The sequence below is a fragment of the Frisingicoccus sp. genome, from assembly GCA_016298055.1.
Lineage (GTDB): Bacteria > Bacillota > Clostridia > Lachnospirales > Lachnospiraceae > Frisingicoccus.
Map to the genome: position 1 here is coordinate 1 of JAEDDO010000001.1, position 57,671 is coordinate 57,671.

50 protein-coding genes and 1 riboswitch (1 of these 51 running past the window's edge) are annotated in these 57,671 nt (G+C 40.2%); of the genes, 42 read left to right on the top strand and 8 right to left on the bottom strand.

The window, feature by feature from the left end; all coding sequences use genetic code 11:
* A partial coding sequence (gene murC, locus QZZ35_RS00005) for a UDP-N-acetylmuramate--L-alanine ligase (RefSeq protein ID WP_291235579.1) occupies window positions 1-1,133 on the bottom strand: 1,133 nt, incomplete at its 3' end.
* A 286-nt stretch (window positions 1,134-1,419) separates the two neighbouring features.
* Between murC and QZZ35_RS00010 the strand changes: the two genes are divergently transcribed.
* The 11 genes from QZZ35_RS00010 (at window position 1,420) to QZZ35_RS00060 (ending at window position 15,539) form a co-directional block, all read left to right on the top strand.
* Entirely contained in the window at window positions 1,420-2,691 is a 1,272-nt protein-coding gene (locus QZZ35_RS00010; RefSeq protein ID WP_291235580.1) for a glucose-1-phosphate adenylyltransferase, read from the top strand.
* Complete coding sequence (gene glgD / locus QZZ35_RS00015) at window positions 2,691-3,815, top strand: glucose-1-phosphate adenylyltransferase subunit GlgD (protein WP_291235581.1); 1,125 nt, start codon at window positions 2,691-2,693, stop codon at window positions 3,813-3,815. Before QZZ35_RS00010 ends, glgD begins: the two co-directional genes overlap by 1 nt.
* A 30-nt stretch (window positions 3,816-3,845) precedes the next feature.
* The gene (gene spoVG / locus QZZ35_RS00020; protein ID WP_291233596.1) at window positions 3,846-4,130 is read left to right on the top strand and encodes a septation regulator SpoVG; all 285 of its coding nucleotides are present in this window, start codon (window positions 3,846-3,848) and stop codon (window positions 4,128-4,130) included.
* Between the two features lie 113 nt (window positions 4,131-4,243).
* Window positions 4,244-4,819, top strand: coding sequence for an aminoacyl-tRNA hydrolase (gene pth, locus QZZ35_RS00025; RefSeq protein ID WP_291235582.1), 576 nt, complete (start codon window positions 4,244-4,246; stop codon window positions 4,817-4,819).
* Window positions 4,819-8,370, top strand: coding sequence for a transcription-repair coupling factor (mfd, locus tag QZZ35_RS00030; protein WP_291235583.1), 3,552 nt, complete (start codon window positions 4,819-4,821; stop codon window positions 8,368-8,370). Before pth ends, mfd begins: the two co-directional genes overlap by 1 nt.
* 24 nt (window positions 8,371-8,394) lie before the next feature.
* Window positions 8,395-9,564 carry a peptidylprolyl isomerase gene (locus QZZ35_RS00035; RefSeq protein ID WP_291235584.1) on the top strand — a complete coding sequence of 390 codons (1,170 nt, stop codon included), beginning with the start codon at window positions 8,395-8,397 and terminating at the stop codon, window positions 9,562-9,564.
* Window positions 9,565-9,743: 179 nt separating this feature from the next.
* Window positions 9,744-10,424 carry a DUF554 domain-containing protein gene (locus QZZ35_RS00040; protein WP_291235585.1) on the top strand — a complete coding sequence of 227 codons (681 nt, stop codon included), beginning with the start codon at window positions 9,744-9,746 and terminating at the stop codon, window positions 10,422-10,424.
* An 85-nt stretch (window positions 10,425-10,509) separates the two neighbouring features.
* A complete protein-coding gene (locus tag QZZ35_RS00045) occupies window positions 10,510-11,802 on the top strand; it encodes a homoserine dehydrogenase (RefSeq protein ID WP_291235586.1) in 1,293 nt (430 codons plus the stop codon).
* Window positions 11,803-11,873: 71 nt separating this feature from the next.
* Window positions 11,874-12,704 (top strand): purine-nucleoside phosphorylase, encoded by an 831-nt coding sequence (locus QZZ35_RS00050; RefSeq protein WP_291235587.1) that lies wholly within the window; start codon window positions 11,874-11,876, stop codon window positions 12,702-12,704.
* Between the two features lie 13 nt (window positions 12,705-12,717).
* Window positions 12,718-14,097 (top strand): Trk system potassium transporter TrkA, encoded by a 1,380-nt coding sequence (trkA, locus tag QZZ35_RS00055; RefSeq protein ID WP_291235588.1) that lies wholly within the window; start codon window positions 12,718-12,720, stop codon window positions 14,095-14,097.
* A 2-nt stretch (window positions 14,098-14,099) separates the two neighbouring features.
* Window positions 14,100-15,539: a TrkH family potassium uptake protein gene (locus QZZ35_RS00060; protein WP_291235589.1), complete on the top strand. Its 1,440-nt coding sequence runs from the start codon at window positions 14,100-14,102 to the stop codon at window positions 15,537-15,539.
* Between the two features lies 1 nt (window position 15,540).
* Here the strand turns inward: QZZ35_RS00060 and QZZ35_RS00065 are convergent, their stop codons facing one another.
* From QZZ35_RS00065 to QZZ35_RS00075, 3 genes are all read right to left on the bottom strand, one after another.
* Window positions 15,541-16,248 (bottom strand): polysaccharide deacetylase family protein, encoded by a 708-nt coding sequence (locus QZZ35_RS00065; RefSeq protein ID WP_291235590.1) that lies wholly within the window; start codon window positions 16,246-16,248, stop codon window positions 15,541-15,543.
* Window positions 16,249-16,318: 70 nt separating this feature from the next.
* Entirely contained in the window at window positions 16,319-17,239 is a 921-nt protein-coding gene (locus QZZ35_RS00070; protein WP_291235591.1) for a calcium/sodium antiporter, read from the bottom strand.
* Between the two features lie 16 nt (window positions 17,240-17,255).
* A complete protein-coding gene (locus QZZ35_RS00075) occupies window positions 17,256-17,522 on the bottom strand; it encodes a hypothetical protein (protein WP_291235592.1) in 267 nt (88 codons plus the stop codon).
* A gap of 147 nt (window positions 17,523-17,669) precedes the next feature.
* Between QZZ35_RS00075 and QZZ35_RS00080 the strand changes: the two genes are divergently transcribed.
* From QZZ35_RS00080 to QZZ35_RS00165, 18 genes are all read left to right on the top strand, one after another.
* The gene (locus QZZ35_RS00080) at window positions 17,670-18,191 is read left to right on the top strand and encodes a transcription repressor NadR (RefSeq protein ID WP_291235593.1); all 522 of its coding nucleotides are present in this window, start codon (window positions 17,670-17,672) and stop codon (window positions 18,189-18,191) included.
* Between the two features lie 14 nt (window positions 18,192-18,205).
* Entirely contained in the window at window positions 18,206-19,276 is a 1,071-nt protein-coding gene (locus tag QZZ35_RS00085; protein ID WP_291235594.1) for a PTS transporter subunit IIC, read from the top strand.
* 20 nt (window positions 19,277-19,296) lie between these two features.
* On the top strand, window positions 19,297-19,833 hold the full coding sequence (locus QZZ35_RS00090) for a hypothetical protein (protein WP_291235595.1): 537 nt from the start codon (window positions 19,297-19,299) through the stop codon (window positions 19,831-19,833).
* 19 nt (window positions 19,834-19,852) lie between these two features.
* Window positions 19,853-21,376: a hypothetical protein gene (locus QZZ35_RS00095; protein WP_291235596.1), complete on the top strand. Its 1,524-nt coding sequence runs from the start codon at window positions 19,853-19,855 to the stop codon at window positions 21,374-21,376.
* The gene (locus QZZ35_RS00100; protein WP_291235597.1) at window positions 21,376-22,095 is read left to right on the top strand and encodes a DUF6063 family protein; all 720 of its coding nucleotides are present in this window, start codon (window positions 21,376-21,378) and stop codon (window positions 22,093-22,095) included. Before QZZ35_RS00095 ends, QZZ35_RS00100 begins: the two co-directional genes overlap by 1 nt.
* Window positions 22,082-26,470 carry a hypothetical protein gene (locus QZZ35_RS00105; protein WP_291235598.1) on the top strand — a complete coding sequence of 1,463 codons (4,389 nt, stop codon included), beginning with the start codon at window positions 22,082-22,084 and terminating at the stop codon, window positions 26,468-26,470. Before QZZ35_RS00100 ends, QZZ35_RS00105 begins: the two co-directional genes overlap by 14 nt.
* 791 nt (window positions 26,471-27,261) lie before the next feature.
* On the top strand, window positions 27,262-29,343 hold the full coding sequence (locus tag QZZ35_RS00110) for a tetratricopeptide repeat protein (protein WP_291235599.1): 2,082 nt from the start codon (window positions 27,262-27,264) through the stop codon (window positions 29,341-29,343).
* Window positions 29,344-29,411: 68 nt separating this feature from the next.
* Window positions 29,412-29,687 (top strand): pro-sigmaK processing inhibitor BofA family protein, encoded by a 276-nt coding sequence (locus QZZ35_RS00115; RefSeq protein WP_291235600.1) that lies wholly within the window; start codon window positions 29,412-29,414, stop codon window positions 29,685-29,687.
* A gap of 252 nt (window positions 29,688-29,939) precedes the next feature.
* Complete coding sequence (locus tag QZZ35_RS00120; RefSeq protein ID WP_291235601.1) at window positions 29,940-30,833, top strand: hypothetical protein; 894 nt, start codon at window positions 29,940-29,942, stop codon at window positions 30,831-30,833.
* Window positions 30,823-32,100, top strand: coding sequence for a CpaF family protein (locus QZZ35_RS00125; protein WP_291233616.1), 1,278 nt, complete (start codon window positions 30,823-30,825; stop codon window positions 32,098-32,100). The genes QZZ35_RS00120 and QZZ35_RS00125 overlap by 11 nt, the downstream gene beginning before the upstream one ends.
* Window positions 32,097-32,840 (top strand): type II secretion system F family protein, encoded by a 744-nt coding sequence (locus tag QZZ35_RS00130; protein ID WP_291235602.1) that lies wholly within the window; start codon window positions 32,097-32,099, stop codon window positions 32,838-32,840. Before QZZ35_RS00125 ends, QZZ35_RS00130 begins: the two co-directional genes overlap by 4 nt.
* A gap of 10 nt (window positions 32,841-32,850) precedes the next feature.
* Window positions 32,851-34,062, top strand: a complete 1,212-nt coding sequence (locus QZZ35_RS00135; RefSeq protein WP_291235603.1) for a type II secretion system F family protein — start codon at window positions 32,851-32,853, stop codon at window positions 34,060-34,062.
* Between the two features lie 13 nt (window positions 34,063-34,075).
* Window positions 34,076-34,243: a Flp1 family type IVb pilin gene (locus QZZ35_RS00140; protein ID WP_291233619.1), complete on the top strand. Its 168-nt coding sequence runs from the start codon at window positions 34,076-34,078 to the stop codon at window positions 34,241-34,243.
* Entirely contained in the window at window positions 34,240-35,754 is a 1,515-nt protein-coding gene (locus tag QZZ35_RS00145) for a DUF5702 domain-containing protein (RefSeq protein WP_291235604.1), read from the top strand. The genes QZZ35_RS00140 and QZZ35_RS00145 overlap by 4 nt, the downstream gene beginning before the upstream one ends.
* Before the next feature lie 175 nt (window positions 35,755-35,929).
* Complete coding sequence (locus QZZ35_RS00150; RefSeq protein ID WP_291235605.1) at window positions 35,930-36,634, top strand: hypothetical protein; 705 nt, start codon at window positions 35,930-35,932, stop codon at window positions 36,632-36,634.
* 2 nt (window positions 36,635-36,636) lie between these two features.
* A complete protein-coding gene (locus QZZ35_RS00155; protein ID WP_291235606.1) occupies window positions 36,637-37,050 on the top strand; it encodes a prepilin peptidase in 414 nt (137 codons plus the stop codon).
* Window positions 37,047-37,538, top strand: a complete 492-nt coding sequence (locus QZZ35_RS00160; protein ID WP_291233623.1) for a TadE/TadG family type IV pilus assembly protein — start codon at window positions 37,047-37,049, stop codon at window positions 37,536-37,538. Before QZZ35_RS00155 ends, QZZ35_RS00160 begins: the two co-directional genes overlap by 4 nt.
* Window positions 37,513-38,628 carry a DUF6382 domain-containing protein gene (locus QZZ35_RS00165; protein WP_291235607.1) on the top strand — a complete coding sequence of 372 codons (1,116 nt, stop codon included), beginning with the start codon at window positions 37,513-37,515 and terminating at the stop codon, window positions 38,626-38,628. The genes QZZ35_RS00160 and QZZ35_RS00165 overlap by 26 nt, the downstream gene beginning before the upstream one ends.
* A gap of 7 nt (window positions 38,629-38,635) precedes the next feature.
* Here the strand turns inward: QZZ35_RS00165 and QZZ35_RS00170 are convergent, their stop codons facing one another.
* On the bottom strand, window positions 38,636-39,055 hold the full coding sequence (locus tag QZZ35_RS00170; protein WP_442899868.1) for an HIT family protein: 420 nt from the start codon (window positions 39,053-39,055) through the stop codon (window positions 38,636-38,638).
* Between the two features lie 195 nt (window positions 39,056-39,250).
* Between QZZ35_RS00170 and QZZ35_RS00175 the strand changes: the two genes are divergently transcribed.
* On the top strand, window positions 39,251-39,919 hold the full coding sequence (locus QZZ35_RS00175; protein ID WP_291235609.1) for a sensor histidine kinase: 669 nt from the start codon (window positions 39,251-39,253) through the stop codon (window positions 39,917-39,919).
* Window positions 39,920-39,975: 56 nt separating this feature from the next.
* Here the strand turns inward: QZZ35_RS00175 and QZZ35_RS00180 are convergent, their stop codons facing one another.
* Both QZZ35_RS00180 and QZZ35_RS00185 read right to left on the bottom strand, forming a co-directional pair.
* Window positions 39,976-41,055, bottom strand: a complete 1,080-nt coding sequence (locus tag QZZ35_RS00180) for an undecaprenyldiphospho-muramoylpentapeptide beta-N-acetylglucosaminyltransferase (RefSeq protein WP_291233627.1) — start codon at window positions 41,053-41,055, stop codon at window positions 39,976-39,978.
* A gap of 11 nt (window positions 41,056-41,066) precedes the next feature.
* Complete coding sequence (locus tag QZZ35_RS00185; RefSeq protein WP_291233628.1) at window positions 41,067-41,318, bottom strand: TIGR03905 family TSCPD domain-containing protein; 252 nt, start codon at window positions 41,316-41,318, stop codon at window positions 41,067-41,069.
* Between the two features lie 144 nt (window positions 41,319-41,462).
* Here QZZ35_RS00185 and QZZ35_RS00190 point away from each other — a divergent pair, with 144 nt between their 5' ends.
* From QZZ35_RS00190 to QZZ35_RS00215, 6 genes are all read left to right on the top strand, one after another.
* The gene (locus tag QZZ35_RS00190; RefSeq protein WP_291235610.1) at window positions 41,463-42,161 is read left to right on the top strand and encodes a 5'-methylthioadenosine/adenosylhomocysteine nucleosidase; all 699 of its coding nucleotides are present in this window, start codon (window positions 41,463-41,465) and stop codon (window positions 42,159-42,161) included.
* An 84-nt stretch (window positions 42,162-42,245) separates the two neighbouring features.
* On the top strand, window positions 42,246-42,965 hold the full coding sequence (locus tag QZZ35_RS00195; RefSeq protein WP_291235611.1) for a hypothetical protein: 720 nt from the start codon (window positions 42,246-42,248) through the stop codon (window positions 42,963-42,965).
* An 82-nt stretch (window positions 42,966-43,047) separates the two neighbouring features.
* Window positions 43,048-44,397 (top strand): glucose-6-phosphate isomerase, encoded by a 1,350-nt coding sequence (locus QZZ35_RS00200; RefSeq protein ID WP_291235612.1) that lies wholly within the window; start codon window positions 43,048-43,050, stop codon window positions 44,395-44,397.
* A 161-nt stretch (window positions 44,398-44,558) separates the two neighbouring features.
* Window positions 44,559-46,271 (top strand): putative manganese-dependent inorganic diphosphatase, encoded by a 1,713-nt coding sequence (locus QZZ35_RS00205; RefSeq protein WP_291235613.1) that lies wholly within the window; start codon window positions 44,559-44,561, stop codon window positions 46,269-46,271.
* Window positions 46,272-46,286: 15 nt separating this feature from the next.
* Window positions 46,287-47,933, top strand: coding sequence for a putative manganese-dependent inorganic diphosphatase (locus QZZ35_RS00210; protein ID WP_291235614.1), 1,647 nt, complete (start codon window positions 46,287-46,289; stop codon window positions 47,931-47,933).
* Between the two features lie 11 nt (window positions 47,934-47,944).
* A complete protein-coding gene (locus QZZ35_RS00215) occupies window positions 47,945-48,535 on the top strand; it encodes a flavin reductase family protein (RefSeq protein WP_291235615.1) in 591 nt (196 codons plus the stop codon).
* Window positions 48,536-48,572: 37 nt separating this feature from the next.
* Here QZZ35_RS00215 and QZZ35_RS00220 read toward each other — a convergent pair whose 3' ends face one another.
* A complete protein-coding gene (locus tag QZZ35_RS00220) occupies window positions 48,573-49,760 on the bottom strand; it encodes a Y-family DNA polymerase (RefSeq protein WP_291235638.1) in 1,188 nt (395 codons plus the stop codon).
* A gap of 133 nt (window positions 49,761-49,893) precedes the next feature.
* Here QZZ35_RS00220 and QZZ35_RS00225 point away from each other — a divergent pair, with 133 nt between their 5' ends.
* The 6 genes from QZZ35_RS00225 to QZZ35_RS00250 form a co-directional block, all read left to right on the top strand.
* Window positions 49,894-50,394: a shikimate kinase gene (locus QZZ35_RS00225; RefSeq protein ID WP_291235616.1), complete on the top strand. Its 501-nt coding sequence runs from the start codon at window positions 49,894-49,896 to the stop codon at window positions 50,392-50,394.
* 13 nt (window positions 50,395-50,407) lie between these two features.
* Complete coding sequence (locus QZZ35_RS00230; RefSeq protein WP_291235617.1) at window positions 50,408-53,017, top strand: YfhO family protein; 2,610 nt, start codon at window positions 50,408-50,410, stop codon at window positions 53,015-53,017.
* Window positions 53,018-53,130: 113 nt separating this feature from the next.
* Window positions 53,131-54,423: a UDP-N-acetylglucosamine 1-carboxyvinyltransferase gene (locus QZZ35_RS00235; protein ID WP_291235618.1), complete on the top strand. Its 1,293-nt coding sequence runs from the start codon at window positions 53,131-53,133 to the stop codon at window positions 54,421-54,423.
* Between the two features lie 26 nt (window positions 54,424-54,449).
* A riboswitch (SAM riboswitch) is annotated at window positions 54,450-54,547 on the top strand.
* Between the two features lie 72 nt (window positions 54,548-54,619).
* Window positions 54,620-55,810: a methionine adenosyltransferase gene (metK, locus tag QZZ35_RS00240; protein ID WP_291235619.1), complete on the top strand. Its 1,191-nt coding sequence runs from the start codon at window positions 54,620-54,622 to the stop codon at window positions 55,808-55,810.
* A gap of 58 nt (window positions 55,811-55,868) precedes the next feature.
* Window positions 55,869-57,341, top strand: a complete 1,473-nt coding sequence (locus tag QZZ35_RS00245; protein WP_291235620.1) for a sensor histidine kinase — start codon at window positions 55,869-55,871, stop codon at window positions 57,339-57,341.
* On the top strand, window positions 57,334-57,671 hold the 5' portion of the coding sequence (locus QZZ35_RS00250; RefSeq protein ID WP_291235621.1) for a response regulator transcription factor. It continues 352 nt past the right edge of the window; only the first 338 of its 690 coding nucleotides appear in the window; it begins with the start codon at window positions 57,334-57,336; its stop codon lies off the right edge, out of view. The genes QZZ35_RS00245 and QZZ35_RS00250 overlap by 8 nt, the downstream gene beginning before the upstream one ends.

Here is a 57,671-nt window from a genome sequence, read left to right on the forward strand (position 1 = left end):
TTGGCAAAATCGTTCAGAAGTGCTTTTGTACGTGTATAAGTATGGGGTTGAAATACACACCAGATCTTACGATGAGGATAATTGGCGGCAGCTGTGAGGGTGGCCTCGATCTCTGTCGGATGATGTGCATAGTCATCAATGATCGTAATACCGTTGACCGTACCTTTATATTCAAAACGACGGTCTGTGCCTTTGAATTTCAGAAGACCGGATTTGATTTTATTCATGTCAATATTCAGTTCCTGTGCGGCGGCAATTGCAGCAAGGGAGTTGGAGACATTATGAAGACCTGTAACACTTAATTCGATATGATCTGCTTTTTTTCCATTTATATAGAGATCATAGTTTCCGCAGCCAGATTCGTTAAAAAGGATATTTTTTGCTGTGTAAGTATTTGAAGACTCAAGACCATAGGTGATTATCTTACATGGAAGTCCTTCGGTAAAATAGTTGAGATTATCAATATTTCCATTGATAATGAGCACGCCGTCTTTATCAAGTTTTTCAGAGAAAAGACGGAAAGAGTGGCGGATGTCATCCAGATCTTTAAAGAAGTCCAGATGATCAGCGTCCACATTGAGAATAAGTTCAATGCGAGGATTGAATTTGAGGAAACTGTTGGTGTATTCACAGGCTTCTGTAATAAAGTTTTGAGATCGTCCGACACGGATATTGCCGTCGATGTCTTTGAGGATACCTCCGACAGAAATCGTAGGATCACAGTTTCCTTCCAGCATAATTAATGAGAGCATGGAAGTTGTCGTTGTTTTTCCGTGGGTACCGGACACAGCAATTGAATTTTTATAGTTGCTCATAATCTGGCCGAGAAGCTCTGCACGATCCATATGAGGGATATTTTTGGCAATAACAGCCTGATATTCCGGATTATCCGGATGGATCGCTGCCGTGTAAACGACCAGATCAATGTCATCCGTAATATTGTCTGCTGTCTGACTGTAGATGATCGAAGCTCCGTGAGATTCAAGTTTTTCAGTAATTGGTGAAGATTTCATATCCGAACCTGTAATCGTGAAACCACGTTCAAGAAGGACCTCGGCAAGACCGCTCATACTTATTCCGCCGATGCCCATAAAGTGAATTTTGATCGGTCGGTTAAAATCGATTTTATACATAAAATAGCACTTCCTTATTTTTTAAATTTTAGATGTTTCATAACTATCCTATTATAGCTTGAATCAGGAAAAAAATAAAGATTTTTAAATCAATATATAAAAATGCACAAAAATCAATTGATATAATTGTGAAAAAATAATGCTTAATTTTGCGCCTGAGTCGAAAAAAATCGGAATATTGAACATCTTTAGGAGTTAAATATAAGAAAAATAGTAAAAAGTGTTCACAATTTAATCGTATGGTGGTATAATAAGAGAATCATAGAGAACAACAAGAGGTGATTACGTGATTAAGAAAGAAATGATCGCTATGCTCCTTGCGGGGGGACAGGGCAGTAGATTGGGGGTTTTAACGGCAAACGTGGCTAAACCGGCAGTATCCTTTGGCGGAAAGTATCGTATTATTGATTTTCCGTTGAGCAACTGTATCAATTCAGGAATAGACACGGTTGGTGTGTTGACGCAGTATCGTCATTTGAGACTGAATACACATATTGGAATAGGTATTCCGTGGGATTTAGACCGAAACTACGGAGGAGTTACACTTCTTCCTCCATATGAGGGCGGAGAGAATGCGGACTGGTATTCGGGAACAGCCAATGCGATATTCCAGAATCTGGAATATATTGAGAATTATAATCCGGAATATGTTCTTATTCTTGGTGGAGACCATATTTATAAGATGGACTATGAAGTAATGCTCGATTTCCATAAGTCCAGGAATGCAGATATCACTATTGCCTGCATGCCGGTACCGTGGGAAGAAGCCAGCAGATTCGGTGTTGTAGTTGCAGATGAGAATGGACATATTAAAGATTTCGAGGAAAAACCGGAGAAGCCAAGCAGTAATCTGGCTTCCATGGGAATATATATCTTTAATTGGCCGACACTTCGTGAAGCTCTTCTGAAATTAAAAGATCAGCCAGGTTGTGATTTTGGTATGCATGTTATTCCTTATGTTCATGAAAAAACAAGTAATTGTTATGCTTATGAATTTAATGGATACTGGAAAGATGTAGGAACACTTGGTTCTTATTGGGAATCCAATATGGAATTGATCGATATTATTCCTGAATTTAATTTATATGAAGAGTTCTGGAAGATTTATACGAATAACGATATGATTACACCACTTTATTTTGCGGACAGTTCAAAAGTAAATCGGTGTATTGTCGGCGAAGGCTCTGAGATATACGGAGAGATATATAATAGTGTTATCGGCTCAGGTGTTGTCATTGATGAGGGAACGGTTGTCCGGGATACGATCATTATGAGCGGTACACATATTGGCAAGAATTGTACGATTGATAAAGGTATTATTGCAGAAAATGTACAGGTCGGTGACAATGTTGTTTTCAGTGTGGGTGAATATGCAGAAAGCGTATTGAATCCGAAGGTATATGCGTTTGATCTGGTGACAGTAGCTGAGAATTCTGTCATTCCTTCAAATGTTAAGATCGGTAAAAATACAGCAATTGTAGGAAAGACAGTGGCAGAAGATTATCCGGATGGACTTCTTGCAAGTGGACAGGCTATAGTTAAGGCAGGTGAGATGTAATGAAAGCAGTTGGAATAGTATTAGCAGGGGGCAGCAATAACCGGATGGGTCAGTTGTCGAAAAATCGTGCAGTTGCTGCGATGCCAGTGGCCGGCAGCTATCGGTGCATCGATTTTGTTTTAAGTAATATGAGCAATTCACATATTCAGAAAGTAGCGGTACTTACTCAGTACAATTCCAGATCCTTAAATGAACATTTAAATTCTTCAAAATGGTGGGATTTTGGACGTAAACAGGGTGGTTTATTTGTATTGACTCCTTTTATTACAGAAGAGAGCAATTCATGGTATCTTGGAACAGCAGACTCTATTTATCAGAATCTTGATTTCCTGAGAAAGTGTCATGAGCCATATGTTATTATTACATCCGGTGACTGTATATATAAGATGGATTTTGACAAGATTCTTGATTATCATATCAAGAAAAAGGCAGATATCACAGTAGCCGTTAAAGATATTGAAGCAGAGACAGAGGATTTACATCGTTTTGGTGTGGTTCGCATGGCTGAAGACGGCAGAATTGTTAACTTTGAGGAAAAACCACTGGTAGCTCAGACGAATACAGTATCCATCGGTGTATATGTTATTCGTCGGCGTCTGCTTATTGAACTGATTCAGAAAGCTCATGAAGAAAAGAGAAACGATTTTGTTCAGGATATTCTTGTACGGTATAAAGATGTAAAGAAAATTTTTGGATATAAACATGAAGGTTACTGGGAGAATATTGCGACGATTGATTCCTATTATCATGCAAATATGGATTTCCTTAAGAGAGATGTCAGGGATTATTTCTTCCATGATTATCCGAATGTGTATTCGAAAATTGAAGATTTGCCTCCGGCAAAATTTAATCCGGGATCTAAGATTAAAAATTCTCTTGTTTCCAGCGGATGTATTGTCAATGGTGAAGTTCAGGATTCCATTCTGTTTAAAAAAGTTTATGTTGGCAACAATTGCGTAATTAAAAATTCTATTATTTTAAATGATGTTTATATTGGAGATAATACAGTTATTGAAAATTGTATTGTTGAAAGCAGAGATACAATTCGTGCCAATGCTTCATACATAGGGGAAGATGGAAAAATTCAGATCGTTGTTGAAAAGAGTGACCGATATATTTTATAATAAGATGGATCTTTGGGGAGGACATAAGACATGCAGATTACGGATGTTAGAGTGCGTAAAGTAACAAAAGAGGGAAAGATGAAGGCAGTTGTTTCGATTACGCTGGATAATGAGTTTGTTGTCCATGACATTAAAGTCATTGAAGGTGAAAAGGGCTTGTTTATTGCAATGCCAAGCAGAAAAGCTGCGGATGGTGAATATCGTGATATCGCGCATCCGATCAATTCGGATACAAGAGAACGTATTCAGAGTATTATTTTACAGAAATACGAAATAGCAGCTTTAGAAAGCGAAGAGGAAGAAACGGCTATCTAAGAGTTAAATATGGGGGGAAAGATGGGAGAAAAGCCAGAAGGTTTTTCTCCTGTCTTTTCGTGCGTAAAATTACGCATACATTATTATTTTAAAGTTAGAGAGGAATGTTAATAATGTATTTAATAGCAGGATTGGGTAATCCTTCAAAAACGTATGAGGGAACCAGACATAATGTCGGATTTTCCATGATTGATGCATTAGCAGATGCATTTCAAATCGATGTGACAACAAAAAAGCACAAGGCCATTGTCGGCAGAGGTGTTATTGAAGGAATGAAAGTTATTTTGGCAAAACCGCAGACCTATATGAATCTCAGCGGTGAGAGCATTCGCGAGATTGCCGATTTCTATAAAATTGACCCGGAAAATATGATTATTATATATGATGATATCAGTCTGGATGTAGGGCGTCTTAGAATACGCAAAAAGGGAAGTGCAGGCGGCCATAATGGCATTAAAAATATTATTGCTCATCTGGGAACAGATGTGTTTCCAAGAATTAAAGTTGGGGTTGGCGAGAAACCTCAGGGATGGGATCTGGCAGATTATGTTTTGTCAAAATATTCTAAAGAGGAACAGCAGGCTTTAAGAGAAGCGTCGGATAATGTGATTGGCGCAGTTAAATTGATGGTGATGGATAATATTGATGCAGCAATGAATCAATATAATGCTAAGAAGAGGGATGTATAGTGAAATTATTCAGAGAACCGTTGCTTGAGCTGGGGGAATATGAGCGTATTCAGGAAAACCTTCGGGACCTTGAATGTCCGGTGTGGATCGATGGCTGTGTGGATGCTCAGAAAACACATTGGATGGCAAGCTTTAGTGAGGAATATCCATTTAAATTGATTATTACTCATAATGAGAAGCGTGTGAAAGATATATATGAAGATTATCGTTTCTTTGATAAGAATGTCTATGATTATCCGTCAAGAGATATTATTTTTTATAGTGCGGATATTCACGGTCAGGCACTGGTTCAGCAGCGGCTTCGGGTTATCCGCAAACTTCTGGATCATGAGCCGGTGACAGTCATAACAACAATGGATGGCCTGATGGACAGTCTGATACCTCTGGAAAAAATAGCACAGCAGGTTATTGATCTTCGCGAAGGAAGTATTGTGGACAGAGAAAGTCTGGCAAAAAGACTGGTCAATCTTGGATTTGAGAGAGGGGTGCAGGTCGAAGGACCGGGACAATTTTCTATTCGGGGAGGAATTCTTGATTTTTACAATTTATCGGATGACTGTCCGTACCGTATTGAATTTTGGGATGATGAAATCGATACAATACGAAGTTTTGATGTGGATAGTCAGCGTTCGATTGAGCGTCATAAGTCTGTCAGTATTTATCCCGCATCCGAGTTGATCTTTACGGAAACAAAGATTCAGAAAGGTCTTCAGAAATTAAAAAAAGATGTGGATAAGTCAAGTCAGGTATTTAAAAAGAATGGAGATCCGCAGGGAGCTGCTAATTTAAAACATTTTTATGAGGAGATAAGTGAAGCATTTGATTTTTCGATTGGCAGTGCCAATCTTGCCAGCCTGATTCGGTATTTTTATGAAGATCGAGCTTCGTTTTTGGATTATTTTCCTGAAAAGGAAACACTTATATTTTTAGATGAGCCTGCAAGACTTAGTGAGAGAATGGCAGGAGTGACCCGGGAATTTGAGGAAAGCATGAAAGGGCGTCTGGAAAAAGGATATATTGTGTCAGGGCAGATGGATATCCTTTATTCTGAAAAAGATTTGTTTCATAAGCTGGGAAAAAGAAGATGCCTGCTTTTAAGTACAATCGGACAGCATTTGGAGCATTTGAAGCCGATGCACAAATATCATCTGGAAGTGCATTCCATACAATCTTATCAGCGTAATTTTGAGCTGCTTGTAAAGGACTTGAAACAGTGGAAAAAAAACAGATATCGTATGATATTGGTAGCCTTTTCGCGTACACGGGCGGAGCATTTGGCAAAAGATCTGAGAGAGTATGGCATGGAACCGGTGGTAGCCGAGTCGGAAGAAAGTACAGTAGAGCCGGGACAGCTTGTGATATGCCACGGAAATCTGCATAGCGGTGTGGAATATCCAATGATAAAATTTGTTATTTTATCAGAGAGTGACATTTTTGGTGAAGGCAAAAAAAGGCGTAAAAAGAAAAGAGAATACAGCGGACAGAAATTAAACAGCTTTATGGATATGAATATTGGCGATTATGTCGTACATGAAAACCATGGTCTGGGTATCTATAAAGGTATAGAAAAAATAGAAGTAGATAAAGTAGAAAAAGATTATATAAAAATAGAATATTCCGGTGGGGATAACCTTTACATCCTGGCAACTCAGTTGGATATGATACAAAAATATGCCAGCGCGGATGCAAAACGACCGAAGCTTAACAAGCTGGGCGGCCAGGAATGGAGCCGGACAAAACACAGAGTACGAGGGGCAGTAAAAGATCTGGCAGAGGATCTGATTAAATTATATGCGGCAAGGCAATCTCAGAAAGGATATGTCTTTGGTCCGGATACGATCTGGCAGAGAGAATTTGAGGAAGCATTTCCTTATGCGGAGACAGAGGATCAGCTGACGGCCATTGAAGATACAAAGCGGGATATGGAGAGCAGCAAAATAATGGATCGTCTGATCTGCGGGGATGTGGGATACGGAAAGACGGAGGTAGCTATTCGTGCGGCTTTTAAAGCGGTTCAGGATGGAAAACAGGTAGCCGTTCTTGTCCCGACAACGATTCTGGCTCAACAGCACTATAATACATTTGTTCAGAGGATGAAAGAATATCCGGTCATTATACGAACAATGTCTCGTTTTCGTACAAAAACAGAGCAGGCGGCAACAGTGAAGGAATTAAAAAAGGGTATGGTGGATATTCTGATTGGAACACATCGTATTTTATCCAGGGATGTGGAATTTAAAAATCTGGGTCTGCTCATCGTTGATGAGGAGCAGCGTTTTGGTGTGGCCCACAAAGAAAAGATCAAACAGCTCAGAGAAAACATTGACGTACTCACTCTGTCAGCGACACCGATCCCGAGAACACTTCATATGAGCATGATCGGCATTCGGGATATGAGTACACTCAGTGAACCGCCGATGGACCGTATGCCGATTCAGACCTATGTTATGGAATATAATGATGAGATGGTAAGGGAAGCCATCGTCCGGGAGACAGGAAGAGGCGGTCAGGTCTATTATGTATTTAACCGTGTGAATGGGATTGTCGAGATGGCGGCAGCAATTCAGAAACTTGTTCCGGATGTGGAAGTCGCATTTGCACATGGGCAGATGAGTGAGCGTGAGCTGGAAAAAGTGATGTATCGGTTTATCAATGGTGAAATTGATGTACTTGTCTCGACGACGATCATAGAAACGGGACTGGATATTTCAAATGTGAATACAATGATCATTCACGATGCAGATAAGCTTGGACTTTCCCAGTTATATCAGCTCAGAGGAAGAGTAGGACGTTCAAATCGTACCGCATATGCATTTTTACTCTATCAGCGAAATACGGTCCTGCGCGAAGTGGCTGAAAAACGGCTGGCGGCAATTCGTGAGTTCACCGAGTTTGGCTCAGGGTTTAAAATTGCCATGAGGGATCTTGAAATACGAGGTGCGGGCAATCTGCTTGGACAGCAGCAAAGCGGGCATATGGAGTCTGTCGGTTATGATCTGTACTGCAAAATGCTGAACGAAGCTGTTATGAAATTAAAAGGTGATCCGGTTGTTGAAGATAACTTTGAGACGGTACTTGATCTGGATATTGATGCTTTTATTCCGTCTTCTTATATTAAAAATGAAGTTCAGAAACTGGAGATTTATAAACGGATTGCGGGCATTGAAAATGAAGAAGAATATGAAGAGATGATAGATGAGCTCAGTGACCGTTTTGGAGAACTTCCGAAGTCGGCTCAAAATCTTTTGGATATTGCACTTTTAAAGGCTCAGGCTCATGAGGCCTGCATTACACAGCTCTCGTGCAGAAACGGGGAAACAAAGATATTTCTTTATAAGAATGCACAGGTGTGTGTGGAAAAAATTCCGGAACTGGTACAAAGGTATGGTGCAAGACTTCGCTTCAAATCTGCAGAACAGCCGCATTTTATATTAAAAATGAAAAAAGAAGAGATGCAGAATATTTTAAAATGTGAAAAAAGTGTGATAAAAGATATAAAAGGATTGCTTGAAGATGAGAAATCAACTATAATGGACAAAGTTGAAAAATAAGAAATCAGGAGGAACTGAAAAGATATGAAGAATTGGATGAAGAGAATCGTTTCCGCAGCAGTTGTGGTCAGTATGTCCGTTGCTCTTTTAGCAGGCTGCGGCAAAAGTCAGACATCATCAACAACAGCTGATGCAGCGATTACGATGGATGAAGGCAGCGTGAGCATGGATGAAGCAAAACTTTATGCTTATGTTATGAAGAGCCAGTATGAAGCATACTATGGAAGTGAAATCTGGGATATGGAGATAGAAGAAGGAACAACTTTTGGCGACTCTATGAAAGAGATGATCACAAAAGAACTTGTTCAGATGGTCCTGCTCAGTTCCAAAGCAGATGATTACGGTGTTTCTTTAAGTGATGAGGATAAATCTTCTGTAGATGAATATATATCAAATTTTAAGACGAATGTCGGTGAAGATGTCATGGCAGCTGAGGGTATCACAGAAGATGCTATCCGTTCAGTCGTAGAGAAGAGCACATTGGCCGGTTATGTTTATCAGAAGATGATGGAAGAAGAAGCGGTTGAATTGACAGATGAGGAGACCGAAGACGCAAGATGTATTAAAGTACAGCATGTTTTAATTTCCACAACAGAGACAACAAAGAAAGACAGCGAAGGCAATAACGTGGATATGACAGATGAGGAGAAAGAAGCCTATCTGGCAGAACAGAAAGCAAAAGCCGAAGAAGTTCTTGAGAAAGCAAAGAATGGAGAAGATTTTAAAGCTTTATCAGACGAATATACAGCAGAGAATGCCGGATTTGAATTTTCATTTGATAAGAATGGTTATGATCCGGTAAATCAGTCCTCTATGGTAGAACCTTTCTACACAGCAGCATGGGAGCTTGAAGAAGGACAGATCAGTGATCTTGTTGAGAGTCAGTATGGCTATCATATTATTAAATGTATCTCTCTGAATGATGAGGAAGCTACAGCGGCTTCTGTTGAGGCGGCAAAAGAAAGCAAGAAGTATACAAGCATCAACGATAAGATCACACAGATGGTAGAAGAAGCAAAATATACAGAGTCCGATGCATGGAAAGAATATAAGATTGTTTCCAAGACAGATGAGACAACGGATGAAACAGGAAGTGCTGCAGATACAACAGCAGAATCTTCTTCCGAAACAGATACTGAAACAACAGCATCTGAGACTTCATCTTCTGAAACTGAATCTGAAACACAAAAATAATTCAAAAAACAGGTTTGAGCACCTTCCGGGAGGAAGGTGCTTTTTTTAATCTAAGGGACATTTTTTATAAGGCACTCTCGCACATGAATACGTTAATTAAGTAAAGAATTTTGTTGACAATCCTAAAAACCGATTGTATAGTATTAATACTGGAAAAATTTCGGAAAGAGGGAAGATAGATGCTGGGAGTATTTGTCAATGTGGCAACTGTGTTTATCGGGAGTCTTGTTGGTCTGCTTTTAAAGAAGGGTATTCCGGATAAAGTCACAGGGGCTTTAATGGCAGGCATTGGTCTGTGTACGATTTATATCGGAATATCCGGTGCTCTGAATGGAGAGAATACACTTGTGTTGATTCTATCTATGGCGATCGGCACCATCATCGGTACGCTGCTGGATATTGACGGGCAGTTGAATCGCCTTGCTGCTTATGTTGAAAGTAAATTTAAGCAGGAAAACGGGCAGGTAACCGTAGTGGAAGGCTTTGTCACGGCCAGTCTCCTTTTTTGTGTGGGGGCTATGACGATTGTCGGTTCGCTTCAGGCCGGCTTAACAGGGGATTGCGAGATGCTTTTTACAAAGGCCACATTGGATTTGATTTCGTCCTGTGTTCTGGCTGCGAGTTTAGGTATCGGTGTTATGCTATCAGATATTTTTGTTTTTGTATTTCAGGGTGGTTTAGTTCTTCTTGCACGGGTCATTGCCCCGTTTTTAACCGATTATGCCATTCATGAGATGACGTGTGCCGGATCCGTACTGATCATTGCATTAGGACTGAATTTGATCGGAGTGACGAAAATCAAGGTGGCGAATTATTTGCCGGTTCTGTTGATTCCTCCGATTTTGTGCATGTTTATGTAAATTTATGAATTTGATGTGTACAAATATAAAAATCATGATAAAATAATAATTATATGTGGAAATGATAAAATAGAGGAGATATACCATGAAAAAAGAGATGAAACCAATCCAGCTTGCGATTATGGGAGCGGGAACAGTAGGCGGCGGTGTATATAAACTGCTTCAGATGCGTAAAGATGATATGTATTTGAGAGCCGGTACGGATATTGAGATTAAGAAGATTCTTGTAAAAAGTATTTCAGAAACACGTAAAGATGTGGATGCTTCTTTATTAACAGAGAATTTTGAGGATATTGTGAACGATGAGAGCATTCAGATCGTTGTTGAAGTTATGGGCGGCATTGAGCCGGCACGTACATTTATTCTTCGGTGCCTGAATGCAGGAAAGAGCGTTGTAACTGCGAATAAAGATTTAATCGCAGTGCATGGAAGAGAACTTCTTGATGCAGCAGAAGCCAATCATGTAGACTTTTTATTTGAAGCGTCCTGTGCAGGTGGTATTCCGATTATCCGTCCTTTGAAAGAATGCCTTGTTGGCAACGATATTACAGAAATTATGGGTATCGTTAATGGTACAACGAATTATATTCTGACAAAGATGGATCAGGAGAATATGGAATTTGATGAGGCATTGGCAAAAGCTACAGAGTTAGGATATGCCGAGGCAGATCCGACAGCTGATGTGGAAGGTCTGGATGCAGGACGCAAGATGGCCATTATGGGGTCGATCGGTTTCCATTCAAGAATAACATTTGATGATGTTTATACAGAAGGTATTACACGTATTACATCAAAAGATATAAAATATGCAAAAGATATGGACTGTGTCATTAAACTTCTCGGAATTGCCCGCCATACAGAAAGCGGTGTGGAAGTTCGTGTACATCCGACCCTGATTCGAAAAGATCATCCGCTGGCATCGGTTAATGATGTATTTAATGCAGTTTTTGTTCATGGAGATGCTGTAGATGATACTATGTTCTATGGACGAGGTGCAGGTGAGCTTCCTACAGCAAGTGCAGTTGTCGGCGATGTGATCGAAGTTGCCAGAAACATTATCTATGGATGTTTGTCCAGAGTCGGATGCAGCTGCTATAAAGAACTTCCTATTAAGGGAATTGGCGATATTGAGAGTAAATACTTTGTCCGTATGATCGTCAGCGACTGTGCCGGAGTACTTGGAAATGTGGCAAGTATTCTTGGAAATAATCATGTGAGCATTGAACAGATCATTCAGCGTCCGGCAGGTGATGGTATGGCTGAGATCGTTGCAATAACTGATGTTGTACAGGAGAAGAATTTTAAAGCGGCTATGCAGACATTGAGCGATATGTCCTTTGTACAGGAAATTTCTTCAATGATTCGTGTATACGCATAATTTCAGGGGGTGTCATAGCGACGCCCCTTTTTCACTTTAAACTTTTATTGTGGAGAACAGGGGGAGCGTTTATGAAGGATGAATATAAAAGAATAATGGCGTGTGTGGAGTGTATTCAAAAAAAAGTAAATTTCCATCCGAAGGTGGCACTGGTACTTGGATCCGGTCTCGGAGATTACGGAGACAACATTGATATCCGATACCGTGTGGATTATGCTGAAATTGATAATTTTCCGATATCGACGGTAGAAGGACATCAGGGTCGTTTTTTGTTTGGATATATTAAAGATGTGCCGGTTGTTGTTATGCAGGGGCGTATTCATTATTATGAAGGGTATTCCATGTCGGATGTGGTGCTTCCGATCCGCCTCATGCATTTGATGGGTGCGGAGATCCTTATGTTGACAAATTCTTCCGGAGGGTTGAATCCGGATTTTGTTCCGGGAGATTTAATGATGATTACAGATCAGATTTCAACCTTCGTTCCGTCACCTTTAATTGGGAAAAATATTGATGAATTAGGAACACGTTTTCCGGATATGACGCATATTTACGATCGATCGCTTCAGCAGATGATACGTGATGTGGCAAAAGATATGGATTTTTCCCTGAAGGAAGGCGTTTATATTCAATTTACCGGTCCAAACTATGAATCACCTGCGGAGGTTCAGATGGCTCGTTTGCTCGGAGCGGATGCAGTTGCAATGAGTACAGCCTGCGAGGCTGTTGCAGCAAAACATATGGGAATGAGGATATGCGGAATATCCTGCATATCCAATATGGCTGCGGGAATCACAGGACAGCCTTTAAGTCATGAGGAAGTCAAAGCAGCAGGAGAGAGGGTAGCTCCAGTCTTTTCGAAATTGGTGACAGAAAGTATTGTAAAAATGGGGCAGTGCTAAATGAGGTAGTGTTATGAAAATTATTATTGTGGGATGTGGCAAGGTCGGATATACATTGGCTGAGCAGCTCAGTGAAGAGGGACATGAGATTGCTGTTATTGAGCCGCGCAGTGAGAGAATTCAGGCAGCAGTGGATGCGTTGGATATTATCGGTTATGTGGGGAATGGTAACAGTTACAAAATGCAGAAAGAGGCAGGGGTAGAGGATGCCGATCTTTTAATTGCCGTGACAGGACATGATGAAGTCAATCTTTTAAGCTGCCTGATCGCTAAAAAGGCAGGTAACTGTAAGACAATTGCCAGAGTAAGAAATCCGGAATATATGGACGATATTGATTTTATACGTGAGGAGCTGGGTTTATCCCTGTCCATCAATCCGGAGTATGCAACGGCAAGAGATATCGAGCGCTTGATTCAGGTACCATCGGCACTTGACGTGGATACTTTTGCGAAAGGGCGGGCCTATATGTTTCGGTTGGAGATACCGAAAGGATCGCCTTGGGATGAGATGCGGGTCATGGATGTGGCTGTCAAATACGGTAATCATTTTCTGATCTGCATTCTGGAACGCGGTGAAGAAGTTGTGATCCCAAGCGGTAATACGGTATTAAAATCGGGAGATAAGATATCTATGCTGGCACCTGCTGAGACGATGAATGCCTTGTTTCATACGATTGGTATTAAAGCCCGGCTGATTCGGAATGTAATGATCGCGGGGGGAGGAACTATCGCTTATTATCTGGCTCAGAGATTATTAAAAGCAAAAGTAAATATTACAATTATTGACAAGGACCTCAAGCGATGTAATGAGCTGAGTGAAAAACTGGATAAAGCGATTATTATTCACGGGGATGCCTCAGACAGTAAACTTCTTCTGGAAGAAGGATTAGAGCGTATGGATGCTTTTGTATCTCTGACGAATTTTGATGAAGAGAATATTATGCTGTCACTCTATGCGAATCAGGTTTCAAATGTTAAGCTGATCACAAAAGTCAATAAGATTGATTTTGAGGGTATTGTCCGCAGCATTCCGATTGGAAGTATTATCAGTCCGAAATATCTGACAGCGGAACATATCATCCAGTTTGTCAGAGATCTGGAAAACAGCATGGTCAATGAACGTGACAGTAAGGTTGAGATGGTGTACCGTGTTGCAGATAATAAGGCGGAGGCACTTGAATTTTCCGTTGAGGAAGAATCAAAAGTTACGAACATTCCGATCATGAACTTAAAATTAAAGCCGGGACTGCTTTTATGCAGCATCCTTCGGGATAATACAGTTATCATTCCTTCCGGGCAGGACTGTATACGTGCGGGAGATAAGGTGGTTATTGTGACGAAGGAAGGTCATTTGAATCGACTGGAAGATATTTTAAGCGGGGCGATGAGATAATTATGAACTATGGAAGTATACGCTATATCATAGGCTGGATTTTGAGAGTAGAAGGTATTTTAATGATCATGCCGATGCTTGTGGCATTAATTTATCGTGAACGCAGCGGCATTGCCTTTGTCATCAGTGCATTGATCTGTATTCTTGTCGGCACACTGCTCTCATCAAAAAAGCCTAAAAAAACCACATATTATGCAAGAGAAGGATATATTTCTGTTGCTCTCGGATGGATTATCATGAGTATGACCGGATGCATGCCTTTTGTATTGTCTGGTGAGATTCCTTCTTTTATCGATGCATTTTTTGAGATTGTTTCAGGATTTACGACAACAGGAGCAAGCATTTTATCAGACGTTGAAGCCCTATCCAAAAGCATGTTGTTCTGGCGAAGCTTTTCTCACTGGATTGGCGGCATGGGCGTTCTCGTTTTTATTCTGGCAATTTTGCCTTTAGCCGGCGGTGAACATAACCTTCAGCTTATGAAAGCTGAGTCACCGGGACCGTCCGTATCGAAACTGGTACCTCGTCTCAGAGAGACGGCAATCATGCTTTACAAAATATATTTTGGAATGACAGTTGTCATGGTGATTCTTCTCATACTGGGAAAGATGCCCGTATTCGATGCATTGTGCATTGCTTTCGGAACAGCCGGCACCGGAGGCTTTGGCGTGCTTAACAGCAGCCTGGCAAGCTATGGTACATATGTTCAGATCGTTACAACCGTGTTTATGATGCTTTTTGGAGTGAATTTTTCCTTTTATTTTTTAATTCTCTACAGGAAGGCAAAAGATGCTTTTTCTATGGAAGAAGTACGGTGGTATTTTATTATCTACTTTGGTGCGGTTATTATGATCACGATCAATATTGGGGGTCAGGCCGGCGGTGTACTGGAGCATTTCCACCAGGCTGCTTTTCAGGCCGCCTCCATTATGACGACCACCGGCTTTTCGACCGTGGATTTTGATTTGTGGCCTTCCTTTTCGAAGGGCATACTGCTGGCCTTAATGTTCATCGGAGCCTGTGCGGGAAGTACCGGCGGCGGTATGAAAGTATCACGCGTTATTGTGTACCTGAAAACAGTTAAAAGAGAAATGGCTGCGTTGATTCATCCGAGAAGTATCCGCGTGACAAAGCTGGACGGAAAGGCACTTGATGATACAGTGCTGCGCTCCATTTTTGCTTTTTTGTCGGCATATATTATTATTTTTGTAGTATCGATTTTGATCGTCAGTCTGGATGGATTTGATTTTGAAACTAATTTTTCGGCGGTAGCCGCCACCTTTAATAATATTGGACCCGGATTTCACGCGGTAGGTCCGACGGCCAACTTTTCAGCCTATTCAATTTTGTCAAAAATTATTCTGGCACTGGATATGTTGATCGGGCGATTGGAGATTTTCCCTATTTTGCTGTTATTTGCACCATCTACGTGGAAAAGATAATTTAGAGTATTTGAGAAAGAGGAACGATTTCGTAACCTCTTTCTTTTAATTTTGGGATAATAATTTTAAGAGCCGGTGCAGCAAAAGGTGTATCCACATGCATGCGGATAATCGTTCCGTTACCCAGATTCGGATCTTTACAGAGCAGACGTGCGATGACTTTTGCATTTTTTATTTTCCAGTCCATAGAATCACAGGTCCATTCCACGGTCTGATAACCACATTCAGCCGCTACTTTTATGACTGTATTGTTAAATGAGGAAAAAGGGCATCGGAAAAAAGTCATTTGAAAGCCTGTAAGTTCTTCTGTTTTTTTATGAAGACGGATAATTTCATCCCGGCATTCCTCTTCGGATAATTGATTCATGGCGATGTGATTATTGCCGTGATTGCCAAGCTCATGACCGGAGTCTACAAGCTGTCTGGTTTCTTCGGGATAATTATCCAGCCACTTCCCTGTAATAAAAAAAGTGGCAGATATATTATAAGTATCAAGGACATCCAGAATATCCGGGAGATATTTGGCTGTATTTTCTGTGTCAAAGGTAATTGCAATACGCGGATTTTGACGGTCGCCACAATAGATCGGGGAATTTTCCGAGGAGGCGGAAGTTGATATATGGATATTGGATGGGATCCATTCCATTAGAAGTAAAAAAATGAGAAAGACGCTGCATATAATGCAGCCGGTTTTGATGAAATCTTTCATAAGGATCCTTTTTATTTTAATATATGAATATAAAATAAAAAAATCCCTCAGAGAGAGATTTCTTTTAAAATCAGCGCAAAATGATATAAACGGAATAGGCAGCGTAGGCAGCCACACAGAGTGCACCCATAAAACGCCCCATTGTTCCGCGTATTCTGCAAAAAATATAGATGACAGTGGTCATGATGATTAAGATCAGTATATCCATCATGGCCGTTTCCTGGGCAGCGATTGGATGAACCGTTGAGGAAAGTCCGAGAATAAATAAAATATTAAACAGATTGGAACCGACGACATTTCCGAGAGCCAGACCGCTTTCACCCTTTCGTGAAGCCGTAATGGATGTGACAAGTTCGGGCAGGGAAGTTCCAATAGCAACGATTGTCAAACCGATCAGTGTTTCGCTTAAACCGAAAGCAGCAGCAATTCGGCAGGCATTATCAACAACCAGATCACCGCCGAAAATAATGGCAGCAAGTCCAAGGACGATGTAGAGCAGGCTTGTGTGCATAGGAAGATAATGTTCCTGAACGTCAATATCTATGGTATGGCGGATGGCTGAAACAACAGTAAGTGAAAGATATCCGATCATCAGTGTCAACAGTATAAGACCTTCCGGACGGGAAAGACGATTGTCACGAATGAAATATAATAAAATGACAGAGCTCAAAATTGCCAGAGGAAAGTCTCTGTTTAAAATACTCTGATCAATAATAAAAGGTTGGATCAGAGCGCAGATGCCGACAATGAGGACAAGGTTAAAAATATTGGAACCAATAACATTACTTAATGCAAGATCATTGCTTCCGGCCAGACCGGCAGTGATACTGACAGCGGCTTCCGGTGCACTTGTTCCAAGAGCGACAACGGTCAGTCCGATGACGACGGAAGGGACTTTTAAAAGCTTTGCGATGGCGGAGCTGCCCTCCACGAAATAATCGGCTCCTTTAATTAAAAGGAAAAATCCGATGATTAACAGTATATACATCATGATATTTTAATCTCCTTTACTCTTCTATAATATGGACTTCAAGATAATCAAAGTCGATTTCTTCAACAAAATTATCCTGAACAAAGCGGGTTTTATTATGTTTTTGAAATTCACGTATGTTGGCGTCAAGCCAGATTGGCTGAGCCAGATCGAATTGGCTGCAGGCATCGGAAACGGCCTTAAAGACTTTGGCTGTCCGGCTCATCTGTTCATCTTCAATACAGATGACGGTGTCTTTCACCAGACGATTATCTGTAAAAATTTTCATCCACATACGAAACATGGCATCGATCTCCTTTCAATTACAGCATTATAGCGGAGAGAAAGCAGGGAATCAAGGTTTATTTAAAGAAAAGTATTTTGCACACAAGACTTACTGTGCTATAATCATTAAGAAACTATGTGCATGCAGCTTCAGAAGGAGAATCTTATGGTTGAAGGACATATTCGAAGAGAGCGGATACTTGATATTTTAAAGAACAGTTCGGTGCCGGTTTCCGGAAGCAGATTATCAAAGGAACTGGGTGTAAGCCGTCAGGTGATCGTCCAGGATATTGCATTGCTCCGGGCAGGGTGCGAGGAGATTTTTGCAACTCCGAAGGGCTATGTTTTATATCGTCAGGGTCCGGCGAAGAGATACAGGCGGACGTTTATGGTGAATCATACAAAGGAGCAGATCGTCGATGAACTTTCGCTTATTGTAGATAATGGAGGAAAGGTTCTGAATGTTATTGTTGCCCATGATGTCTATGGACAGATACAGGCAGATCTGGTGCTTGAGACAAAGCAGGATGTGATGGAATTTTACCGCCGTATGAGTACAAGCGAGGCAGGACCGCTTCTTCAGATATCCAAGGGGATTCACATCCATACCGTGGAAGCTGCATCCGAACGTATCCTGGATAATATCCAGAGGGATTTAAAAGAGAAAGGATATCTGGTAGTACAGTAGAGGAGAGACGGAAGATGAAAACAATAGGGAAATTTCTATCCCACATATTTATTGATGGCCTCAGCGGAATGGGACTTGGACTTTTTTCAACGCTGATCATCGGAACGATCATGAAACAGATCGGTGATCTGATTGGCGGAGATATCGGTATGTATATATCCACTTTTGCCATCATTGCACAGCGTTTGACCGGTGCCGGAATCGGTGTGGGCGTAGCTTATAAGTTTAAAGAATCTGTGTATGTGACATTATCTGCAACTGCGGCAGGTATGATTGGTGCCTATGCAAGTGCCATTTCTGCGGGAACGCTTCTGACAGAAAGCGGAGCATTGGCTTTATCCGGACCGGGAGAGCCTCTCGGAGCATTTATTGCAGCTTATGTAGGAATTGAACTTGGTCATCTTGTTGCGGGACGTACCAAGATTGACTTGCTTGTGACCCCGGCGGTCACGATTCTGACAGGCGGTGCTGTCGGAATCATTGTCGGACCTCCGATTTCAAGATTTATGACATGGCTTGGAGGCATCATCAACTGGGGTACGGAACAGCAGCCGATTATTATGGGAATTGTTGTTGCGGTCGTTATGGGTATGGTATTGACATTGCCGATCAGCTCGGCAGCATTGGGGATCATTCTGGGACTGAACGGTGTGGCAGCCGGTGCAGCGACGATAGGATGCTGTTGTCAGATGGTTGGTTTTGCGGTGATGAGTTATGAGGATAATGGATTTGGCGGTCTGTTGTCTCAGGGCCTTGGAACAAGTATGCTTCAGGTTCCGAATATTGTACGTCATCCCCTGATTTGGATTCCGCCGATTTTTTCGTCGGCTATTTTGGGGCCGATTGCCATCTGTCCGCTGTTTAATATGACGAACAATGCGACAGGATCCGGAATGGGGACTTCCGGCCTTGTCGGTCAGATTATGACTTATCAAACGATGACAGCGGTTGAATCTCCGACGATTGTTATAGTGAAAATGATCATTTTCCATTTTATTTTGCCGGCAGTTTTGACAATGGGCGCAGCGCAGGTCATGCGTAAGATGGGATACATACGTCAGGGAGATATGAAATTACAAGTATAAACGCAGGAGGAATTTTATTTATGAATGACATTATTACACAATTGGCGCATGGCGGCGCCATCATTCTTGCAGCTATTGGGTTTTTGGTTTTCTATCTGACTCAGATATGGAAATCGATTCATGTGGAAGAGTCTTTTGGGGAAAAGATATGCCATGTAAAGCAGCCTAAGAAAGAGTGGCTGACACTGGCATTTATCGTTGTGGTAGGAATCGTTGTTGTCATACGTCTGTTTATGGAACGGGCCACACCGAACCCGAATATGCCGGAAAGCTATTATACGATATTGACGGGAGCCATTGTTCTTGTTGCCGGCCTGATACTTTTTCTGGCCATTCGTACGATCAGTCCGACAAAGATTTTTTCCAACGGCGTGCTTGTACATGATTATGGTTATGTTGCATGGGATGATATTCGCTCAGTAGACAAGACGCCAAAAGGCAAATTTCAGGTGTATCTGACAAAGCCGAGGCAGTTCAAAGGAAAAATGTTTTATATAGCGTACGATAAAGAGCAGGAAGAAGAATTAATTGATATTTTTCGCAAATATGTTTGTTGATTAATTTAAGGAGGCTTCCATGGGAACAGAATCGCATATTTTAATTCATGAGATGATCGACGGGCATGAAGAACGGATGATAAACTTAAAAAAGTTTTATCCTTTTTTCAGACTTTGCGATCATGCACTGACTCAGTTCAGAGAAGGACGGTACGAAAGGATAGATATGGGATATGTGACCATGGCTGTCCTCCGTTTTTTTATTGAAGAAAACAGTTTTAATGACCGCAAGGTAGTCTATGAAGAATACGAGAGTTTTATGAGAGAGCTGTTGTGCCGGGATTTTTATCTGGACAGAGATGATACGGGCATAACCGAATTGATTCAGTATATTTTTGATAAGATCACAAATGAAGGACGGCCCTTCTATTTTGAGTATTATGAGCCAAAGACCGGACAAAAGAAAGCTGCAAGAACACGGCTTATTGAAAGCCATTATCAAGAGGGGATCGTTGCCTATACAATATCCTCAGATGCGGTTGAGTTTTATCTGGAAACAAAGGAGATGAAGGATGAAAGCCGGATCAGCATTGAGCAGCTCCTCCTGAATAAAATGATCCGTTCAAAAAATTTTAAAGGCGGGTTGGAGGTCATTCGTCGTATAAACAGTGAAGTCACCCGGCTTATGCTGAAACAGAATGAAATTGTGACGCTTTTAAGCCATAATATTTTTGAGGGTGTGAAGGAACTGGATCATTTTTCAAAAAGCGGACTTCGGTGGTTTGATGAAGAGCAAAAGCTCTTTGATACCAATCTGGAGCTGGTGAAGAAGGCGCTTCTTAAGGCACAGGAAGAGGATTACAATTCCCATGCCCTGGATGAGATTTTTTGTCTGAATCAGGAGCTTAAAAGGGCTATGGATCGGCATGAAGCACTTTTATCTGCCTGTACGAAACTTCAGGTTCAGGCGGATGAGATGATGATCAAAGCGAAACACAGCCGTTTCAGAAGGCGTATGGATTTTTCGGATCTTCTTAGAAAAGCGATGGAAAAAGATGATATAAGGCTTTTAGAAAGTATGGTGTCGCCATTGTTTGGTGTGAAGATTAAAAAAACGATGGGTTTTGGATGCCTGGATGAATGTCTTTTGTGCAGAAACGGCGAAGAGGAAAAGGGAGAGGCAGAGCCGGAAGGCATCGAAGAAAACTATGTATTTGAAGATGAGATTGAGGAGGAACGTATTTACCACAATTTCAGTCTGCTTTTAAGAATTCTTTTCGATACGCTTCTTTCACGAAAAAGTCTGATGTTAGAAGAACTCCAGCATTTGTATATTATGAAGTTTACAGAAAACATTTTAAATAATGGAGATTATTATGGATTTCTTGCGCATTTGAGTCAGAAAGATTACTATCATCTGATGCAGATACGCGAAAAACCGGATACATTTTTGGAGGAGATCATGGCAGAGCTTGTGATGAAGGATCGAAATAAAAACTATGAAGATTTGAGCTTTTCATTAGAGTTTCTTCCGGATCAGAAGCTGGATGCGGGCAAGGAAAATTATATTACAAATATTCGATTTGAAAGGCAGGGCATGTGATGGATAATGTAAATCTGGATAAAGCCATGGAGATATTTGCGCTGTTGATCGTAGGCGAAGAGATCGGCAGTGAATCGCATACGGAACTGTATGAGGAATATCGGAATAACAGTGAGGTTTACGATATCCTTATGTCTGTATTGAAAAAATCAAATTTAAAATTATATGAATTCGGGAATTGTCTTTATGTGACCGCGGGCGAGGGCAACAGAATTTTCGGCTTTACGAATGATGAGTTAAAGCGAACGATCGGGCTTCGGCTGAATAAGGAATTATATCTTGCATACTTTATTATGTATAATGTGATTTTGCTTTTTTATCAGGATTCCGGAAGTTTTTCTCATATTGATTATGTCCGAAGCGAAGATGTTATTTCCCAGACAGACAGTTCTATGCAGAAAGCTTTAAAAGCAGTGCATGAGAAAGCATTGAACGCATCCGAAGAAAACAGTTTTGAGATACTGGCAGCACTTTGGGAGGATATGCCTCTTGTGCCGTCAAATGATGATATGACATCTTTAAAAGCAGCCAGAGGATCTAAAACAGGATTTGTCAAGCTTGTGTTTAATTTTTTAGTTTCTCAGGATTTATTTTTTGAATCTCAGGGCCGATACTATATTAAACAGCGTTTCAAAGCTCTGGCAGAAAATTACTATGAGGAAAACAGGGGACGTCTGTATGCTATTGTGACAGGAGGTGATTTGAATGCCTCATATTAATCGTATCCGGGTGAATAATGTAAAGTATAATTTTGGTACACAGTTTTATGATAACTTTATCTTAAGATTTGATGGAAAAAATGCACTTTATGATCTGGCTAACGGCGGAGGAAAAAGTGTGTTAATGCTTCTTCTTTTCCAGAACCTGATCCCGAACTGTACACTGGATGACAAACAGCCTGTTGAAAAGCTGTTTCGCACAGATCAGGGAAGCACCACGATTCATTCAATGATTGAGTGGAAACTGGATGAACGTTTTATAAAAGATGGCTATAAGTATATGCTGACGGGATTTTGTGCCCGTAAAGCGCGGGAAGAACAGAAAGAAACGGCGGCCATTGAATATTTTAATTATATTATTTTTTATAGAGGATATAATGACAATGACCTGGTCAATCTTCCGCTCTCCAACGGGAAAGAGCGTGTCACTTATACCGGATTGAAAAATTATCTGAAGGATCTTGGCAAAAAGGATATGAGTCTGGATATTCGTATATTTGAACGTAAGGGTGAGTATCAGCGCTATATCAGTCAGTATGGTCTATACGAAAGTCATTGGGAAATTTTACGTGGAATTAATAAAACAGAAGGACATGTACGTACATATTTTGAAAATCGTTATAGGACGACACGAAAAATTGTCGAAGACCTTCTGATCGAGGAGATCATTCAAAGAGCCTTTTCACAAAACAGTCAGTCGGGAGCGGATATGGCGGATACCCTTGTTCAGATCAAGGATAAATTGGCAGAACTGGCGGAGAGAAAAGAAGAGATGGGTGCCTATGAGCGTCAGACAGAGATACTTGAAAGTCTTTCCGGACGCACAGGTATACTCAAGAAAGCCTATGAGGAAAAAGAAGAGCTGGATACCAATCTGGTAAAAACCTATCATACAGTAGCCGGATTAAAGCGGCTGCGGGAAAAAGATCTGGCTGTGTATCAGAAAGAGAAAGAGTATGCCGCAAAGCACAGGCATGAGATTTCGAGAAAACTGGATACGGTACGTATTCAGAAAAATCAGGAACTTTTGAAACAGCTGGAAGAAGACACTGAAAAATATGCGGCGGAGCTTTCCGGTATGGAGGAAGAATATAAGAAAAAACAGAGAGCTCTGGATATGGAAGAAGCTGTCCGGGATTATATAATTTACATGGATGTGAAGTCAAAATGGGAGGCATTGAAGGTGCTTTTATCCCATGATCAAAACGACAGTGACGGAAGACTTAAGGAACTGAATCATCTCGCAGCTATGCGCCGGGTTTGTGACGGAGAGGAAAGGGAGCGGCTGCAAAAGAAACTGTCTGCCGTCGAGAAGGCAGAAAGTGAGACAAAAGAGAGTCATCAACAGTCACAGGAGATGGAACGTCAGCTTTTTTGTGAGGGGGCAGTTCTTGACAGTCAGCTTCTGGAAGAAAAGAAACGGGAAAATGAGTCTCAGGAAGTCCTGAATGGGCTTCTTTGCCAACTCCCGGTTCTTATTCCTGAAAATGCAGATCAGATCCTCTCAGAGAAAAAACAGCTTCGCGGTGCGAATGAACTGAAATATCAACAATTATCTGAAAAACAGTTGAATCTGGAGAAAGATATTGTCGGTTACGAATCAGAAATTGAACAGTGTAAAGCACATAGGGAAAAACTTTTGAGAGAAAAAGAAGAATTGGATCGCTTTTTCAGTCAGTATACCATTGAGAGAGAAAAAAGTGAGCAGCTTGTACAAATTTATCATTCGCCGGATATCACAAGCCTTCTTGAAAATATCGACAGTCAGCTCCGGAAAACAATTCTTGACATTGAGTTAAAATCAAGAGAGATTCAGCTTCTTCGGAAAAAGCTTACACACCTTTCAGAAGGCAATCCGACCGTCATGGGAGAGGAAACCGCAGAAGTGATCGAATATATTCGGAAGTGTCACGGGCATAAGTGCATTTTTGGAGGCGATTATCTGAAAGAAGTTTCAGATTATGATCGGGATATTTTAATTGAGCGGATGCCCTTTCTTCCGGAAGCTGTCATTGTAGAGAGTGGACTGGCAGATATTCGGGGCGATGCTGTACTTATGCAGATGGATACAGGTGACAGAGTGATTCCGGTTGTATCTCTTCCGCAGGTTATGCGCCAGGAAGAGGTCATTGTGAGTCAGGAAATTCTTTTTTTGTCCGGCAATCCGGAACTGTATAAAAATCCTTCTGCCCGTCAGGAAATGTGTGACGGTATACAGAATAAACTTGAACAGTGTGTAAACAAAATGGCCCGATTAAAAGATCGTGAGAAAACAATTCAAACAGATCGAAAATATATGATAGGATTTGAATTAAATTACGAGGTGTATTATTCTGAAAAATCGGAACAATCTGTACGGGTTATGCATCAGTTGGAGGAAGAAAGTAAGAGGATTTTAAAATATGAGGAATCTCTCGGACTTTCTCGTGATGCTTTAGAGGGCAATCGAAAACTTGTGCAGCGAATGGAAGAAGAGAACCGAAATCTGGATTCAGATATTGAATTGCTCAGCCAGATGAAACATTGTGTTGAGCAATTAAAAACGATACGGGATAAGCAAAAAAAACTGGAAGCGGCACAGAGAAAAAATGCAGACCTTAGGAAAAACGAAGAAGAAAAAATCCGGTATACACAGGATACGATCGAACGTCTTGAAAATGAGAGAAAAGCATTGCTTGAGGGCATTGAAAATCTGGATAAACAGTGGCGGGAAGTCTATGAACCCTATTATATTTCGGGAACGGAGGAAACTCCGGATATTTCATCTTCGGATATTGATGCCCGGTTTAAAGGTATCAGAGAGGCTTATGAGAGAGAACATCTGGATCTGGAAGATAAGAAACAGCTTATGGAGAGCTACCGACAGACAATGGATACGCTGTTAGCATCGGTTCGCAGAAAGGATATATCTGTGGTGACTCTTGAAAATATGGCAAAAGAACACAGGCTGGCAGAGGCGGATGACAGTGTTCTGAAGAATATGGCAGATGAGCTGAAGTCATTGAAAGAGACAATACGTCAGAAGGAAGTTATTTTATTCCAGTACCGGGAAAATAAAAATAAGCTTTTTGGAAATGTTGAGCATGGTGTCAGCAGTATTGAAGAAAAATATGGTTCTTTTGAGTCGGTATCCCTGATAAATTCAGATTATGAATCCTTTTTCCGGCAGCAGAGTCAGGCTTTAGAGCTTATGAAAGAAAAACAACAGAAGGCCGAAGTTGGGATAGAAAATGCTTTCAGAGATATTCGCAGTTTTGAAGATATGAAGCGGGATCTTGAAAGAATGATTCGAAACGCAAATCTTATGTTAAACCGTACTCAGGAAACCTTTGGTCCGGAAATTGATATTTATAAAAAATATCGTGAGTGCAGCGAAAAGCAGATGCGTATGCATACGGAGATCCAGAAACAGCGGGAGGCTTTTGATCGGGACAAAGAAAAGGCAGCGGAGAATCTGTCAAAGGCGGGAGCTCAGGAGCTGGCAGGATCCATACGATCAGAAGTTTCAATTCCTTCATCATCGGAGTTATGTGCCGAATTCATGCATCAGCTTAAGGATACAGCACAGATTATAAGGCTTGAAAAAGAGCGTATTGAAAAAACCATCAGTGATATGGTCCGCATTAAGCAGAACTTTGAAAAACAGTGTCTTCAGAGGTGCCTCAGCATAAGGGCTGAGTTGGAGAGATTTCCTGCTTTTTCCCGGATTTTCCTGGACGGAAAGACCATTCCGATGGTTATGCTGAAAATTCCCTATATTCGTGAGGAAATGTATGAACAGAGAATGTCAGAGTATATTGACGGGATTGTTGCACAGACGGATCTGTATCATACTCAGGAAGAAAGAGTTGGGTATATTCGTCAGCAGCTGTCGTGGAAAAGGCTGTTTTCTGTCATCGTCACGGATATGAACAGTATTCGCCTGAGCCTGTATAAGCGGGAAAGAGTGAAAGAGCAGAGCCGGTATCTCAAATATGAGGAGGCTGTGGGAAGTACCGGTCAGTCACAGGGAATTTATATACAATTCCTCATCGGTGTTATCAATTATATTTCTATGGTATATTCGGGCGGCGGAGACAGTTCAAAACTGCGGAAAGTTATTTTTATTGACAATCCTTTTGGAGCGGCAAAAGATATTTACATATGGCAGCCGATTTTTGAACTGCTTCGAACAAATCATGTGCAGCTCATCGTGCCGACACGCGGTGCCACACCGGCAATTACGGGAAAATTTGATGTCAATTATATTCTGGGGCAAAGAATGATTGATAAGATGCAGCAGACGGTCGTGGTGGATTACAGTTCCAATGTTGATGTGTCTGAGATGGATTATGAAAAACTGGAATTTGAACAGGAAGTATTTGATTTTATCTGATATTGGTTTTTGAAAAGTAAAGGCATTCCCATACAAAAGCGGGGATGCCTTTACTTTAACAAAAAATATACAGAAAATTAAATAAAAAATGAAAAAATATATTGACAAAACATAAGATAATGAATATAATATAGACATAAACAAAAGAACTTATTAATAAACAGAAAACAAGGAGGCGAGTCCATTGAAAAAATAAGTGCTCAATAATAAGATGATTATTTTCTTTGCAGTAGATAAGATTTAAGGAAGTAAGTGATTTGTGAATAATTCGTCCATTGTTTGCAGGTTATTTTAAAAGCTTAATTGTTATTGATATTTAGAAGTTAAATTATTTGAGATAGTCCAGATACATATCAGTATATGATAAAATGATTCGGAGAAGCCTGGAAGAAGTTCATCAATTATAAGTAATCATCCATTATTGTAAGAATAAATCGTAGATTCGTTGTATAGCAAAGAGATTGATTGTTAAAGATATACTCCGATATAAATATAAAGTTAAGGTTAAATGATAAAGGTATTATTTTATAAATGATATACCAGAAAAACTGAATAGTGGAATAAAATATTATATTTGATATGATGTATATATCGAATGATAATAAGAAAGGAACAAAAGTATGATTGAACCAGTTAATTGTTAAGCAGTCGTTCGTATCTTAAAATGATAGAACGGCTGCTTTTTTTGTATGCATGAAATTCTCATGGACCTATCGGCTATTGTCAAGAAAAATCAATTATGTTAAAATTGTTCTGAGTCACAGGATTGTAGTCGTAAGGAGATGAAATAGTTGGAAAAATTTAATGAAGCGGATTTAATGAAAGAAATTAAGAGCTGTACTTATGAACAGGATTATGAGACAGCAGTCAAGCTGGCAGAAAAACTCGATTTGAATAAGATAAAAAATGTATCTTCTCTTTGCCTGTTAGGAGAAATATTTTTGCATGAAAAAGAGGATGATCTTGCAGAGAAAGTATTGCTCAAGGCATATGAAAAGATGCCGAAGGGACGGAGAGCATTGGATCTGCTGACAAGTCTGTATATTGAAAAAGGCAGTTATTCAGAAGCTGAGTATTATTATAAAGAGTTTATTTCTGTTGCTTCAAGAGATCTTCATCGGTATATTCTCAGATATCGTCTTGATAAAGGAAAGGGCGAAAGAACTTCCGTATTGATTCATACACTTGAACAGCTTAAAGATTATGAATATATCGAAGAATGGGCATATGAACTGGCTAGATTGTATCATGAAGCCGGAGAAGATAAAAAATGTCTTAAAGAGTGTGAGGATATTGTATTATGGTTCGGCCATGGAGAATATGTTGATCTGGCCAATGCGCTGAAGAATAAAATTCTTGGAAAAGACGAGCAGGAACCTAAAATCGATGCGTCAATGCAGCAGACGGTTGGTGCTACATATATGTTTGATTCGGAAGGCCTTTTAGAGAGAAGTGGTCTTAATGTGCCTTTAAATGTGGATGAATATATGAAAGACGATGATGAATATTCAGATGTATATGACTTGGAGGAAGGCGGAAAAACAGAAACGATAGATACTGATGCCTGCAATGAAATTGAACAGGCTGTTCGGGAAACAGAGACTGAACAGGAAGAAAAAGAAGATACTGAGGCTAAAGCGGAAGAAGCGGAAGAAGCTTCAGGAGAAACCGTCATCTTAGATACAGACGTTATTGCCGCGAAGGCCGCAGATATTCTGGCCGGAGAAAAAAACGAGGAAGATGTATTGAAAAAAGATACTGTGGTGGACGAAAAGGAAGATTTTGTTGCAAGAATCCAGAGAAATCTGGAAGCGAATCGAATGCCTGTGGATATTCCTGTCAGTCAGAATTTTGAGGAACAGATGCGGATGATGGCATTAGAAATAGATTCGCCGGATGAAGATGATGTGGATGAGATTATCAGTGATGATCCAAATCAGACGGTCATGGATCTTTTCAGCGATGAAATTGGTTTGGCTGCGTCAGAGCCGGTGGAAGAAGAAAAGCAGATTGAGATTCCGGATGCGGAGGATTCTGCTGCGGATGCGGAAGAAGTTAAGCTGGTTCAAGAGGATGAAGATGAAATTGTTGCGGAGGATATTCCTGTTCCGGATACAGTTCTGGATATATTCTCAACTGCCGTAGATATAAAGAATGTGAAGAAGCAGTTGGCTGAGACATTTACGAAACTTGAATCTTCTTTATTGGAAAAAGAAGATATTCTGGCACCATACGATATTAATTTTGTTGTATCCGGTACAGATGAAAGTATGAAGTCACAGATTTCTATTGGGATTGCGAAAGCTTTGAACACATATGGTATGTGCGATAAAGGGAAAATCGTCCGGGCCACATCAGATGAATTGAATCGGATGAATTTTGCACCTGTTTTTGAAAAAATTTCAGGAGGCTGCCTGATTATTGGCGGCGCAGGCGCCCTGTCAAAGGAATCGGTTGATATTATTTCAGATTATGTTAATCGTGACGGACAGAATGTTGCCATTGTTTTCGAAGATTCGGAAGCAGATTTATTGACTTTATGGAAAAAATATCCGAAGCTGCGTTCAAAATTTTTGAACGTGATCAACATATCCAAGTATGATGAGAGCGAGTTAGTTAAACTGGCGGAATCCTATGCTAAGAGACGGGGATATGAAATGACGGAAGAAGTTCAAAATGAAACTTTGAGAGCGATTTTTGAAAAACGTATGCATGACGGCGAAGATGTGAATTACGAGGATGTTATGGCGATTGTGGATGAGGCCGTTGTAAATCTTGAAAAACGTAATATGAAGAATTTATTTATGACGGTGCTGGACAATGCATATAAAGAAGCTCAGATGTTTACGTTGCTTCCGGAAGATTTTTTATAGATCTTAAAGACATAGAATAAAAGACAAGAGCGTATGATTATAGTAATTAGTAAAGGGTGGAGGAAACGGTGATACACAACCAGCTTTTAGTAACGATTATTATCATAAGCTCTTGTTTTTTTATTGGGAGTTTAATGCTTCATCAGGGGCATTATGTTGTGAAGAGCCTGTTCAGAGGCATTTTAGGGCTGTTCTTGATCGGATGCGGAAATATCATTTTTAAAGCTTTTGGGATTTTTATGCCTGTAGGAGTAAATGTTATGAATTTTATCCTATCTGCGGTTTTGGGAATACCGGGACTGTTGGCACTTTACGGCATAGGTTTATGGGAGCTGTTTCATTGACAAAATGATGAAATCAAATCGGAAAATTAGCAGCATATGACACATAAATATGAAATAATATAGATAGACGACATATATAGTGTAAAATGATGTAAAAAGCCTTCGACGGATTGTCAGCCTCGAAGGCTTTACAAATAGTCAGAGCCTGTTTATAATGAACCTATCATTTCAATTCTGAATAAAATTTCCATTAAATCAAACAAAAAAAGTGAATATTGAAGTGGGATACTGTCCCTATAAAAGGGAGGTCTTATGTTTTACAGACAGCTATACATATGTGATGTAGAAAAAGTGTATTTAAAACGTTTATCGTCTTATCTGAGTCGGCATCCAGGGTTTATGTGGAAGATAAAAACCTACACAGAGCTTTCACAATGTCTTGGGGAACGACCGGAAATACTTCTTGTATCAGGGCGTGCATTGAAGCAGATGGACAGTGAAAAAGGAACAGTGGCTGTTCCGGACATTAAAGGATGTCAGATTATTTTACTTGAAGATGATTCGGGAAATCCCGGAATAGAATTGTCTATAAGTAAGTATCAGTCAGCAGGAAAACTATATGAAGATTTAATGGAAATTTTAGGAGAAAATCTTATACAAAATACGGAGGTGATCGGAATTTACGGGCCGTCAAGCGGACCGGAAGCAGAGGTTTTTGCAGAAAATATAGGAAGAGAACAATTAAATAAGGGGGAGGTTCTGATTATTTCTTTGACAGAATTTTCTACATTTTCCCGTGATGAGGAAGATGACAGCAGCATTAGTGAATGGTTCTATTACAGAGCACAAAAGTCAGATGCTAAGAAACGGTTAAGAGACTGGACATATAAGTCTGAAGGGCTGGATTATCTTAAAGGATTTCGAACAGTGTATGACCGTATGGAAATTCAGTTGGAGGAATGGAGCAATTTCTTTAAGGAAGGACTTAGGAAAAGTCATTATACAACAATTATTTTAGTATTTGACCGATTACCAAAGTATATGGAACTTTTCGTCTGGTGTGACAGAATTTTTGTCCAATGGGGAGAAGACGGTTACGGTGATTTGAGAAAGAAGGTGTTTTTAAAGATGGTATCTTATATGGGAATGACGCAATTACTGGAAAAGATTAACGTGGAACAAGAAAGGAGAGAAAATGTCAAATAAACATGATTGTACAAGGATTAAAAAAAATTTACAGGCAGATTTACTCAGAATATTAGAGTTAAAAAATGAATGGTCCGATGATGAAATACTGGACCAGATTGATGAGTTAATCCTGTCAGCAAGTAAAAGTATTTATTTAAGTGGATATCGGAAATTGATGCTTCGTCAGGAATTATTTAATTCCGTTCGTCGGCTGGACCTGCTTCAGGAACTGGTTGACGACAAAGATATTACGGAAATAATGGTGAACGGCATGGGAAATATTTTTTATGAAAAAGATGGCCATATCATTCGATGGGACAAGTCTTTTGAATCGAATGAAAAACTGGAAGATGTTATTCAGCAGATCGTTGCCGGGGCGAACAGGCAGGTCAACGAGTCTTCACCAATCGTTGATGCGCGTCTTGCAGATGGCTCTCGTGTCAATGTTGTATTAAAACCGATTGCACTCAATGGTCCGATTCTTACAATTCGGAAATTCCCGGAGGAGCCGATGAACATGGAAAAGCTCATCGGTCATGGGGCATTGACGAAGGAGGCGGCAGATTTTCTGGAAAAACTTGTGCGGGCAAAATATAATATTTTTATTTCCGGAGGTACGGGAACAGGAAAGACGACGATGCTGAATGCATTGATGGATTACGTACCTAAGGAGGAGCGTGTGATTACCATTGAGGATTCTGCCGAACTCCAGATATCGAACATCATTAATCTGGTAAAGCTGGAAGCGCGTAATGCGACAGCGGATGGAGAAAATCAGGTAACGATCCGGGATCTTATAAAAAGTGCCTTAAGAATGAGACCGGACCGGATTATTGTGGGCGAGGTGCGTGGAGCAGAAAGTGTGGACATGATTCAGGCCATGTCCAGTGGACATGATGGCTCAATTTCGACAGGGCACTCAGGTTCACCTGAGGAAATGTTAAGCCGTTTAGAAACGATGGTACTTATGGGTACAGATATCCCGCTGTTGGCGATCCGTAAACAGATTGCTTCTGCCATTGATATTATTGTCCAGTTGGAGAGACTCAGAGATAAAAGCAGAAGAGTCACAGAGATTACGGAGGTGATCGGATGTGATGAAGGGGAAATAAAATTAAATCAGCTCTTTATATTTAAAGAGGATGATGAACATTGTGTACGGGAAGACGGTACATACTGGACGGAGAATAAGAAGGTCTCCGGTCAGCTTGTGCTTTCCGGTAATCGGTTATATCACAGAAAGAAATTGGAGGCAGCGGCAATATTCCTGGAGGAAGGACTGTGAAAGTAACATCTGAAGGTCATTGCAGAATGACGGTCATTGAATATATAAAAAGTATCATTTTATGGATTGTCATATGCACAAGTATAGGATGGCTGTTTTATGGAAATATAAAATATTCGATTGTCGGATGGCCGGGGTATATCATTTTCAGAAAAGAAGTTTATAAGATAAGTTATAAAAAATACAATAAACAATTGCGTATGGATTTCAAGGACACAATGTTGTCGATCTACAGCTCGCTGTCTGCCGGTGCAGCCCTGGAAGAGAGTATACGAAGAGCATTGGAGGATATTGAGCGGAGCCTGAAACCAAATTCAAGAATGATACTTGAACTTAACATTATCTGCCATAAAATGGAGCGTAACATTTCAGTTGTTCAGTGCCTTGAGGAAATGTCGGAAAGGTGTCAGAATGCGGAGATTGAAAACTTTGTACAGATTCTCATATTGGCAAAAAAGCAGGGAGGAAACATGGCAGATCTGGTTCGGGACAGTGTAGATAAGATTCAAAGGCGTATAGAAACAGGATATGAAATTGAGGGTATTATCGGAGCAAAGCGGAGCGAATTTTTCTTTATGTGCGTTATTCCGGCCGGCGTTATTTTATACATGAGAGTGTTTTCATCAGAGTTTATGGAGGTTTTGTACGGGAACCTTACAGGTTTTCTTTTAATGAGTGTTTGTCTGGCGATATATGGGGCGGCATTTGCATTAGGTTTGAAAATATTGCGGCTGGAGTAGGAGGAGTTTTGTGGATAAAAAAAAGAAGCTGGCTGCGGGGATAGCTGCCGTATGTGTTGTGACAGCATTATTGGGATTAAAAAACTTTTTTACACCAAAAGAACAGATTCAATCTCTTGAAAGAAATTCTCCGGGGGCAGGAGAAACGGCTGTAAACCTGGAGGTCAGGACGGATGAGGGAAATTTTCCGATTGATTTTCAATTAGAGGAACGAATTTATGAAGCGTCCGAACTGGATGGAGTATTTGAAGAAGGTAAAAAGTGGCTGGATACAGTGTGGCTTGGAGATAATACGTCATCGGATTCGGTGACACAAAATTTATATTTTCCGGAGCGTATTCCACATCTGGGATTGACTGTTCAGTGGAAAACAGAGAGTTATCGATTGATTCAATCCGACGGAAAGGTGACAGAAGAAGCGTTGTCGCGGGCACCTTTGAATACAAAAATCCGGGCAGTATTGAAATATGGAGAATTTGAAAAAAGCTATGAGTATGAGCTTAGAATCGTGGAAAATATCCTACAGGGAGATGAGGAATTAAAACAGGGAATTCTAAAAGAAGTAAAATCCCGGCAGACAGAAGAGAGAACACAAAATGAAATGATATTACCAGATACATTTAATGGAACAAAATTGGAATGGTACGTACGAGAAGATCCTGTCTGGCCGAAAATTTTTATCTTTGGTAATCTTATTCTTGTTTTAATATATTTTGCATCAGAAGAGAAAAGGATGCAGCAGATCAGGGATAAATCAAAAGAATTAGAACGGGATTACCCGGATATTGTGTATAAACTTGTTCTCCTTGTAAGTTCGGGAATGACAGTGAAGGGAGCGTGGGAAAAATTAATTTATGACTATCGTAAAGAAAAGAACAATACAGGAAAGGTCCGATGTGGATATGAGGAGATGGAGATGGCACTGCGTGAGATGAACTATGGTATTTCGGAGCTAAAGGCATATGAAAATTTTGGAAAACGTTGTGCCAGTCAGAATTATATTCGGTTTTCATCATTATTGATCCAGCAGGTTAAGCGGGGAGCAAGGGGGATGAACCAGTTATTGATGCAGGAAGTTATGGCGTCAGAAATTCTGAGAAAAGAGAATGCGAGAAAGCGTGCGGAAGAGGCGGGAACAAAATTATTGTTTCCGATGGTATTATTGATGGCTGTTGTATTTGCTGTGCTGATGATACCGGCCTTTTTATCAATCAGTATATAACAGGAGGAAAAAAATGGGATTACTTAAGAAAGTGTTAAAGAATAACAAAGGTGTAGGTGTTGTGGAAATCATATTGATTCTTGTCGTATTGATTGGACTGGTTATTATATTCAAATCCCAGCTGACGGATCTGGTCAATGATATTTTCAGCCGTATCACAAGTCAGAGTTCAGGAATATGATCGAAGAGGATAAAACAATCAAAAATTTCTATTCGGGTCAGATTACAGTGTTCATGCTGATGTTGTTTATGATCGTATCCAGTGTTCTCATTGCCCAGTACCACTCTGCTGTTTATTATGCATGCAGAGCAGACAGTGAAAGAGCCGGCAGGCTGAGTGTGGACAGCCTGCTGGCGGGATATGTCAAACCTTTGAAAGAACGTTATCAGATTCTGGCTTTTGACGGAGGATTTGGAGAAAAAGAGTTTTCTCAGGAAAAGATAAACGGGGAACTTCTTGATGTCTATAAAAAGAATATTCAAAGTTCTGTTGATAAGAAAAATATTATCAATTCAACATTAGATGAATCCCTGTTTACAATGCTCATTGAAAATGACTGGAGGTTTTTACTTCGGGAGATTACTTTGAATCGGGTAGAATTTGTGCGGGAGGATGGGTTAGAAACGCTTATGAAAATGCTGAAGGATAAAAATAATGAGGCATCAGACACCCTTCAGGAAGAACGTCAGGAAGCAGAAAGAGCGAGCCAGGAAGAAACCTCCGAATCGGAAGAAGATAAAGAAGACGGAGAAAATGAGGAGAAAGAGCATGTGGATGATCCAAGAGATATTGTTACCGATATTTGGAATCGAGGGATTTTATATGCAGCATGCCCCGGAGAATATCAGATATCCGATAAGGAATGCAGTATGGGCGATGTTTCATATCCGGAATCCGGACAGGAAATGCAGGGAGAGATTGATTTTAAGGATGAAGAAAGTATACAGGGAATGTTTAAAAAATGGGACAATATTTTTGACTCAGACAATATGTTAAAAGGGACGGTTGAGGATGCTGCTGCTGTTTGGTACATGGAGGAAGTTTTTCATAACGGGACAACCCATCTCAAAGACAGTTCGGATAATTATGAGCGAGTTCTCGAGTATGAGATCGAGTATATTATTGCGGGAAATGAAAAAGATGAAGAAAATTTAAAATCTGTTTTATGGAGGCTTTTGGCCTTGCGATGCGTGATGAATCTGTCTCATATACTTTTATCACCGGAAAAACAAATGCAAGTGACAGAAACGGCCGGAGTGATCGGAGCAGCTTTGGTTATTCCATATTTTATCGGGGTTATTGCATTTTTGCTGAAAGCGACATGGGCTTTCGCTGAGTCTCTGTCTGATTGCCGGGCACTTTTAAGGGGAAAGAAAGTACCGATTATAAAATCTGATGCTACCTGGCATTTGACGTGGGAGCGTATGCTCAGTTTGAATGTGAATATGTTGGACGGTTATGAAGGCAATGAGGGGATGACCTATGAGGATTATCTTAAAATTTTTCTCTTGATTCAGAACAGAAATGAAAAATATCGGAGAATGACACATTTAATAGAAAAAAATATACGTCTGCAGAATGAATATTCAAATTTTTATTTAAAGAATTGTATTTATGGTGTGCAGGTAACATTTCAGAATGAATTCAGTGTTGGAGAAAATTACAAGGTTCAAACAGGTCTGTCATATTGAAGGGGGTGAGGACCGGGTGTTCTTTTGGGAATTATTAAATAACAAAAAGGCGATACCTGCTTTATATAAAAATGATGCCAATAAAAATCATACAAAAAACATATACACACTCCGGAACAAAAGAACACTCTGCCGTCATTCCCTTCAAGGAAGTATGACAGTGGAGGCCGCGCTGGTGGTACCTATGGTATTCTTTGTATGGGTGGCTTTTATAGCATTAACATCTGCTGTTCGTGTTCATGAAGTTGTTCAGAATGAATTGACGAATACGGCTCTGGAGTTGAGTCTTGCAGCGGCAGAACATGAGGAGATCGTGAAAACAGGGGGAACAGCAAAAGCTATGTACAGCCTTTTTGCACTCAAAGATCTGGATACGGGAGGTGTCAGTAAAATTCATGGATTCAACATGTTGGGATCCGATGTGATGCAAAACGGCAATTGGATTTGTTTTAAAGTAACCTACCGTATAGAATTGCTAAAGGGAATTATTCCGATACCGGATATTCCTATGAAAAATCAGATTTATGTCAGGACATGGACTGGTTATGAGGCGGCAGACGAAAAGACAGATGAGAATAATCAGGAGATTGTTTATGTGACGGAACATGGACGTGTATATCACAAAGATGGTATGTGTACGCATATATATTTAAAAGTGTATATTGTAGGAGAATCGGAGGCAAAACAGTATTCTCCCTGTGAAAAATGTGCGAAGGATTCAGAAGGAGGAAGCACGTATTATATAACAGAAACAGGTGGACGTTATCATATACGACGAGGGTGCAGCGGACTCAAACGTTCTGTAGAGTCTATGACAATGACGGAAGCGACAAATAAGGGCTATTCACCGTGTACGAGATGTGGAAAAGGAGGTTCTTAATAATGCAGCATTTTTTTAGTTTTCTTATAATTTTATATCCTGTTTATGAGGATATAAAAAATCAGAAAATTGATATAAGACCGTGTCTGATGTTATTGATGGCGGGACTTTTTATTCGTTTGATTTCAGGAAATACGCTCCTTTCGGAATATCTGTGGGGGATACTGCCCGGATGTGCAGCATTTTTTTCAGGAAAGCTGTTTGGGCATTGGATTGGTGAGGGCGATTGTTTACTGATTCTGAGTATTGGAATTCTTGAAGGTATTGCATTTTGCATGAAATTACTTTTTTTGTCGTGTATCGGTATTTTTGCATTTTCTGTTTATATGCTTGCATCGGGAAAACTTCATAGAAAATCCAGAGTAGCAGGAGTTCCTTTTATGTTTCTTGGGTATATTGGAGCATGGGTACTATGATCTGGAAAAAAGAGGGAAGTTTTACGATTGAGGGAACGGTCATTGTAAGTTTTATATGCTTGATGATCGGAATGGTAATACTCATGGGATTTTACGGGCATGATCGTATGGTTTTGCAGGAGACAGCGGATGAACTGGCCATGTATGGCTGCTTGTGGAAAAGTCGGTATGTTCATCCCGAACTGGGAGAAGTAGACTATGAAGCTATGCTTCAAAACACATCGGTATCTTTAGATGAAATCGAATCCAGAGGGTACGATATGCTTCATAAGCGTCTTTTTGTGGGGAAAGTTCAGTCGATCTCTGTATCAACGAATCTTTTGGGACGAGAAATAAATGTAGAAATTCAGGCAGAATTCAAAATAGGCAATTATCAGATCACCAGCAATATACATGGCGTTTCTGTAGCCGCTTTTAGCAGAGATTTACCGAGAAGAGATAGTGGGGAGGAAAAACAGGAAATTGAATCGGGAGAGTTGGAAAGATAAAGATTTGAAAAATACATATTTGAGAGTCGGACGGGAAGGTAAATATGGGGAACAGTATGAGGAGATTTTACTGTACAAAAATAAGATAGCCGGATTGATACCATTTTATGAGCTGGAAGAGGATGGAGAAGGAATTCTCGTTTATGCATTGAATTTTCAGAACTCATTTCTGGAAAATCTGTCAAATAAGAGAATGGAGTGTGTCCATATTGAAAATATGATTCATTCATTGATTCAGATAATGCTTACTTTAGATGAATATCTGTTGGATCCATCGAATCTTGTGCTTGAAATGGATCATATTTATGGAAAAGACAGCAAATGGTCATTTGTTTATATACCCGGGTATCAGGAAGATTTTTGGAAACAGATGGAAAAACTTTCTGAGGAGTGGCTTAATTATGTAGATTACGGGAGTGAAACAGCGGTATTGTGGGCTTATACATTTTATCAAAAAGTACATAACAGGACATGTTCTGTGGAAGAATTATCATCCATATTAAAATTGCAGACAGATCATGATTTTTATAAAGAGAAAGACACAACCGATCAGGAACAGACAAAGACAGAAGAAAAGGAAATAAAAAATAAAGTCGTACCGGAAAAAAGTGCAGCGTCGGATAAAGAAAGTGCAAGTCAAAAAATAAAAAAATGGTTTGAAAAAATAAATATAAAAGGGAAGAGGAAAAAAGAATCTGCGGATTTCTATGATTGGGCAAGTCCTCTGCAAGATACATTGCCGGAGATAAAGACAATGGATAAGAGCTCTGAAAAAGACAGTAAGAAAAAAAAGATGTTTACGCTGATTCCTTTGGGCGAGAATGAAATGAAGGTCATATACATAAATAAGTTTCCGGCGGTTCTCGGAAGGGCGGAAGGAGAAGCGGATATATATATTGCAAATCCTAAAATCAGCAGACTTCATGCAAAGTTTGAAAAGGAGCATCAGAATGTGAAGATTATTGATATGAATTCTTCAAATGGAACCTGCAGAAACGGAGAATGTCTGGAATCAGGCAAAGCATGTATACTGCATGCGGGTGATATATTAAAACTGGCAGATTTAGAATTTATCTGCCAGTGGTGTTAGTCGGTGTTCAATTTAATGCTGCTTTAATTTTTTGTGCGATTTTTTCGCGTTCTTCAGGTTCGGAAGTGCCTGGGATCCAGTTAATATTTTGTCCGTCATTGATATAGCGCGGAATAATGTGCATATGAAAATGAAAAACGGTCTGTCCGGCAGCTTCGCCATTATTCTGGACAATATTGATGCCATCACAATTCAGTGCTTTTTTCATTGCTGTGGCTATATGAGATGCAAGAACAAAGACTTTCTGAGCTGTGGTTTCATCCATCTCATAAATATTAGCCATATGCTGTTTTGGCAGAATTAAGGCATGACCCTTTGTTGCAGGTGATAAGTCAAGAATGACACGAAACATATCGTCTTCATAGACTGTTGTAGAAGGAATTTCGCCGTTGGCAATTTTACAAAAAATACAATTATTATCCATAATATATATCCTCCAATATAAAAATTTGTATAGAATCGTACTCTTTAATAATAGTTCACCAAGAGAAAAATGTCTATTCTGAATTTAAAATAAAAATAAAATCCTGTGGCGTTTTGTGTCGTTGATTGTCAGTCAAATATGTTTGATTTGTAGGAAAAATTATGATAAATTGAGAAAAAAACGGAGAGGAAGTCCTTTATGAATGAATCTAAGTTGATTTCGCTGTCAAAGATTTCTCACGAGTTGAAAAATCCTCTGACACTGATTCAAAGTACATTGCAGCTGATCGGATGCCACTATCCGGAAGTGACAAAAGATCCTATGTGGAGTCAGCTTTTGCTGGACACAAAATATATGTCTCAATTATTATCTGAATTATCATCTTTAAATTCATGTCAGAATATGAAATATGCCAAAATAAACATTCGACAATTTTGGACAGAAATCGTGAATTCATTTTCTTCTTTAGCCCATATTCAGGGAAAAAAGCTGCAATTAAATTTTAATATATTTTCTGAGAATTTTTCGGGAGATCCATTAAAGCTCAGGGAGGTGTTTTGCAACTTAATAAAAAATGCATTTGATGCAACGGATATAGGAGATGAGATTTTTGTTGATGTGAAATCTCAATGGAAATGTCTCATAGTAATCATCAGTGATACAGGCTGTGGCATAGACAAAGAACGTCTTGAGAATATCTTTCAGCCATTTGTTACATATAAACCAAATGGTACCGGACTTGGGCTTCCAATTGTAAAAAACATTATTAATGCTCATGGAGGAACTGTTCAGGTCTATTCAAAACCGGAAACAGGAACAAAATTTATGGTAGTTTTACCGTTAGAACCATCCGAAAAGAAAGAATAGCAGAAATAAATCATCCTCCGGAAATATTTTTCGGAGGATGATAAGGAATGTTTTAATCAATGAATTTTATGGGCTTTTACAGCTTTTTCGCAAAGATTTACGATCACAGGGATAGCATTCGATGCGGGATTTGACTGCATGGCCTGAATATAATTTTCACGATTTTCAAATACAATGTTAACTGCTTTAACGAGTGTTTCGTCGTTGACATTTTCCTCAGGGAGGAGATAACTGAATCCTTGTTTTTCGAAAGAAGAAGCATTCAGGATCTGGTCACCGCGGCTGGCTCCAGCCGGAAGCGGAATAAGAATATTCGGCTTTTTAAGGGCAAGAAACTCACAGATAGCATTTGAACCGGCGCGGGAGATGACGACATCAGCGGCTGCGAGAAGGTCACTTAATTCTTCTTTTACATAATCGAATTGAATATACCCCTGCACATCTTTTATCGATGTATCAACTTTACCGTTTCCACATATGTGAATAATCTGATAAGACGGCAGAAGCATAGGGAGGGCTTTTCTTACAGCTTCATTGATGGCGGCAGCACCGAGGCTTCCTCCGATAACAAGAAGGACCGGTTTATCTGCACTGAAACCGCAAATCTGTAAACCTTTCATGCGGCTGCCTGTTAATAATTCCTGGCGAATCGGAGATCCGGAGAGTACAGCTTTCCCCTGAGGAAGATAGTTGGCTGTTTCAGGAAAATTATGGCAAACTTTATATGCAGATGGAATTGCCAGTTTATTGGCCAGTCCCGGTGTCATGTCGGATTCATGGATGATAGCCGGAATATGACAGTGCTTTGCTGCCAGAACAACAGGCACAGTGACGAAACCTCCTTTTGAAAAAACAACATCGGGTTTGATCTTTTTCAAAAGTTTGCGTGCTTCAAAATAGCCTTTAATGACTTTAAAAGGATCGGAAAAGTTTTTCAGATCAAAGTATCTTCGGAGCTTTCCGGAAGAAATTCCATAGTAAGGGACACCTAATTCTTCAATTAAACGGCGTTCAATACCATCATAGGAGCCGATGTAGGATATTTCATAACCCTTTTCTCTTAAAGCGGGCATCAAAGCAATATTTGGTGTGACATGGCCGGCAGTTCCGCCGCCGGTCAGGACAATTTTTTTCATTGTCAGACCTCCTAATCTGCCTGAGAATTTTTATATTCTTTCAGTCCCTGAGCAAGCTGATCCGGACATGATGTACCACGTCCTCCACAGTCGATACCGGAAAGAATCTGAATGACATCGTCAACAGGACGGCCAACAACAAGAGCAGCAACACCCTGTGTGTTTCCTGAACATCCTCCGATGAACTGGCAGCTGGTAACAATGCCGTTTTCAACTTCAAAATCCACAGCTTTTGAACATGTATGTTTATTGATATGTCTCATGTAAATCACTCCTATTCATAAATTTTCAACCTAATTATAGCAGAAGCAATATTGATAAGCCAGTAAAATTTTTAAGTTGTCATGGGAATTATAGTTTGTATGTGTTATCATAAATAAAAAACAGAAAACAGGAGATAGATTTACATGAAAAAAATAGGAATTATCGGCGCTATGGAAGAAGAAGTGGCAAAATTGAAAGAGAATATGCAGATTCAGGAGACGTCTGTCATAGCGGGAATGGAGTTTTGTCAGGGAATATGTGAAGGTCAGAACGTTGTGATTGTGCGAAGCGGTATCGGAAAAGTCAATGCTGCTGTATGTACACAGATTTTATGTGATGTTTTTAAAGTGAATGCTATTATCAATACAGGTGTTGCGGGAAGTTTAAAAAATGAGATCAATATCGGAGATATTGTTCTTTCTGAGGATGCGCTTCAGCATGATATGGACGCTACAGGATTCGGTTATGATCCTGGAGTCATTCCGAGAATGGAGGAATCTATATTTAAAGGGGATGAAACGCTTCTTAAACTTGCGCAGAAGGTATGTCAGGAAGTTAATCCGGATATTCAGGTTTTCAGAGGAAGGGTTGTCAGTGGTGATCAGTTTATATCAGATCACGATGTTAAGCAAAGAATTGTAAACAGTTTTGGCGGTTTTTGTACAGAGATGGAAGGAGCTGCCATTGCGCAGACAGCGTGGCTTAATAAGATTCCTTATCTTGTTATTCGGGCAATCTCAGATAAAGCAGATGGAAGTGCCGAGATGGATTACAGTGAATTTGAGATGAAAGCGATTGAGCATACGGTTCGTTTAATGACTGGAATGTTGAGAAATATGTAAAATATGCCCGACCGATTTGAATAGATTTTGTCTTTTTGTTGATATTATAATGGAGCTATCTTATCAATGAAAGGAGTTTACAAAATGAAAAACTGGTTACTGGGACAGGGAATCCCTTTCTATGCCGAACTTTTATTGGCGGTATCAGGATTAATTGTATTATGGATGACGGGAAGAATATACAAAAGACTTTTAAGGGAAGCGGATTTGATGGGATCATCGAATCAAAAACTGATAAAATATATACGCTTGAAAGTGGCAAGTTATTTTAAAATCGGAATGCATCCGGAGGATACACAGGCATTGATTGGAAGATACATAAAGAAGTATCGTGTCGGACCTTTTTCGCTTCAGGCATGGAGCCGGCTGCCTTATCTTATTATGACAGCCATGCTTGCCGTCGGAGGTGGAAATTTTATGTATCGATGGACCCGGGGAGGGGAATTGGATCGCATATCAAATGTCCTCTTTATGGCTGTACTGGGTGTTGTTGTTATCAGCGGGTGTATGTTATTTATGGATTTTGTATCAAAAGAAAAATTTTTGATGTATTCGATTATGGATTATGTAGATAATTATTTAAGTAACAAACTTGCTCAGGATTACAAAGATAAGGAAGGGCAGATTCCGCCCGAGCAGTATAAACGTGCGCTTCAGGAAGTTGCGGCTGCAGGAGGTACGAGAAGAAAAAAACGCAGCAGTCAATACTATTATAACAGTTATCCGGAGAGCGAACCTGACTACCAGAATGATGATGTCGATGCAAAAATCGTGGAAGATGTATTAAAAGAATTTTTGTGTTAAAAAAGGTCAAAACATTGATAAAATCCGGCAATTTTGGTATTATGATAGATAAGAATATTAAATACTTATGGAGGTAATCAACATGGAAAAAGGGGTTAGATTTGACTATTCCAAGACAGCTTCATTTATTCGTGAAGATGAAGTGAACATTATGAAAAAACTGGTCGGAGATGCCAGAGATGTGCTTGTCAGTAAAACCGGAGCGGGGAATGATTTTCTGGGCTGGATAGACCTTCCTGTAGATTATGACAAAGAAGAGTTTGAACGCATTAAAAAATCCGCAGAAAAGATTAAGCAGGATTCGGATGTGCTTCTCGTAATAGGTATCGGAGGTTCTTATCTTGGAGCGCGTGCAGCGATTGAGTTCCTTCAGCATAATTTTTATAATATATTGCCGAAAGATATGCGTAAGACACCGGAGATTTATTTCGTAGGCAATAATCTGAGCAGTTCCTACATCAGCAATCTGATCGATATTATCGGTGACAGAGATTTTTCAATTAACATGATTTCAAAATCCGGAACGACAACAGAACCGGCAGTCGCATTTCGCGTATTTAAGAAACTGATCGAAAACAAATACGGTAAAGAAGAAGCGGCAAAACGTATTTATTGTACAACAGATAAAGCGAAGGGTGCTTTAAAACATCTGGCAGACGAAGAAGGATATGAAACCTTTGTTGTCCCGGATGATGTGGGCGGACGTTTTTCTGTTCTTACAGCCGTAGGTCTTCTTCCGATTGCTGTCAGCGGTGCCGATATTGATCAGCTCATGGCCGGAGCAGCAAGCGCGAGAACACGCTGTCTTGAGAATGCATTTGAAGATAACGATGCACTTCAGTATGCAGCCATCCGAAATATTCTGCTTCGCAAAGGAAAGTCGATTGAGATTACATGCAGCTATGAACCGTCACTTTTATATATTGGAGAATGGTGGAAGCAGTTATACGGTGAAAGTGAAGGAAAAGATCAGAGAGGTATTTTCCCGGCATCTGTAACACTTACGGCAGACCTCCATTCGATGGGACAGTTTATTCAGGATGGAGCGCGTATTATGTTTGAGACTGTTCTGGATGTGGAGAAATCAAAACATGAGATATTGATTGAAGAAGAACCGGTAGATCTGGACGGATTAAATTATCTTGCGGGAAAGAATGTAGATTTTATTAATAAGAGTGCGATGAATGGTACAATTCTTGCACATACCGATGGTAATGTACCGAATCTTATGGTGCATATTCCTGAACAGAATGAGTTTTATCTGGGTGAATTATTCTATTTCTATGAATTTGCCTGTGGTGTAAGTGGATATGTTCTCGGAGTGAATCCATTTAATCAGCCAGGGGTTGAAAGTTATAAGAAAAATATGTTTGCTCTTCTTGGAAAACCGGGATATGAGGATCTTACGGAAGCGTTGCTGAAACGTCTGTAAGATGGATAAAATATGTGGGATAAGCTTCGTTCGGATTTATTCGAACGAAGCTTATCTGGTTTCTGAACGGCAAATATTTCCAATGTCCTCAAAAAAATACGAAGGATTTGTCTGAGATGTGCTAAAATACGCTTAGGTTATTTAAAAGGAGAAATATCACTATGGAATTAAAGAGACAAAAGGAAGTCTATGTGATTGGACATAAGAATCCGGATTCAGATTCTATTTGTTCAGCGATTGCCTACGCCTCGCTTAAAAATGAGATTCTTGATCGGGTAAAAAAAGGCGATTCTGAGGGATTGTACCAGAATTTGTTTGTTGAAGGTGGTAATGTGGTCTATGTTCCGGCACGTGCGGGGCAGGTGAACACAGAGACAGAATATGTTTTAAAAACATTTAATCAGAAAACGCCGGTACTTATGAATGCCATCCGTACTCAGGTTGGTGACATTAATATCCGGCATATTAAGGGAATACCTGCAAATTATTCATTGAAAAAAGCATGGGAGACAATGAGAGAGTCGGATACATCGACTCTGGCAGTTGTGGACAAGGAAGGATTTCTTCAGGGACTGATCACAATGTCAGATATTGCAGCCGCTTATATGTCTGTTTTGGATAATGAGATATTGGGAGAGGCCTGTACGCCGATTGCCAACATACTGGAGACATTAAAAGGTGAGTTGATTGTCGGGGATTCGGGCAAGTGCCTGACAAAAGGAAAACTTGTTGTTTCCACGGCAACTCTCAGCGTTATTGATAAATTTATAAAAGAAGACGATCTGGTCATTTTGGGAAATCGTTACGAAGCTCAGTTGAGTGCAATTGAAAATAAAGCATCCTGTATTATTATATGCGATGGAGCAAGAGCTTCAAGAACGATCTGTAAACTGGCTGAAGAGAATGGATGTTCCGTCATTTGTACACCATATGATACATATGCAGTGACACGTTCGATTAACCAGAGTATCCCTGTCAGCTATTTTATGATCAAAGAGGGTATTATTGAATTCAATGAGAGTGATTATGTGGCAGATATTAAACCGGTTATGATGAGTAAACGTCACCGGGATTTCCCTATTGTGGATGTCAACGGACGGTACGTGGGAATGATTTCCAGACGTACACTCATTGATATGGATGCAAAGAAGGTCGTTCTGGTCGATCATAACGAGGTCGAACAGGCAGCGGAAGGTGTCGATGAAGCAGAAGTTGTGGAGATTGTTGATCATCATAAATTAGGAACAGTCGAGACGATTCGTCCGGTTAATGTAAGAAATGAGCCGGTTGGATGTACGGCCACAATTGTTTATGAGATGTATATGGAAAATCAGATTCCGGTTTCAAAAGATATTGCAGGAATTTTATGTTCTGCAATTATTTCAGATACCTTAATGTTCCGTTCACCGACATGTACAGCTATGGATCAGATGGTTGCTGAACAATTGGCTGAGATAGCAGGTGTTGATATCGAAAGCCATGCAATGCGCATGTTTGAGGAAGGAAGCCAGCTTAAGAAAAAGACAGATTCTGAGATATTTTTCCAGGATTATAAAAAATTTACAGCAGCAGATGTAAATTATGGTGTCGGACAGATCACATCGATGAATCGTAATGAACTGTTAAGTGTTCAGGAACGTTTGCTGGCCTATATGGAATCAACTCTGGAAGATATGGAAACAGATATGATCTTCTTTATGCTGACGGATATTTTAAAAGAATCTACCCGGCTTTTATTTGTAGGTAAGGATGCGAAGATGGTTGTTGAAAACAGTTTTCATCTGGAAGCGGAAGAAAATTATATTGACTTAGAAGGTGTGGTATCCAGAAAGAAACAATTGATACCAAAATTAACAGCCGGATTACAAGGGTAGTAGGAGGATGCAGAGATGAAAAAGGCAAAAATTTACGTCATTGGACATAAACATCCGGATACGGATTCTATTTGCTCCGCAATTGCATATGCCTACCTGCGGAAGAAAGTGACAGGCGTCAACTATGTGCCTGTACGTGCGGGAGAGATTAATTCAGAGACCGCGTTTGTTTTAGAACGTTTTCATACAGAAGTGCCAATGTATATGGATGATGTGCGGACCCAGGTAAGAGATGTTCAGATATCTCCTTACCACAGCGGCCATCCGGATATGTCTATTCGGGAAGCATGGCAGCATCTTCAGAAAGAAAAAATTTCTACATTGACGATTGTAGATGATAACAAAAAACTTTTGGGTCTTATTACAAAGGGCGATATTGCCAAAACTTATATGGGCGTTTATGACAGCAGAGTCTTATCACAAAATCGGACCCCGTATAAAAATATTGTGGATACTCTTGATGGAGAAATTCTTGTTGGGGACCCGGATGGTGTTGTTGAAAAAGGCAAGATTTTGATTGCAGCGGCGAATCCGGATTTAATGGAAGAATATATTGAAGATGGCGATATGGTTATGTTGGGAGACCGATATGAGTCACAGCTGTGTGCAATTGAGATGAATGCCGGATGTCTGATTATCAGTATGAATACTCAGCCAAACGATACGATACTTAAACTTGCAAAAGAGCATAATTGTACGATTATTCGCACACCGTATGACACATTTATTGCAGCACGTCTGATCAATCAGAGTATGGCGATCAGCCATTTTATGGTTGAAAACATGAAAACTTTCAAGAGAGAGGATTTCATTGAAGATGTTAAAGACGTTATGGCAAAAAATCGTCACAGAGCTTTCCCGGTTGTAGACAATCAGGGAAAAGTACTCGGTATGTTTACGCGTCATGATCTTATTGATATGGATAAGAAGAAAGTGGCCCTTGTGGATCACAACGAGTCCGGCCAGGCGGTGGACGGTCTGTTTGACTGTGAGATCATGGAAATTGTGGATCATCATAAGCTGGGTTATGTTCAGAGTATTAAACCGGTATATTTCAGATGTCAGCCGGTAGGGTGTACTTCGACAATCGTATATCAGATGTATAAAGAAAATAAAGTTGAGATTCCGCCGGATATGGCCGGACTCATGTGTTCGGCAATTTTATCAGACACGTTGATGTATCGTTCTCCGACATGTACTCCGCTGGATAAGCTGGCTGCTGAAGCTTTAGCTAAAATAGCGGGCGTGGAAGTAGAAGATTATGCAATGCAGATGTTTGAGGCAGGAAGCGATCTGAAGAGTAAATCCGATACAGATCTGTTTTATCAGGATTTCAAAAAATTCTCTGCAGGAGATACACAGTTTGGTGTTGGACAGATTACTTCTCTGGATGCAAGAGCACTTAAAACGATTCGGGAACGTCTGAAAAATATGCTGGACAAGGCAAAAGAAGAGCATGGTTTGGATATGATCTTCTTTATGCTTACAAATATTCTGGATGAGTCATCATGGGTACTTTGTTCAGATGTTGAGGCCTTTGAGGTGGCTTGTAAGAGCTTCGGTTCAAATGTGACGAAGGACGGAGACAGTGTATTTGTGGATCATATGGTATCCAGAAAGAAACAGTTTATTCCAAAGATGGTTGGAACATTACAGGAGTAGAGGAGAAACGCATGTCAAAGCAGAAATGGAAGCCGGGAAATATGTTATATCCTCTGCCGGCAGTTCTTGTCAGTTGTGGTGACAGAGAAGGAAAGATAAATTTAATGACAGCAGCCTGGACAGGTACGGTATGTTCGGATCCGCCGATGGTTTATGTATCTGTACGTAAAGAGCGTTTTTCACATCATATGATTCAGGAGACCGGAGAATATGTGATCAATCTGACAACCGAGGAGCTTGCCAGAGCAACAGATTTTTGCGGTGTCCGTTCCGGAAAAGATATGGATAAATTCAAAGAGATGCATCTGACGCCGGCTTTCGGAGAGCTGCAGTATGCACCGATGATCGTTGAAAGTCCTGTTTCCATAGAATGCCGGGTAAAAAATGTGATGGAACTTGGAAGTCATGATATGTTTGTGGCAGAAGTAACAGCTGTTTATGTCGATGAGCGTTATATGGATGAAAAGGGAACATTTCATCTTGAAAAGTCACACCCGCTTGTCTATTCCCATGGACAGTACTATGGTGTTGGAAAACATCTGGGCAGTTTTGGTTATGCTGTGAGAAAGAAGAATGTAAAGAAAAATAAAAACAGAAAATAACAGGATAAAAAATGGGATGCATTTAAAAATATGCATCTCATTTTTTGTCCAGAAAGCTTCCGCGGACAATGGCATCATGTCCGTATTTTTGTCGGATGCGATCAAGAGCCTGATCCAGTTTTTCCAGTTTTTCATTCTGAGATGTATCAAAAAGATTCATTTGAAGAGAACTGGCATCGGTTAATTTGGATGTACGTACACCGAGCAGGCGTATAGGTTTTTGATTCCATAATTCATCAAACAATTTACAGGCACATTGATACAATATGTGTGCGTTCTGACTCGGTGTCAACAGGGTTGTCTGATGTGATACAGATGAAAAATCATGGTACTTAATTTCGACACTGATCATTCCGGCATATTGATTGCTTTTTCTGAGCCGTTGGGATACAGAGTCACATAATGACAGCAGAACTTTTCTGGCAGCAGCAGATTCGTTGATATCGGAAGACAAAGTTGTCGAATTACCAATGCCTTTCGATATATGGCGTCTGGCATCAATCGGTGTATATTCCAGACCATTGGCATATTCCCAGATTGTTTGTCCGTGACTCTTCAAGTGAGATGTAAGAATTACAGGGTCGGTGTGAGCCAGGTCGCCGATTGTTTTTATCCCGAGAAGTTCCAGTGTATGTGCGGAAGAGCGACCGACCATAAAAAGATCTTTTACAGGCAGCGGCCACATTTTTTGGGGGATTTCTTCAGGAAATAGTGTATGTACCCGGTCAGGCTTTTGAAAATCCGAAGCCATTTTTGCCAGAAGACAGTTGGTAGAAATTCCTATATTTACAGTAAATCCAAGGCTGTTCCGGATGTCTTGCCGGATTTGATCGGCGGCTTTTAATGGTGTTTCGCCACCATTTTTAAAAGGAATATAGGTTATAAAACATTCATCAATACTGTATGGGCGAATATCAGGAGAATAATTTTCCAGCAGGTGGAGCATCTGGGTACTGCACTTCTGATAATAGGCGTGATCCGGCTGAAAGATTTTCAGAGTAGGGCATTTTTTTAATGCGTCCGTGACAGGTTCACCGGTACGAATCTGAAAATGTTTTGCCGGAATAGATTTGGCCAGTACGACACCCCGGCGTTTGGATACATCACCGCCAATGATCGACGGAATGGTTCGTATGTCCAGAGAACTGCCCTCGGAAAGGAGGCGGACAGCTGTCCAGCTCAAATATGCAGAATTGACATCAATATGAAAAATAACAGATTTTATAAAAATCGCCTCCCCCTTTATTATAATCAAAGGTATGATAGAGGTCAATGAAGGATTGGCTTCAGATGAAAGGGTTGAGAATTCGGGAAAGAAATGATAAAATAACTGAACATAGACAAAAAGGAGGTTGCATATGAAAGATAATATTATTTTGATTGGAATGCCCGGAGCGGGAAAGAGTACAGTAGGTGTTGTTCTGGCAAAGGCACTTGGCTATAATTTTGTTGATTCAGATCTTGTAATACAGAAAGAAACCGGAAAGAGATTGTTTGAGATTATTGATGAGGTCGGTATTGATGAGTTTTTAAATATTGAGAATCGTATTAATGCGGCACTCTCTGTAGAAAAGTCTGTTGTTGCAACGGGCGGAAGCGTTATTTACGGAGAAGAGGCTATGGAACATTTGAAATCTATAGGAAAAGTTATTTATTTAAAAACAGACTATGAATCTCTGGAAATGCGTTTGGGAAATCTTTTAAAGCGGGGTGTTGCGATTCGCTCCGGGAATACATTGCTTGATCTTTACAATGAAAGAGTTCCTTTGTACGAAATGTATGCAGACATTACTATAGATACAAAGAATAAAGGGATTCGTGAAGTTGTTGAGGACATAAGTAAGACAATGAGGGAGTAATAGAGTATAGAAAATGAGCAGAAAAATAAAAAGTTGGGTAAGCAGAAATGCTTTTCATATTTTGGCCTTTCTTATTCCATTTTTTGTAGTCGTGGTGGCTTTCATTTGTCAGGGGATGTGGCCATTTGGAGACAGAGGTATAGCTATTATTGATTCTTATCACCAATATGTTCCTTTTTTATCGGAATTACAATATAAATGGCGTCATTTTGACAGTTTATTCTATAGTTGGAACGGCGGACTCGGAATGAATTTTTGGGCAGTTATTGCCTATTATCTGGCCAGTCCTTTGAATCTTTTGCTTTTAGTTTTTCCTAAAAGTATGGTGATGGAATGTTTTTCTCTTATTGTGTTTATTAAGATCGGTTTGAGCGGCTTAAGTTTTTCATATTTCCTGAAAAAAAGATTTCATCATGAAGGTATTGAACTTACCGTTTTTGGATGCTGTTATGCATTAAGCAGTTTTTCAATCGGTTACAGCTGGAATATTATGTGGCTGGACTGTATTGTACTGTTCCCATTGGTTATGCTCGGAATCTACAGGCTGTGCAGGAACGGTCGGGGATGGCTGTATGGTATTTCGCTTGCATTGTGTATTTTTATTAATTACTATATAGCTTTTATGATCTGCATTTTTTCATGCATTGATTTTTTGATGGAGATTGTCTGTGTGAGACATGTTTCGATGAAAAAAAAGATATGCAGAAGTTTTAAGTTTGCAGGGTATTCGCTGATTGCCGGCGGCTTTGGGGCTGTCATGCTGATTCCGACGGCTTCGGCACTCATGGCAAGTCAGTCGGCAAAAAGTTCTTTTCCTTCCAGTATAAAATTTTATCGTGATTTTTTTGAACTTTTGTGTCAGCATTTTACAGCGATTGAGCCGACGGACTTGTCCGGAAATTTTAATTTGTATTGCGGTGTGGCTGTACTTTTGCTTATACCCGTTTATCTGGCAAATAAAAGAATCCGGATACAAGATAAGATATTTCATATTGCTGTTGCGGCTTTTCTTCTGATAAGTCTGAATACAAATTATCTGACCTATATATGGCATGGATTTCATTTCCCAAATGATTTGCCGGGAAGATATTCGTTTATTTATATTTTTATGCTCTTAACTATGGCATACGAGGGATTTAGAGGACTAAACAGGTGTCCGCGGTGGCTTCCTGCCGTTTCCGCTGAAATATGGATGTTAGTTTTGGCTGGATGCTGGTGGTTTGATCTGGTAGATCTTGAAAGTTATACATGGGTCATTAACTGTGTGGCTGTGTGGATCTATGGTCTGCTTTTGACATGTGTGCTGCTGTGGAAAAATAAAAAAAGAAAGCTTAAGGTTTTATTATTAGGTATTATGCTTGTTGAAGCCTGTGGTTATGGAATTTTCGGGCTTTGTCATAATGGCACGGTTGACAGAAAGGATTACTATAGCGATCAAAAGGCTGTCTGGACTTTAAAATCCGAAATAGAAGAGCGTGAGGCAGATAATTTTTATCGTGTTGAACTGGAGGAACGCCGTGGCAGAGACGATGTGACATGGCATAATATCCCGGGTATGTCTCTTTTTTCTTCAACAGTGAATGCGGGTGTGGATCATCTGGCAAAACGTTTGGGATTTTTTGCAGTGACGAATAAATATAGTTACCAGGGAGCGACGCCGGAGACAGATGCATTTTTCAATATTAAATATTTGATGAGTAATCAAAAATCGGATACAGTGCGTACATTTGAATGGATGAGTGAGGCAGACGGAAAAAATCTGTATATTAATCACTGTGCGCTTGGCTTGGGATTTATGGTTTCGGATAATATACTTAACTGGGATTATGAAAAGACAAATCCTTTTGATGTTATTAATCAGATGGTTATGGCATCAACAGACTCAGAAGAGAAACCTTTCAGATATTTTGGAATTCCGGATCCTTCCGCTGAAGGATGTGACTTAACAACAGATACATGGGCAGACTGGTCTTATACATCAACAGACAACGGTGAGGGGGAAATAACCTATACATACGTGTCTGATAAGGAACAGGATTTTTATTTCTATTTTAAGGCAGCTCACTGTGTATCTGTAAGGGTTGCCTATTTGGAAAATAAAAAAACTTATTCCGACGAGGACGGACATATTGTTCATGTGGGGCAGTTGTCTGAAGGAGATGAAGTGACACTGACATTTAAACTGGATAAGGACTATAGCAGTGGCACGATTAAACTTATTGCGGCAGAACATTCGATGGACACTTTTTATAATATCTTTAATACATTGAGTGAACAGAAGTGGGATATCGATAGAGCGACATCGACAAAACTTCATGGAAGTGTTGATGTGCAGAAAGCGGGCATGCTGTTTACATCCATTCCTTATGATGAAGGCTGGCATATTCGGGTCGACGGACAGGATACAGAACCTGAGAAGATTGGTGATGCATTTATCGGAATTTCTCTTTCTGGGGGAACCCATGAGATCGAAATGTCCTATTGTCCAAAGGGGTTTAAGTCTGGATTGTGCATAACAGTTGTATGCGGAATACTGCTTATTCTCACTGGTTTTATTGAAAAAAAGCGGTGTCAAGATGTTTATAACAGGAAAAAGTATAAAATATCAGGCACAGAAGTTTAAAATAGTTGTAAAAAACAGAGGTAATTTTTACAAAATTATAAAATGCAATTTACAAATTTCTGGATTATGCTATAATAATGGGGACTATAGCAATAAGTTTGTTGAGGTGTACCATGGAACAATATGTTATAAAAGGCGGAAATCCATTGGTCGGCGAAGTCACTATAGGCGGTGCAAAGAATGCGGCATTAGGTATTCTCGCAGCTGCGATCATGAGTGATGAAGATGTGATTATTGATAATCTGCCGGATGTAAGCGATATCAATGTTTTATTGCAGGCCATTGCATCCATTGGCGCAGATGTTGTGCGTATTAGTAGAAATGTAGTAAAGATCAATGGCAAAAATATTCACAGTTTTTGTATTGATGATGGATTTATTCGTAAGATAAGAGCTTCGTACTATTTGCTTGGGGCACTCCTCGGCAAATATAAAGAGGCAGAAGTTGCCCTTCCGGGAGGGTGTAATATTGGAAGTCGTCCAATTGACCAGCATCTGAAAGGTTTTCGGGCACTTGGGGCTAAAGTAGAAATTAATAATAGTATGATTGTTGCAAAAGCGGAGCATTTGAAAGCACGTCATATCTATCTGGATGTGGTGAGCGTTGGCGCTACGATCAATATTATGCTGGCTGCTTCTATGGCTGAAGGACGAACCATTCTTGAGAATGCGGCAAAAGAACCGCATATCGTAGATGTAGCAAATTTCCTGAATTCGATGGGTGCAGATATCAAAGGTGCCGGTACGGATGTTATTCGTATCCGCGGTGTTGAAAAACTTCACGGAACAGAATATACAATTATTCCGGATCAGATTGAAGCAGGAACCTTTATGTGTGCGGCTGTGGCAACGCAGGGCGATGTGACAGTTAAACATGTTATTCCGAAACATCTGGAGTCTATTTCGGCTAAATTAATAGAAATGGGTGCTGAGATTGAAGAACTGGATGATGCCGTTCGTGTTGTTGCGTCCAAACGTTTACAGCCTACGAATATTAAGACACTGCCGTATCCGGGATTTCCGACGGATATGCAGCCTCAGGCGGTAATTGCGCTTGCCCTTGCAGATGGTACAAGCGTCATTACAGAGAGTATCTTTGAAAATCGTTTCCGTTATGTGGACGAACTGACGCGTATGGGTGCCCATATTAAAGTTGAGGGGAATACAGCGATCATTATTGGTATTCCACGGTATAAAGGGGCACATATGAGTGCACCGGATCTGCGTGCGGGAGCGGCACTTGTCATTGCGGCACTGGCTGCTGACGGGTATTCAACAATTGATTCGATTGGATATATTCAGCGTGGATATGAAGATTTTGAAGGTAAACTTCGAAGCCTGGGAGCATGTATTGAGCGTGTTGAGAATGAAAAAGATATTCAGAAATTTAAGCTGAAGATTGGTTAATGAAACAATTTTATACGTGACAATTTCTCTTATTCAGAGCAATGGAGCCGAAGGAGCGATGAAATTGCGGCAACCCCGATGACGGAAGGTGCCTGCCGGAGCGAGTGAACTCGAACAATAAGAGGATTTGATATGAAGAATCAAGTCCGCTTTTTGCGGACTTTTCTTTTAGGATTTTTTGAGAGGAGTATTACAAATGGAAAGAGTTTTATTTACATCAGAATCTGTAACCGAAGGTCATCCGGATAAAATCTGCGATGCTGTTTCCGATGCTATTTTAGACGCGATGCTTGAACAGGATCCGATGAGCCGTGTAGCCTGTGAAACATGTGCTACGACAGGTCTTGTCATGGTTATGGGTGAAATTACATCAAAAGCAACGGTTGATATTGGAAAAGTTGTGCGTGACACAGTAAATGAAATTGGATATAATCGTGGAAAATTTGGATTTGATGCAGATACTTGTGCTGTAATGGTTGCTTTAGACAAACAGTCACCGGATATTGCCATGGGTGTTGATAAGGCATTAGAGGCAAGGGAACATCAGATGACCGATGACCAGATTGAAGCTATTGGTGCGGGCGATCAGGGAATGATGTTCGGATACGCAACAAACGAGACAGAAGAGTATATGCCGTATCCGATCGCACTGGCACATAAGCTTGCAAGACAATTGACACGTGTCCGTAAAGATGGTACATTAATGTATCTTCGTCCGGATGGTAAGACTCAGGTTACTGTTGAATATGATGAAGAAGGCAAGCCATCCCGTCTGGATACGGTTGTTCTTTCTACACAGCATGATCCGGATGTGACACAGGAACAGATTCATGAAGATATTCAAAAATATGTATTTGATGTTGTCCTTCCAAAGGATATGGTAGACGAAAATACACGTTTTTTCATTAATCCGACAGGCCGTTTTGTGATCGGAGGGCCTCACGGTGACAGTGGATTGACCGGAAGAAAAATTATTGTAGATACTTATGGCGGATATGCTCGTCACGGCGGCGGCGCATTTTCGGGAAAAGACTGTACAAAAGTAGACCGCTCTGCAGCTTATGCGGCACGTTATGTGGCTAAAAATATTGTTGCAGCAGGTTTGGCTGAAAAGTGTGAGATTCAGTTGTCTTATGCGATAGGTGTGGCTCAGCCGACATCCATTATGATCGATACTTTCGGTACAGGTAAGCTTACAGAAGCAGAGTTCGTTAATATGATTCGTGAAAATTTTGATCTCCGCCCGGCAGGCATTATCAAAATGCTGGATTTACGTCGTCCTATTTATAAACAGACAGCGGCCTACGGACATTTTGGACGCAATGATCTGGATTTACCATGGGAAAAAACGGATAAGGCAGAAGACCTCAAAAAATATTTAAAATAACGGTAACAGATTTTAAAGATTTTTGATGTGAGCTCATAATTGGACAGGAGGGATTAAAATGCGGCTGGCTACTCGGATGAAAATCACATATGGTGTCGTTTTCTTTGTGCCTATCATTTTGATCGCAGTGACTTTCTGGGGACTTGGACGCCTTGAACTGGAAAGTCTCAGGCAGAAATATGATATGAGAAATGCAAGCATGGAGATGCTGTTTAATCCTTTTGAAGTACTTGGTAATATGTCAGACAGTGTGGTTGAAGAACTGGAAAGTGCAGCAGAACAGAAACCGGAACAATTTGAGAACATAGAATATCTGGAGAATATCAATGCACGTCTTGAAAGAGTCTATTCCTTTCTTGTTGTGAGAAAGGATGGGGAAATCTATTATTCAGGCGAAGATATAGATTTTGTAAACCGTATTGAGCTTGGAGGAGAAATAAAAAAAGGCGGTTTTATTGTAGGAGAAGAACCTTTTCATGTGAAGCAGATCAGCTTTGAATATACAGACGATACGTACGGAGTTGTTCAGATTTTTACTCCTGTGAGTGTAGTCGTCGATCAGGTTGAGCGGATGGCACTCAAAGTACTGGTCAGTGCGTTGATCATTCTTTTACTTGTTGGCGCGATTGCATTTACCTGGCTGTATCAGAGCGTTGTGCAGCCATTGGAAAAGCTTAAAAAGGCGGCTGTAAATATAAAAAATGGGAACCTTGATTTTAATGTTATCACGGATAATGATGATGAGATCGGAGAAGTCTGTACAGCATTTGAGGAGATGCGTATCAAGCTGAAGGATCAGATTGAATTGAGTATGCAGTATGAGAAAGATAATAAAGAATTGATCAGCAATATTTCTCATGATTTGAAAACGCCTATTACAGCGATAAAAGGATATGTAGAAGGTATAAGGGACGGTGTGGCGGACACGCCGGAAAAAATGGACAAATATATTCGGACGATTTATAATAAGGCCACAGACATGGATCGGCTGATCGACGAATTGTTTTTGTATTCAAAGCTGGACAGTAATTCCATGAATTACAGTTTTGCCAAACTGAATTTAAAAGATTACTTTGAGGATTGTGTGGATGAAATTTCTCTGGATCTGGAATCCAGAGGCATTTCACTTGAGTATCGGAATTATGTGCCGGAAGATACGATTATCATTGCAGATCCGGAGCAGCTTAAACGTGTTATCAATAATATTGTGGGTAATTCTGTAAAATATATGGGTTCGCGTCCGGGACGTATTCGCATTTTTATAAAAAATGAGCCCGAATTTGTTCAGGTTGATATCAGTGACAATGGAACAGGAATTGCAAAAAAAGAGCTTCCCCATATTTTTGAACGATGTTATCGGACGGATGCTTCAAGAAATTCATCCAAAGGCGGCAGCGGTCTCGGGTTATCTATTGCGAAGAAAATTATTGAAGAACATGGCGGTAAGATATGGGCTAACAGCGTGGAGAATGAAGGAACAACATTAAGTTTTGTTTTGCGCAAGTACAAGGAGTGTGTGACATATGAGTAAGATATTGATCATAGAAGATGAAGTCAGCATTGCAGAACTCGAAAAAGATTATCTGGAATTAAGCGGTTTTGAGGTAGATATGGAACATAGCGGGGACACAGGACTGGAGAAAGCGCTGAAAAAAGATTTTGATCTGATTATTCTTGATTTGATGCTCCCGGGCATTGATGGATTTGAGATATGCCGCAGAATCAGGGAGAAAAAAAATATTCCGGTTCTGATGGTTTCTGCCAAAAAGGAAGATATTGATAAGATCCGCGGTCTTGGCATGGGTGCAGATGATTATATTACGAAACCATTCAGCCCGAGTGAGCTGGTAGCCCGGGTAAA

Bases quoted from the DNA above. Each gene is read 5' to 3' on its own strand.
- glgD (WP_291235581.1), top strand. From the start codon at position 2,691: ATGAAAGCAGTTGGAATAGTATTAGCAGGGGGCAGCAATAACCGGATG.
- spoVG (WP_291233596.1), top strand. From the start codon at position 3,846: ATGCAGATTACGGATGTTAGAGTGCGTAAAGTAACAAAAGAGGGAAAG.
- pth (WP_291235582.1), top strand. From the start codon at position 4,244: ATGTATTTAATAGCAGGATTGGGTAATCCTTCAAAAACGTATGAGGGA.
- QZZ35_RS00035 (WP_291235584.1), top strand. From the start codon at position 8,395: ATGAAGAATTGGATGAAGAGAATCGTTTCCGCAGCAGTTGTGGTCAGT.
- QZZ35_RS00040 (WP_291235585.1), top strand. From the start codon at position 9,744: ATGCTGGGAGTATTTGTCAATGTGGCAACTGTGTTTATCGGGAGTCTT.
- QZZ35_RS00045 (WP_291235586.1), top strand. From the start codon at position 10,510: ATGAAAAAAGAGATGAAACCAATCCAGCTTGCGATTATGGGAGCGGGA.
- QZZ35_RS00050 (WP_291235587.1), top strand. From the start codon at position 11,874: ATGAAGGATGAATATAAAAGAATAATGGCGTGTGTGGAGTGTATTCAA.
- trkA (WP_291235588.1), top strand. From the start codon at position 12,718: ATGAAAATTATTATTGTGGGATGTGGCAAGGTCGGATATACATTGGCT.
- QZZ35_RS00060 (WP_291235589.1), top strand. From the start codon at position 14,100: ATGAACTATGGAAGTATACGCTATATCATAGGCTGGATTTTGAGAGTA.
- QZZ35_RS00065 (WP_291235590.1), bottom strand. From the start codon at position 16,248: ATGAAAGATTTCATCAAAACCGGCTGCATTATATGCAGCGTCTTTCTC.
- QZZ35_RS00070 (WP_291235591.1), bottom strand. From the start codon at position 17,239: ATGATGTATATACTGTTAATCATCGGATTTTTCCTTTTAATTAAAGGA.
- QZZ35_RS00075 (WP_291235592.1), bottom strand. From the start codon at position 17,522: ATGTTTCGTATGTGGATGAAAATTTTTACAGATAATCGTCTGGTGAAA.
- QZZ35_RS00080 (WP_291235593.1), top strand. From the start codon at position 17,670: ATGGTTGAAGGACATATTCGAAGAGAGCGGATACTTGATATTTTAAAG.
- QZZ35_RS00085 (WP_291235594.1), top strand. From the start codon at position 18,206: ATGAAAACAATAGGGAAATTTCTATCCCACATATTTATTGATGGCCTC.
- QZZ35_RS00090 (WP_291235595.1), top strand. From the start codon at position 19,297: ATGAATGACATTATTACACAATTGGCGCATGGCGGCGCCATCATTCTT.
- QZZ35_RS00095 (WP_291235596.1), top strand. From the start codon at position 19,853: ATGGGAACAGAATCGCATATTTTAATTCATGAGATGATCGACGGGCAT.
- QZZ35_RS00100 (WP_291235597.1), top strand. From the start codon at position 21,376: ATGGATAATGTAAATCTGGATAAAGCCATGGAGATATTTGCGCTGTTG.
- QZZ35_RS00105 (WP_291235598.1), top strand. From the start codon at position 22,082: ATGCCTCATATTAATCGTATCCGGGTGAATAATGTAAAGTATAATTTT.
- QZZ35_RS00120 (WP_291235601.1), top strand. From the start codon at position 29,940: ATGTTTTACAGACAGCTATACATATGTGATGTAGAAAAAGTGTATTTA.
- QZZ35_RS00125 (WP_291233616.1), top strand. From the start codon at position 30,823: ATGTCAAATAAACATGATTGTACAAGGATTAAAAAAAATTTACAGGCA.
- QZZ35_RS00140 (WP_291233619.1), top strand. From the start codon at position 34,076: ATGGGATTACTTAAGAAAGTGTTAAAGAATAACAAAGGTGTAGGTGTT.
- QZZ35_RS00145 (WP_291235604.1), top strand. From the start codon at position 34,240: ATGATCGAAGAGGATAAAACAATCAAAAATTTCTATTCGGGTCAGATT.
- QZZ35_RS00155 (WP_291235606.1), top strand. From the start codon at position 36,637: ATGCAGCATTTTTTTAGTTTTCTTATAATTTTATATCCTGTTTATGAG.
- QZZ35_RS00160 (WP_291233623.1), top strand. From the start codon at position 37,047: ATGATCTGGAAAAAAGAGGGAAGTTTTACGATTGAGGGAACGGTCATT.
- QZZ35_RS00175 (WP_291235609.1), top strand. From the start codon at position 39,251: ATGAATGAATCTAAGTTGATTTCGCTGTCAAAGATTTCTCACGAGTTG.
- QZZ35_RS00180 (WP_291233627.1), bottom strand. From the start codon at position 41,055: ATGAAAAAAATTGTCCTGACCGGCGGCGGAACTGCCGGCCATGTCACA.
- QZZ35_RS00185 (WP_291233628.1), bottom strand. From the start codon at position 41,318: ATGAGACATATCAATAAACATACATGTTCAAAAGCTGTGGATTTTGAA.
- QZZ35_RS00190 (WP_291235610.1), top strand. From the start codon at position 41,463: ATGAAAAAAATAGGAATTATCGGCGCTATGGAAGAAGAAGTGGCAAAA.
- QZZ35_RS00195 (WP_291235611.1), top strand. From the start codon at position 42,246: ATGAAAAACTGGTTACTGGGACAGGGAATCCCTTTCTATGCCGAACTT.
- QZZ35_RS00200 (WP_291235612.1), top strand. From the start codon at position 43,048: ATGGAAAAAGGGGTTAGATTTGACTATTCCAAGACAGCTTCATTTATT.
- QZZ35_RS00205 (WP_291235613.1), top strand. From the start codon at position 44,559: ATGGAATTAAAGAGACAAAAGGAAGTCTATGTGATTGGACATAAGAAT.
- QZZ35_RS00210 (WP_291235614.1), top strand. From the start codon at position 46,287: ATGAAAAAGGCAAAAATTTACGTCATTGGACATAAACATCCGGATACG.
- QZZ35_RS00215 (WP_291235615.1), top strand. From the start codon at position 47,945: ATGTCAAAGCAGAAATGGAAGCCGGGAAATATGTTATATCCTCTGCCG.
- QZZ35_RS00225 (WP_291235616.1), top strand. From the start codon at position 49,894: ATGAAAGATAATATTATTTTGATTGGAATGCCCGGAGCGGGAAAGAGT.
- QZZ35_RS00230 (WP_291235617.1), top strand. From the start codon at position 50,408: ATGAGCAGAAAAATAAAAAGTTGGGTAAGCAGAAATGCTTTTCATATT.
- QZZ35_RS00235 (WP_291235618.1), top strand. From the start codon at position 53,131: ATGGAACAATATGTTATAAAAGGCGGAAATCCATTGGTCGGCGAAGTC.
- metK (WP_291235619.1), top strand. From the start codon at position 54,620: ATGGAAAGAGTTTTATTTACATCAGAATCTGTAACCGAAGGTCATCCG.
- QZZ35_RS00245 (WP_291235620.1), top strand. From the start codon at position 55,869: ATGCGGCTGGCTACTCGGATGAAAATCACATATGGTGTCGTTTTCTTT.